Source organism: Mesorhizobium sp. M1C.F.Ca.ET.210.01.1.1 (assembly GCF_004791585.1).
GTDB lineage: Bacteria > Pseudomonadota > Alphaproteobacteria > Rhizobiales > Rhizobiaceae > Mesorhizobium.
Map to the genome: position 1 here is coordinate 1 of NZ_SRUU01000024.1, position 56265 is coordinate 56265.

Here is a 56265-nt window from a genome sequence, read left to right on the forward strand (position 1 = left end):
GAACCTGGCCGCAAGCCGCCTCTGCTCGACGCCCTTCGTGCCCTCACAACGCGCGCCCAAACCTTCCCCGGCATCATTCGGCAGCCGCATCGATATCCGATATACTGACATCAATCTCTCCTCGGGACTGCGCTGAAACCCTTGCGTCGCGTTAATGCTTGAATCTGAGGTGCTGGTTGTCTTCGTCCTGTGCGCGAGGACACGAGAGTGCCGAATTCAGAATTGGACGGGCTTGAGCATTGCAGGTTCAAAAGAGAGCATCACGGATTGCGAATGACGCAACTCAATGAATGCATCCGCCGGCCGACAGAGGCGACGTACGGTCTCCTTATGAGGAGCGGCGGCACACCTGGTTCGGCGATGTCAAACCTTGTTGAGACTACCGAGCAGCTATTCGCAGACCCTTCAGACTCGGCCCGACGCTCTCGATTCGTGTGAGGTTCGCTGCATTCCGTTCATCCCGGTCTGGTTTCGAATGTCGTCGATTCCGATCGCCGCCTAACTCGATCATTAAGCACGCTGTATGCTCGCGGCCGCGTTCGGCTCTTTCAGGATCGGCACTCAAGCTTTCAGAAAAGAGCGCCGGCCACAAATAATCAATTCTGGGCGATCGATGAGTTCAACTAATGCCCGCCAAGTTGGTTGCGGGTGTCGCAGTCCGCGATGTCGTCGATCGTCGTGCCTTGGTCTCGGCTCGACTCTTCAAATTGGCGCTCGGTGCGCGATCGGTCGCTAGGCCATTGGGCTAAGTGTAGCCTCGGATCGCCGCGCCGACAATTCGATAGCGTCGGCGACAGAGCAAGCGGGTTGTCGTTATCGATTGCCGTCTCAAACGGCGGGACGTGAGGACGCGGATGGCTACCACACGGTCCATATTAGTGGATCCCCCCAGGACGTTGTAAATCGAGTGGTCTTGACTTTTATATGCTGCCCAGGCCTCGGAATGGCCAAAAGCCGGCTAAAAAAGCCAGCATTTCGCTGCCCCACTGCATGAAGTTTTGGTACCAGCCAGACACCGTTTCATATGCAACCTGCAGTGCGCCCAGGAAGAAAACGAAACAGATGACGATTGCAAATACCTTGCCAAACCCCTCATCACCCTTCGGGTCCCTGCTCTGGTAAACGTAATCCTGTTGATTAAACATGGTCCATTAACGATCCCGGTCGTCGCGGTCGCGTTCCCTTCTTTCTAGTTTCTCCCGCTCCAACTCCTCGAGGCGAGGAATATGCTGTTGGGCCGGATCGGTCCGCGTTGTTTCACCGCCTCGTTGTGCGGCCTCCTTGTCCCTGGCTACCTTATCCTGCAGCCGATTTGTAACATCTACGGCCGACGCCAATCCGTGAGCCTGCTCGGCCGGTTCGTCCGGCCGATGCTCGGCCTCCTCGGGGCGAGGATCTCGCTGCGTTTCGGTCACGGTATCGACATTTGCAGGGGATTTGCCTTTGTCTTTCGCCGGCCGCTCTTGGGTCTGCTCTGCCGCCTCGATGGCGCGCTTGAGCTCCGGATCCTTCTCGGCTACCTCGCGCATATAGGTGTTGCCCTGGACGGCAAGCTCCGCCGTGCGAGCCAGTACGCGCTCAATTTCAGCGCGGAATACCCTTGCATCATTGGAAAGCTCACCGGCCCCGATTCTATCCAAGCCCTCGCGACTGGTTTCGATGCCCACAAGAACGTCATTGGCCGCCTCAACAACCGCCTCACCGTGTTTGGCGACTGCCGCATCCCACTGTTCATTCGCATCGTCTCGAAGCTCCTGGCCTTCGTCTCGCTCGGTCGCAGTCCCCTGCTTCTCCTGTGCCTGGCCCTTCATCTCGTAAAGCTCCATGAGCTCGCGCCGGCCGTTCACATGCTCGCGGGCGACAGACGCGACTTCATCAAAGTCGTCTCGCTCGTCCGGACCGACGCTCCGCTCCAGCCGGAACAAGGCCGTCTCGACCTTCTTTTCATAGGCTTCAAACTCTGCCCGCGTTGTCTCGCGCATTTCCTGACCCTCCAGAACGACTTCCTGCAAGGTTACCAGATTGGCGCGGAATTTGGACCCGAAATCTGCATGCACGACATTTACGCTCGCTTCCGCCTGATCGGCCGAAAGGCTTGCTGCCAAATGATCCCGCAGCTGTTCTGCATAAGCGACAACACGCCGATCGCCGCTGGCGAGTGCAATTTTCTCCCAGCTCTGCGTTGCCTTTATGGCATACTCCCGGCTTCTTTCGGCCTTCGCCAGACCGCGCCATCCGCCCCGCTTGGCGTCGTACCGTCCCTGTGCCGCCTCGCTGGTCCCGACGTGCTCGGTCCGCCCTTCCCTGCTCACCGGCCTCACCTGATTGCGGGTAAAGGCGGGCGGACTGGCGAACTCTCGACGATCGGTCATCTCCATCGCTATTCCCTGCGCCCGGGCCATCTCAGCCATTGTGGCCCGCCACTCGCGAAACACCTGCGGGGTCGTCTCGATCCGATCCCCCGATTCCGATCGCATAGTGATGATCGCGTGCGCGTGCACATGGGGCCGCTTGCCCCCATCCCCTTCTTCCTTCGGATCATTGGCCGGATCATGCATGGCAAACACGTAGCGATGGCCGGCGAACTGCTCGGCAAGGAAGTTGCGTGCAGCATTCTCACACGCCTCGACATTCGTACCGGCCCGGGCCGACATGATCAGGTGCATCACGTCGCGGCCTTTGCGGCTGTGCAGATCACCGCGCCATTCCTTTTGCACCAGGTCGCCAGCAAGCTTTTCGTCACCGATGACTTGGCCGCGGTCATCGCGAACATTGCCGTCATGACGTTCGACCAGGCTGCGTAGGTTGCTGGCACCATACTCCACACCATTGCCGTAGCCCTGGAACGAGAACCGCGCAGCCACACCCTGCGCGGCCGCACTGGCGTCATATCGCGCCTGAACGATATTGGCGGCCTTGTCGTCGCCACTCAGCCGCTCGCCCTGCTCGCTTCTGAGCACGACCGCACCTTGAACCGTCAGCGCGCCGTCGGCCTGGCGCGTGACCGCGTAAGCATAGCGACGATCGCTGAACGCGCTCGTCAAACTGTTCCTGATCAGCTCATGCATCGTCTCGTCTGACGAGACCGCCGCAGTCGCTATCACTACGGTGAAGCTTCCAATATCGCGGCTCTCTGCGCGGTTTTGGAACAGATGGTTCCAGTCTCCCCGCAACCGCGCCAGATCCTCCCGGCTACTGATGCGCTCGCCGTTCTCGTTCTCGACGGCGAGCTCGCCGCCGCGCGACACATAATTCAGCATCGCCCCCACCCTCGCGCCGGCGCCATAGGATGCCATTTTGACAACCGCGGGCTGGCTGCCCTGGGCCACCGCCGCTAGCCGCGCTTCGATTGGACGGGACGCCTCTGCTGCCCGCGTCTCGGCCACGAGGATCGGCTTGGCGGCCCGCCGCCGCATTTTCGGCTGGCTGCCACCACCGCTACCAGCACCAGAACCGCCGCCGCCTAGCTCGGCCATAGCTTTCAATCGACGCTTCATTTCGTCTTCGGCCGACGACCGGCGTTTTGGCCCAAGCGACAGCTCATGCAGCATCGCCGCGCGCCGCTGCTCCCATTCGCTCGTGAAGGCGCCGAAGAAGATTTCCACCCCCTTACCCCTCCCCACGCCGCTTATGGCCGGCGCGCTTCGCCAGCGATCGTAGCTCCGTCATAACGGCCGCTTGGACGCGCTGCACGTTGCCAAGATTGATGTCCAGCTCGCTCGGGTGAACGCTCTTGCCGCTGTTTATTGATCGCGCCACCTGGTTCAGGTTCACGCCGATCGCGCGCATGTCCTCCAGCAGCAGCGCCATGACGAGCCGATCATCCTTAGTCAGGATCGGTCGTACGCCGGCGCCTTCGAGGATTAGCGAGCGGAAAAATCCCGAAACCGTCATGTCGGCCGCCTTCGCGGCCTTTTCGATCGCCGCATACTCGTCCGCGCTGACGCGGGCATGCACCATTCGACCCTTCCGATCCGACCCGAGCCGGACCTCGAATTTCGCGTCGTCCATTGGCCTTGGGCCCCTCTCTGGCGCTTTGCGGCAGGCATCGAGGGCTTGTTCCTCGATCGTGAGGAAAAATGTCGCACATTTTTCCGTATCCTGCCATCCCTCAATAGACGAGAAATTCCACTCAATAAAACCAACCTTTCGCGCGACCACACTTCGCTCGACTTTATCGCGACCACGGCCTTCGCCCCTGCCCTTCAAACGTCAAAACGCTCTCCAGGGTTCACCTCCAGGACCGCTTTGTCGGCCTTTGTGTGCCCCTCGTACTCGCCCGCAAGGGACGCTCCGCTCTTCGCCCTTGCCGGCTGCGTGCGAGCGTCACAGACGGCCTTCGCGCGGCTCCGGGGTTCACCACAAAAGAAGCGAGGGGCTGCGGTGCCTATGGCCTCTTGCCCAACCTGGGGAAATTGCATCGACTGGCGAGCCCCATGGCTCGCTCAACGCCAGCGCGGTTAATTCGATTTCACACGACTTGTTCACACGGTGTGTTCACATGCAATCACGTTACGATGTTGAAGATGTGATTGAAGTATCACACACTAGGGCCGTGAGGCTTAATCCCATCGTGTAAAACTGCCATGCGAACCCAGCATTCAGTTCAGATGGAAATGCAGTTGCCCAAGAGGAGGCATGAGCGTGGCGACGGTCTGCCCTGTTCGGCTTTGAGGGCGTCGAAAGAGGGAGATCAGATATGCCTCGAAGAATTTGCGCGATCAGCGGCAAAGGCGGCGCCGGGAAGACGACGGCCATTATCCTCATTGCCGGCGAGTACGCTATTCAGGGAAAGAGGGTTCTTCTGATCGACGCCGATCCGCGCCAGAACCTCGCCGAATGGTGGAAGCGATGCGAGGCCAAGGACAATCTTCCGGCCAACATCGAGCTGCACAGCGCGGCCACCCAGCGAAGCATCGAAACCGTGCTTGCCGACCAAGACGGCGTCTATGATGTAATCCTGATGGACTCACCGGGCATCGACAGCGTCATCCGCGATACGATCATCCGCAACTCCGACCTGGTGCTGACACCAATTCAGCCAAACCAGGATGAAATCAAGGCGGCCGGCGAAGCCGCCACCGTGACCGCGGATGTCGGCGACCGGGAGGGGCGCACGATTCCCCACGTCAACGTGGTGACGCGCATCGCCCTGCCTGGCCGCGTCCTCGAGGCCTACAGGCTGATCCGTCCGTTCATCGCCAATCTTCGCGACAATGGCTATGAATCGAAGCTGATGGAAACCGAACTCACCGAAAGAAATTGCTATCGCGAAATCCGTAACGGCCTCGGCACTTTGCAGATGCTCGAACTGACCGACCCGGTCATGAAGGGTCGCGCCGAGATCACGGCGTTTGTGGCTGAGCTCGATCGCCATCTCGCGGCAAACCAGGAAAAGGTGGGAAATGTCTAAACCAGGCAAACTGTCCGTCTCTGACTTTCCGATCGCTCCGCGACGGCCGAAACCAGCCATATCCAAAGCCACAACGAAACCAGCATCTGTGTCGGATGAGGCAGAGGCTGGAACAGCTGCGCGGGAACTAAAAGCGGCGCCGATTTCAGAAGCGGATGCGACGAGAGAACGGCCGCGGCGCGATCTACCGAACCCGAGCAGTGAAGAGCGCAAGAGTAAGTCGATCGAACGTGCTCTGGCTCAGGAGGAGGGACGCTATCGCCTGCGCGACTTGAAACGAGCGCACGCGCGCGAAGCCAAGCACTATGTCAATTGCCCGCTCGACTACGACACCAAGATGCGGCTGCAAAAGGCCGCCTTCGACAACGACATCAAGATGACGGTGATCATAAAGGCGGCCATCGACCAGTTCCTTCGGGACAACGGCTATTGATCCGTGAGCGGTCGAAGCCTCCTGCTCGGGATGACGATCGGTATCCTTATTGGCATCTACGCCGCACCATTGGTCGGTCGCCAAGACTTCGACTTTGGTGAAGGTTCAAACGCCGCCTCCCCATTGAACGTGCTTATGGAATCCGCTCTCGATGCGGCCATCCGGCCGTCTGACGAAACCGCCAAAGGCGAGCTGTTTCGCTTATCCAATTGGGATATCTCGATGCACGGGACTGAATCGACGGTTACCGTGAAGCGATGTATTAGTGTTGGCAAAGATTCTATCGCGCGCGAACTCCTTGCGCGTCTGGGTTGGGTCGATGGGGAAAAACTTGTCGAAGCTGTGTTCGAGGGCGAACCGGGTACTTGGCGAATGGCTGCAGCCAGGGCGCGCTGATTTTCTCTCAGCGGGAGGGAGGGGACGTGCCTGAGGATATGGACGCCTATAAAAGCAAAATGGAATTGATTGAGACAATCGATCCCGAGATCGACAAACCTGTTTTCCGCCGCCCAGGGTACGACGGCATCAAAACCTTCGGCGAGATTGACGAAAGAATAGCCCAGTTCATCCGCAAGGCGCGCGAGGACAAGGATCTGACTCGCGCCGAGCTTGCGCCCTTGCTAGGCCTATCGATGCAGGTTTATGGCCGCTATGAACGTGCCTTTTCAAAAATGCACGTAACCAGGATGATCCACCTGTGCGAAATCCTCGGATTTATGCCGATGGAAATGCTGTACAGCGCTGCGCCGCATTTATGGGGCCGCACGCCGGAAGAAGCGCGCGACACCATGGAACTGGCGCAACAGGTCGTGTCTCTTCCGCACGGCACGAAACGCGATCTGCTAGCCCTGGTAAAGAAAATGGTCGCCTTGGAGCGTGCCGCAGACGGAGCGGCGGCGGAAACGCAAAGAGGCGAAGAAGGACGCCTTTAGGCGCCTCGCGCTGCGATGAATGGCGCGGGGCGCGAGGCGCCACCGCGACGCACACCTTAAGCATCGACCTTCTTCAGCTCGGCGCAAGGCGAAGACTATCTGATTGTTGCATTGGCGATGAAAAGCGTCTGACCTGAAGGTCCACTTCCCACCTGCTTGTCGAGATACGGAACTCCTCCGCGCGAGAGGCCGTTCCGCAGAATGCTGCAAAACGCCTCGGTCGTTAGGCCTCAGAAGCGGCCAGCCTTGCCAACACGGCTCCGGATCGAGTTATGCCATCCCCAGCAGCGCGTGGTGCAGCTCGATCGGCGGGCTTGGATGGGCTCGTCGATGGGCCGAGCGCCAGAAGCTCGGGTCATCGACGATATCTGAGATCGCGAGCTGTTCAGCGGTACGACGGACACGTCTGAAGTAGGCGTTCACACCGCCTGCGGCCTCGGCGGCATCGCCACGGAGCAGGTAACCAGCCATGAAGCCGGCCGCGTGGTTTTCGGCATATTTTCCGGTGCGGAAGCGATCGACGCCTTCGACCACGTATTCACGGCAGAGATGGGTATCCGCGCCGTCGAGTCGCTTGCACTCGATTATCGCGTGGGGGTCGTGCTCGCCGTAGCGCAGGAAGACCGCGACCACGTAGACCGGAATGTCCGTACGCCCGTCCGGCGTGGTCGTCGACGGAGTCGAGCGGGACTCCATACCGAGCGCCACGATGAAAGACTTGCCCCAAGGCAGGCGCCCTGAATTCAGGGCGGCGCGCATTCCGTCGCGGAGCTGCTCCGTTATCTCCACCTCTCCTGCTGCGGTTATGTTCGCCGCCGCCCACCCGCTTTGGAGCGTCAGCAGGATTGCGGCGACGATCTCACGATCAAGAGCAATGTACTGGCGTCCGATTACGCCGGTAGACTCATAAGGTATCCTCAAGCGGACGGCCCCGTAAAGCTTTCGGCGATTACGGAGTCGACGTCCTCAAGGGCGACGCTCTCCATCCAGTGCCTTCGAGCTGCGGGCTTGATGACCACGACCTCGCCGGGGCCATGTACCCTCAGTTCCCGCTGGCCGGTCACGGACGTGGCGAGGGGAACGCCCAAGCGGTTACCGATGCGGGCCAGGACCTTTATGAGATCGCCGCGCGGCTCGACGACCTCAACGATCGACGGGCCGGGCTCGTCCTCCAGCGCGAAGCGAACCACTCGCAGCGCTTCGGAGTTGGACAGATCGAACACTTCTGCCCGCATCCGACGGCGACGTCTGGCGGATAGCCAGCGATCCATAACATCTGCAAAAGTCTGAGCGTATGCGAGAACGTCGGCGCGCGATGCGGCCGGCTCGACAGAGCTCAAGCGCCCCGGACGCCATTCCCAGCTCGCCCTGAAGAGACCATCGCGCACGACGATCCTATCGTCGGCGTCGAGGCCGTAGAGGTCAAAGACAGCTTGGTCGAGCGCCTCCCAGTCGGCGGCGGTAGGTGCATGCTGCTGGAAGCGCTGCTCCAACTTACGAATCGCACGGCCGGGAGCGGAAGACGCCGCGGTCGTCAGGTCGGGGGTGGGCAAGAGCGCCACGTCCTGCCGGAAGAGTCTCTGCTTCCAAAGACCGAACTCGGACGCCGTCATGATGAAGAACCACGAGGCGAGGGCCGAGCTCAACACGCCAGCCATAACGTGCCCGGCGTCGCGGTGCTCGGCCGGGATCGGCGCGCCGAAATAGGCGTCTGAGAAGACGAGGTCGCGGTCGGCGACGGCTGCGAGCGGTCTGGGCCCCTCGGTCAAGAACTCCTTCACGAGCAGCAGGGGCGCCTTGTAGAGGTCGCGGTCGCGGGGCCACTGCGCCTTGGTGTGCCCGAAAATCGTAAGCTTTTCCGGCACCGAGAAGGGCCGCAGGTCGTCCACCTGCAAGAACTCCAGCGGAGCGAGCTCCCTTGCATCACGAGTCCGGTTCTCAGCGTGACCAAGGATGAGCCCGTCCTTGAGGACGGTGCCGAGAGCGCCCAAGCGTTCGCCGAGCGACGGGTGCGAGCACATTAAGTCGTCGAGGAGGCGCAGATCGCGGCGACGGCCGAAGGCGGCCGTCTTCAAGCGGACCGGCTGTCGCTCCCAGTCGCTGAGCGGCAGCTGGATGATGTCGCTCGGCGTGATCTCGAAAGTGTGCGACTTCGCGCCGCTCGGAGACCATGGCACCTGGACCACAGTGATCCGATCGGCCGCTTGGGGGCGATGCCGCGCAAAGAGCGCCACCGCCGGCATCTTCGCGGCCGGAAACAGCCAGGAGGACAAGTTCGACAGGTTCACGAGCGTGACCGGGCTCAGCGCCTTGACGACATGCCGCGACGCTTCGGCCCCTGTCTTGCTACCGCTAAAGAAGGGCATTGCGCTCAACACCATACCGAACCGGCTCTGCTCGTGCGCGAACTCGGCTGCCCGTAGCACGAAGTCGAGGCCCTCGCCGCGCGGCTGCGGCGGCGAGGGCGCGCCCGCGCTTCGCCGGTTCGCGGTGCCGGCTTTGCCTCGAAAGCTCCAGGGCGGATTGCCGACGATTAGGTCAAAGCGCTTCAGCTCATCTCCGGCGGTGAGCGCCTTGGCGCCTGCTTCCGTCTGCTCAATGGTGTGTGCATCGCCGACGAAAAGAGTGCGGTCGATCAGCGGCTTGAAGGTCAACGCTTCGGGCGGCTGTGGATCGGGATCGATCTCAAGCGCCGCGAGGTAGAGGCTGAACGCGGCGACGCGGATGGCCGCCTCGCTGACGTCGACACCATAGACTTGGCTGTAGAGCACTTGGCGGATGAGCTGCCGCGTCACTGGCGATTTCAGGCCCTTTAAGTGAACGAGGCGACGGAACGCCTCGACGAGAAAAACGCCCGAACCACAGGTCAGGTCGAGGACGCTTTCGTCTCCGGTCAGGCCGTCCATGACCTCGTCGAGGACCAAAGAGACGACAGGCAGGCGCGTGTAGTAAACGCCCGCGCGGGAGGCCTCCGTCGACCGTGGCCTTCCATCAACGGGCGTCGACCCGGAGTGAGCGAACTGCTCGTAGATCGAGCTGATCAACTCCACAGGGATGACGTCAAACTGGTAGGGGAAAAAGGTCATCTGCCCCATGTCGGGGTCGACCGCTTCAAGGAAATCGGCAACGCGCGCGAGGTGCACTGCGTCCGGCGGCGCAGCGGCCGACGGCGGAAACATGTCGCCGTTGAAAGTCCGGGTAAGCCACGCGAACAGGTCCGTTGTCGCTTTGCGGTCGCGCAGCGCGGCCGAGAGCTTTGCGTGGCCGCACAGGCTTTCAAAACGATCCGCGGTTACGATATCGCGGTCGACCAGATACTGTGTGAAGATGGAACGACCGATCAGGGCCTGTGCCTCGGCTCGGCCGAGGTCAGCGGCGACGAGGTCTTGCTCCAAGGCGGCGAGGTCCGAGAGCAACTGCTGGTCGACCGCAGTTTTTCGATCGACGCCCTTGGCCTTGAGCCAGAACTGACCCGTTTCCATGGCGAGGCGTCCAGCGAGAGCATCGAGCTGCTCGAGGCTCGACTCGATCGCTTCGAAAGTAGCCAAGCGGTTTCGCGCGGCGTCGGCGGAAGGGAGCGGTCGGCCGAATCCGTTATAAAGGTCGACCCGGTCGGGGGACACGACCCAAAGCAGCGGCGCGAAGCCCTCGTTCCATACTTCCTGGCGCCAGGACGCGACCAGCTCGTCGGACGGCTCTGCCTCGGCAGACTTGAAGTAGACCGTGAGCGACGACTGACCGCGCCAGAGCGCGTCGGGCTCGAAGAAGCGGCCGCGCCGGCCGCGCCGGGCGTCGTCGTCGATAAGCACGCCCTGCGCCGGTATGCCGTCTGCAACGTAGCCGGTCGCTTCCAGAACCTTGCGGAGAATCGGCGCCGTCATCGGCCCGCTTTCAACATCTGAGGTGGAAATGGGAGAGCGGTCTGCCTGGTGCCAGGAGCCGCTGGCATCACTCGCTGCCCAATCCGCGCGAGAATTGGATCGCACGGCACGACGAAGATCGGACCCGTGAAGTGACACGCTCCTAGATCAGCCGTTGGAACCAAACGTGCCGACGCGGTATCGATGAGAGCGATCAGATTTTCAAGGTGGGGCGGGCGCGCCTGCGCGAGCGCGCGGAAGAGCGCGTCGACACCGGTACCCATGTCGCTAATGCGGACGTGGAATGCACCTGTCAGGTTCGCGGTGATCGCGAGCCCTACCAAGTCAGCGAAAGTGAACCGTGCCGCCTTTCCGGATTTTGCGGCGAGATACGGCACGGCCTTTCGCCATGCGCGAACGTCACCCGGCGACACGTCGGCGAGGACGCGGGCCTGCTCTTGGGTAAACTGAATGGTTCGCAGCGGCACATGATTCTTGTCGCTTACGACAAGAAAGATTGCAAGAGTTATCGATTGGACACGCATCCCGACGCCTGTTTTCGAGAACTCGGCCGGACGAACGGTAGGGATTTTCCTTGAAGCGGTCGTAGGCGACGAACAATCCGTATCCGAAAACGTCGCCAATCAAACATTCGGAGCGGCAGCAAAGAAGACGCGTTTTCCGAATGCCTGTTTGGCGGACTTCGCTGAATGTGACGCATTCAACATCTCAAACAATTTCAATATAGCCAATCAACTCGGCCGAATAACTTCCGTCGCCAACTGCCGCTCCCTTGTGTTTCAGCTCGCGCTGTAACGTCGGCTCGACAGCCGTGATGAAGAGCGACAATCGGTCTTCAGATGGCAGCCTAGGCACGGCGCAAGGAGCCTTCAAGAACTGAGCCGCTTGCCGTTCGATAGCCGGGGCACGCGACCCGTCCCTCCTTATTGCGATAGGCTGCACGAAAACCCGTTTTTCGCCGTTACCAGTAGATGACTCCACCAACCAGGTAGAGAGAAGAATGGTTCCGTCGCCACTGCCTCCCACGGCTACACCCAGTTGTTCAGGCGGAAGGCTGCGCCAACGTCCCAACTCTTCCTGCAAGAGCGGGTGGTCAAGCCCGAGCAGTTCGACATTCTCGCTCGACGTTGCGGTGTCGCGATCAAGCGTAAACCGCTTCTTTCGCACTCCATCTGAGGAAATGAGATCGTACGTCAAATCGTCAATCTTGATGAGCCTCCAGTTCCGATCGGTCAGAGACGCGCTGAGGAACTGGACCAAACGATCCATCCCAGATGAGACGTCTGAAAACGGCTTGTAGTCGTCTAGGCTAAATCCATCGAGGTCCTGAAACAGATCGAAGACAACTTCGCGAGCTTCCCGCGCGTTGGAAAGCGCCGCTTCAAGTTCAACAGCCGTTCTCTTCAGTTCAGGGTCAGAAAGCGCTTCCTGATACAGGCGGTCGTAGTTCAATCGCTCGGAAAGTTGACCTAATATCTGAGAACGAAGATCCTCGGCTATGTTCCCCTGATCGTCCACCTTGCCGAGCGTTCGTGCGATCTCGGTGAGCTTGTCATCCAAAAGAAGAAAGATACGTCCCTCGATCGTGTCAGACAGCACGAGATTGTAGACTTGGGCGGTGTGAGCCTGCCCATACCGATGGATGCGACCGATCCGCTGCTCCATATCCATCGGATTCCAGGGCAGGTCAAAATTGAAGAGAACGCGCGCGAACTGAAGATTTATGCCTTCGCGGCCGGCCGCCGTGCAGACCAGGACGCGCGGCCCGTCCTTCTGTCGAAAGCGCCGTTCAGCGGCAACCTTTGCACCGTGGTCCCCCCCCCGTAGGACGACAACCCCCTGACCTGGATAAACCTGTTCAATCTCGCGGGCGAGCAGGTCAACCGTGCCGAGGTAGGTGGCGAAAATCACGATTTTCTCGTTTGGGTTTTGGCGCCAAAGCGTGCCCAGACCATCGAGCAGTTTTTGGACCTTGGTCTCGCGTTGCTCAGGGAATATCGATAGCAGATCGGCAATACGAAGCCGTTCTTCAGGCAGATGGATGTCCACTGCCGCCGAGGCGGCGTCTTCCATATGTGACGAGGCAAACTCGCTGCCATAGGGGTCAGACGCCATTTCAAGCGCCTCTTCGTCCAGCTTCTTCGCAAGGCGATACTTGAGGTCGGCCATCACCCGGTCGACTTCGTTCCGGCCAGCAGGATCCCGCCCGAGGGCCCATTCGACGTGGATAAGCTCGCGGGCCTCATCGTAAAGGCGTTCACGGCCCTCAATATCCAGGTCTCGATCACGTATAAGCGCCTCGTGCAACGTTAGCATCAGCTTCCGGCGCTTTAACGTTCGACGCACGGCAGCAAAGCTCGATGCAGCTATCTTCTGGAAAATGGCCATGAGGAAGCCGAGGGCACGGCCCTGGCTGCCCTGCCGCTTCGCAAGATCGAAGCCGTCCTTAAGGTATTCTCGTAGCTTCTCGTAGAAACGCCGTTCCTCGTCCCTCATGAGGAACGATTCCGCATGCACCCACCGACGCGCGAAAAGCGGATCACCATCCGGCCGGCAGGCGTCTGCCTTGGTTCGACGGAACATAACAGTGTTCAAGCGATGACGACTCTCGAGCATCTCTTCGGGACTGCCGAAGAGGGTGGGATTCAGGAGTTGGACAAGCATCCAAAACTGGAAATGATTGCCTTGGTGCGGCGTTGCGGACAGCATGAGGAGATCGCGCGTATGCCCCTTCAGTGCCTCGCCGAGCTTGTAGTTCTCCGTCTTCCGAACCTTTCCGCCCGTTCGGTAGGCGGTCAGGTGATGCGCCTCATCGAAAACGACCAGGTCCCAGCGCGGCGCTTCGAGCAACCGCTTGATGCGTGCCGGCCGCTTTAGCGTATCGATGCTGGCGATCAGTCGATCATGTTTGGCAAAGGCATTGGTCTTCCGGTCGGTGATGTCGCCTTCCGACCCGAACACCTCGAAATCAAGATTGAAGACCTCGTTCAACTCGCGGTGCCAGTTGTTCACGAGGCCCGCTGGAACAACCATCAATGCTCGGTGCAGTTCGCCGCGGCTGGCGAGCTCACGCAGAATCAGCGCTGCTTCAATAGTCTTGCCCAGTCCCACTTCGTCGGCGATCAGGAAGCGGCGGGGAGATGCCGTGGCGATCCGGTGCGTCAGAACTACCTGATGAGGAAGAAGATCGATCCGGGCCGACGTCAGGGCCGACGCACTTTCCATAACCGGCAACGCATGGGCTTCATAGGAAAGCCACACTGCCCGCGCCCGCTCGGGCGTACCCTCGACCGATCGCAGAATTCGCTCTGTCCGTGACACTTCGCGCCGGACGCTTTCCAGCGGAACGCGCCGCTCCCCGGTGCTGAAGAACGCCCGCAGATAACCTTCGCGCGGAGAGTCGAGCACAACGCCTGTACCGAAATCGGGGTGTGTTATCCGCTCGCCCGGACTGAAATCTGCACCATCCATTAAAGGCGTCCTCAGGTGATCCGCAGGTGGAATAACCCGACAGGCTTGCCGCCCTGCGATAGGATGATTTCCTGCGGGTATTCCCGGGCTTCACCCCATAGAAGACGCCCAAATTCGATCTGTTGGTCGGCGTGCGGCGCTGAGCAACGCCACCGAACAGAATCCGTCGCCATGTCGGTGTGGAACCGTCTCTGACCGACCGGTAGCCAGAAGATCAGCGCGGCTTCGCCTGAATACTCATCCTGGAAAGAGAGGATAGTAGCCTTGAGTTCGTCCCCTAGCCAGCCGTCGGCATCAACCGGCGTGAGCAGGTCGAGACATGCGTCCAGTCCAGCGACCACCAACGTGTTGCCGCCATTGCTCGGCAGATCATCGGGCCAGTCCTTCGCGGCACGGAGGAATTCGCGCAAACTGAAGACTCCGGAGGGACAAGTTACCAGCGAGAGCGCCTCGTCGTCCCAGATCCAGCTCACTCCTCGCCGCTGCCAGACACTATCGAGCAATTGCTTCATGTTCCATCCTCCTGGAACAGCGACATCTGCGCGACCGCCTCTTTGTGGCTGGAGGCCCAGTTGTTGTAGATCGTCAATGCCCGTGACGACGCATTCCGTTTGGGCTGCGTTGCCCCATGCCTGCTAAGCCATTCCAAGAGACTCTTCAGTGCGGGATGCGGCTTGAAATTTTCGTTCTTCAATGTGTCTGACGCATTGATTCCGCTGCCGTCATAGCACGCACCTATCAGCACCAGTGCCTGATCGAGATCGGCGGTCAATCGTCGGCGATGCCTGCCTTGCCAGTCCAAAGCGAAGACCCGTGGATCGGCAAGGTGGAAAACCTTTTTCTCCTCCGTTGCCCAGCCACGATTGGTAAATTCGTCTGGCGCGATGCCGGAGCCACGCAGAAGCTTCTGCATCTGGTCGCGTGCGAGCTCGGCTTGGCCGTTAAAGATGCGCAGGAACTGCCGGGTGATAGGTTCGGCAGTTACTGGCGGCGACTCGGTCGTTTTGTTCGTATCCTCTTCGATCAGTTGGTTGATGCCGACCAGGGCGTCCTTCACCGAAATCGCACGACCTTCGTCTACGAAGACCTTGCCATAGTGGCGCGAGAAATATTCCAACGCCTTACCGCGGCGAATTACCTGAAGATCCGCAGCCGGCAGGCCAGCCCGCGCGTGGTTTTCCAAGAGCCCCTGGAGCTGGCGGACATCGGCCAGAACCTCACGACGCATACGCCCCCAACTCACCGGCTTCGGCTCCTCGGTCCGCTTCCGGCAGACATGTACTATGTCGTACTCAACCTTCTGCGAACCATATTGGCCATCGCCCTTAGTTTCATCGCCTCGCACAGGGAATGTTGCTTCAAGGATAAAGCCAGCTTCAAACAGGCTTTCTAGAACATCAATCCAAGGCTCATCCTGACTATGGTGGAATGTGAAGGCCAATATGCCCCCAGCTTTGAGCTTACGCCGGACGGCACTCCAGCAGCTAGTTAGCAGGCGGCGATAAAATTCGTCCGGACCTTCTGGATTCCTTGCTTTGTTTGAAACTACCTCCAGGTCTTTAGGAGTCTGAACGCTTCCAAACACCTTGGGATATTTATCCTTTAGAATTGGCCGAAGCCAAACATAAAAGAAATCCGACCACTCAGCATATTGCATTAGATCGCCAAACGGCGGATCTGTTATACACAAATCTATTTCTTCGTCACCCAAAAATTCAATATCTGTAGACGACCCACAGTTAATTATAACCGCATCAGACCTAACTTTATCTCCGATATATACTTTTTCGCTCTTCCCGGAGACTCCATCAACGTTCAAGCTTCCATTTGCAACAAGCTCCCAAGGCGTCCGTGCCCACTCAATAGTCTCGATTATCTTTTCGCAGCAAGATGTCCAGTTACCGCGACCATCCTCACCGAAGAAACTGTTCTCGACGGGCATTGCCTTCGGTCGAAAGTTGTTTTTTGCAAATTGTGGCTCAAGCTTATCTGCCTGCATGTTCCATATTGTCATCATGCATTGATTTCTCAGATACTGCTGAAATGCCGATATGACTAAATCGACAGCTGATTCAGAATATCTGCCGCGGCTTTCATGTATCGCTTTTGACAGAATCGAGAGGCACAACAACTGCCGATGATTAAACATCGTATACCAATGCGTGTAGCCATGCCTACGAACTGACCAAAAATCCGCTTCGAGACCGTAAGGAAGTTCTTCCTTTGGCCAGAAAGGGGACAGGTCTCGATCCTTGCGGTGCTGCCATTCCCTTTCCGCGGCATCCAACGATTTCGTGTTTGTAATTGGGGAAAAAAATCTGCCTCCATAAGGCTTCGAGGTTTCTTTCCTTCGGGGGGACGAGCCTTGGATGGCAATTGCTTGATATGGAGCCGTCTTTCTCGTCCGAAATGTACTATCCAGGACATCTTGAACGGAACCACAATGAGCGCAGGCGAAGTTGGATTTTTTGGGGACAGTTCCGCCGCCCTCATCGGTCCTGAATCTCTTCTTTGTTTCCGGGCATTCGACCCATATGGGGATCACTGTTTGTGTTTTGACACCACCCGTCACGGCGTTGGTAAGTTCAATTGTCTCCGTTCCACGAACCTCCAGCAACCTCATAGACTGGGCACGATGAAGGTTCCAGCTAGAGGTTGTGTCCGCATCATCCTGGGCAGATCCGCCGAAAGGCACTCCGTTAGCGTCAAGACCCGAGCTACCAGATAGCCAGTCGGGATGAACGACTAGCGCCAGTTCAATCTTCTTCTTTTTGCTCTTGCCGAGCTTAACCATTGAGCTGTATCTGCAGGATGGGCAGACAACACGTCCTTTTGGATCGAGGATCGCATAAGGCTTCTCATCTGGCGCCACGTAAAGTGGAACATCGGGCGCCATTCGAGCTTCGGCATCTTCGACATCAAACGTCGCCCGGCAGGAAGCACATTCATGCTCCCAACTCTTCACCATCAGCGTCTTCACCGCCATGACCGGATTCGCCATTATGGGAGTACGGTGGCCGCATCCTGTTACTTGGCAGGGGCCATGTTTGGACCAGAACACGTAGATAGTTTCCGGCCCCTCATACACGTAATCCTTGCGTTCCTCCGGCGTAATTGACAGCGGATCGAAGTCCGGCCCCATCACTTTGTTGGAGGGCTTATGCGTCCAGGTTCCCTTCTCGCCGTTCGGACCGTCGCAGTAATAGAACGGCGCAATCTGAGGCTTCACCTCAGCCTCAATGTTCGCAAGCAGCTGCTTCACCTCGTCGAGATCGACATCGGCCATCTCCTGCTTCACGACGAACCACGCAACCGGATTGAGGTCGTTACCCGACATCTGCATGCCAAGGCGCGAACCCTCTACCAGAGTCGTCCCGCCACCCATGAAGATGTCGGCGACCCTCAGGTGCTTGAAGGCCCCCTTTTTCTGGTGATTGGAATAGTAGTTATCCCAGACCAGCTTTGCCGCTAACGCTGGATCCTCGGGTGCCTTTGTAGCTGCAGCGATGAGCATCGACCTAAACACGCTCGATCGCCGACGCGCCCACCATTTCGACATCTGATAGATCGGCTTGCCCGCGTTGCCTTCGATGACGGCCACCTGGTTCACGGGCAAGATCGGAAAATCAACCTCAAGACAGGTCTTCGGACGATTCGGATCGGCGAAATCAACCGTCTCCAATGCAACCGTCTTGCCAGCACCAACCGCGCGAGCCACCTCTTGAGCAATAAATTCCTTCTTCCTGGCCATGCACGGTGTTCCTTACTTCGTCATTTCTACAAACGGTGACAGCATCTCGAGCAGGGATAGCCCACCATGCGCCAGCGTGGGGTATCCACCCTGGCTGCGCCATTTCCATCGACCGACAGCGAGCAGATGCTTGCCATGCGGACTGTCCGCTTGCATAGCGACCGGAGGCACGAACGGGCCGGGATCGTGTTCGCCAGCAACGAGGCGACCGCTCTTGAGGACGCCCTTGAGAAAGGCCGCCTGTTCATCCGCGGCATCGAAGAACAAGCCGGTTGCAGCGTAGCCGTGGTCGGACGTGATCACTAACTGCCTGCCTGTAGCGAGCCGCTCAACAAAGTCCCAAAAATCATCGCTGGTGAGTTGAGCGACAATGTCACGGGTAAGGGTGTCGAGCCCCTGACCTGCGCCGGAGCCGTCGTGCAGCTTGCTATCCGGCCACTGGTGCCAGAAGATCCAATCGGGAGACGGATCGATGAGATCGGCGCAGTCCTTCCATGGCAGATCGACGCACTCGGTTCTTGCGGGCACGAGACGATGTGCCTTGCCGCCGCCGTTATTCTGTAGCTGGCTCCGACTGTTGAAGCCGAGGGCGCGAGCAAAGGCACTGGTCTCGCTCGGCACTTCAGCCCCATGCGCAGTCGTGCTGTGAACCGTCAAACCACGCACCTTTGCGCCCTCGATCAGCCAAGGGAGCTCCCGCAGGCTTAGCCCGTCGAGGATAAGGATGGCCTTGGCGCTGTACGGCGATGACCACCAATCCACGAGACGATCGGCGTTCCGGTCGACGGCGTCGCCGAACTGCTCCCAAAGATCCCACCCCGCCGCTGCAAGGAAGTGGTCAAGCTCGCCGATGGCGCGGTCCCGCCTGGTGACTTCCCCCGACGCGCTGGTCACGGAGAACGGCTGAACACACACCGAGATCACGCCGTCGATGATTACACGCCAAGCATTGGCAGGCGCTACGGTCGTGAGTGCGCGAAACTGATCCAGGGCGAGGGCCATCAGTTGCTCTCCTTATCTACGGAGAGCTCGAAGGTCATGCCGTCGGGCAGTTTTTTCAGTAACTCCTTTAACTGCGCGCCGGTCGCGGCCGTGACCTTCAACGTCACTTCCCGAACCGGCGTAGCAGGGCCGATTCCCCAACCCTCAAGCTTGCCTATCAGGTTGAGAGGTGAAGTCGCCGGGTTGGACAGGGTCGTCCGCGAGCCGGGCGAGGTTTCACCAAAAATGCCACTACTAGGCGCCTGCTGCTCCGATCCGGGTCCTAAAGGAGGATACGAGAGGGCCTCCCCAGGGCTTGCGGTCGGCGTGGGCGTTGCCCCACTACCGAAACCACCTCCAGGTAGGTCGTTTGGCGCCACCACTGGCGATGCTGATCCGCCGGAAGACGGCACGGCCGAGGGGGGAAGCAGGAAAATCTCATCGAGCTGCCGCCCGCTGTAGGCCAGCTTGGGTCGCAGCCTCTTCCACGCCGCGTCCTCATCCTCGCCGGCTTGGGCTTGAAGGTACTCCATTCCGCGAAGATTGATTGCCACCTTGCCTCGCGCGCACATGCGCACGACGCGTTCCTTCATCGCGATCTCACCGAGCCAGGGAATGCAGTCCTGGCCTGCCGGCCGCGGCTCCTGGAGCTCTCGTAGCAGTTTGCCCACGGCAGCGTTGTCGCTCGCCGCCTCGAGCACAAGCGCTTCAAAATCTTCGGGCACGAAGATGTCATTGATTAGCGCCTGCTCAATGGCGTCCGGTATCTTAGCGCCTTGTTCGCGCAACGTCTCTACGTGGAACTCGCACTTCGTGGGTTCTGTAAAGTTCCAGCGATGCAACACGGCGAAGCGGTCGAACCGTTTCTTCAGAATATCTCGAAGCTCATTTTGATACTTCGTCTGGAGCTTCCGATATTCCGGGTTCTGGACACCCCATTCCTGCGCCTTCATCTCGGCGCGCGCGAGGATCAACAGATCATGGTCATAAAAGGCGTTCGTCGTCCCGGCGCGCGGCAGCAGGAAGCGAACGGTGTTGCGGCGCTTCTGGAGATGATCTTTCGACCACCGCCCAAGGCGTTCGCTCAGCCGGTCCGGCTCCTCCGGCAACACGAGGATCGGCAGGCGTTCATCCCATCTCTCCGGCTGCTCAGTCTCGTCTAGGCCTGACCAGGGATCGTTCAGCCACGTGCGCGGCAGGGCAATGACGCGGAAGGTACGCGCCACCTCCTCGGAGCCGCCGATGACATAGCGCGTCTCCTTCGCCAATTGTTCGAGATCGGACCCATCCGCGAAGAGCTTGTCGTTCCGGGCGGAAGCCATGACCTTGGCCTGTGGGTTCTCCTCCTCCTTGAAGACAAGCCGCGCACCATCTTGATGGATGTTGAAGCTGTTCTCGATGATCGTTGCCAATTCGACCTGAAAGGCGTTGTCGTCGATTGGCTTGCTCTGAGTGATATCCGCCTGAAGAACGGCTGGTTCGGCGCCCGCAAGATTTCCAACTGCGATTGAGCGAAGCCACAACGCGCCCACGATTTCCTGCAAGTGGGGAACCTTCGACGCGTGATCTGAGACCGCCTCAGTGACCGAGGTCAAATTTCGCAACGCCTTGTCGCGAAGCGTCCGATGTTGCTGGTTAGCGACCGAATCCAGGAGCGCGCCAATGCCCGAGGCGTCGTCATCCATCCTAAAATCCGCCGCGGTCAACACGGGCGTTTGGTCTCCACGGCTCTTGAAGAGATTTGCCAGAATTCTGATCAGATCTCGTGTCTCTTGAGCATCGGTGGCGACGAGGACCTGATCTTCCAGCAACTGAAGAAGATGCGGCGCAAAGGGCCACGACTCAATAAAGTCCCGTTGCTTGCGATCCTGCTCTGCCGCCGGCGTGCTCAAGAGCCGGAAATATTCCGAAATGTGACGCGCCAAGGCGGCCTCGATCGATGCCGACGTGATTTGGAGCCTGTTTTCGAAGAGGCGGTGCAACAGCATCCGTCGCCGATCGTGCTGGATCCGCTCCGGGCTTCCGCCGGCCTTGAAATCGATCTGCACAGGGTTGACGCGATGTATCTGCTGATATGCGTCCGTTTCGCCGTTTCGTACTGAAACGACGAGAACAAGGAGCTCAGGATGCTCCTTGGCGATCTCAGACAGGATCTGGATGAAATTGAACGCCCAGTGCTTCCACGGATACTGTTTGGTGTTCGTGAGGCCATCGTACCAGGTCTGAAATTCATCCAGCAGCAGCATGACAGGTTTATGCCGAAGGAGTTCCAGGATGAGTTGGTCAGACGGAATATCCGTCTTCGCCGAACCCATGCCTTCCCACTTGCCTTTGATGTAGGCACCGTGCGGATGCTGCTCGAACAGAAGGTCCCAAAGAAACTTGTATCGCTGCCGATGAAGGCTCTCGCCGATGACGAGCGTCCCGTCGCGAAGCTGGATGTCGCCAATGTGGGGATCGCCCAGGGTTGTTGACCAATTCTTCAGCCATGCGCCGGTTGAGGCTGCGTCGTTGATCGCATGATACAGCGCAGCCATCAAGTGAGATTTGCCAAGACCGCGCTCGCCGATGACGACGACGGGCCGTCCTTGGTCCGGCCCGACAGCTTCGATGCCCTTCAACAGGTCATGCGTCGGATACGTAATCTCGAGAAAATCTTTAGCCGCAATCTGGGTCGCGCCAGTGTTAGATTCGTTCGACAGCTCGATTGCGGTCCCCCTAAGGCGCCGCCCTTTGAATTCTGTTCGAAGATTAAGCCCGAGCACTTTACCCACCCCTTCATTGTCACGCCTGAGCCGTAAGGCTTTTGTCGACTGTCCTCAATCACTCATACGCGTTTTCCAGATTCTCGCATGGTACCGTAGCCTCTCCGATTCACTTCCCCCGTCAGCTATTGCGACGCAGATCCGAGCAGCATTGCTGACAACGTGCCGATGTGGTGCGTCTACCAAGCGGCCGGGTCATGGCGATCGAGTGCAATGTGTCAAACTCTAGCGTCAATTCTTATAACGGCTGGTACATGATACGGGTGGCAAAGCGGCCCTATTAGTATCAGCTAGGCCAATCGCCTGTCTCTCGGCTCGCGATGTAGGCGTCGACCGTCTGCGGCAGGATTGCATCGTTGAGCGTGAGAATCGCTTGCAGCAAATGCTCGCGGATGCCCGACCGGGACTGCTTGTCGCCGGCATTCCCAATGGCTGCGCAGATACCGAGAAAGACGAACTCCAGGCGCCGGCATTCCTCTAAATCGATACCTTTTTTGAAAATTACGTCGTCGATGACGTGATGCCACTCCGGTTCGTTCTTTGCCGAGCACGGGCAGGCACAAAACCGCTGGCCCTGGAACAGCTGGCCCCCTTCCCATAGGTAGCCTTTGTCGCGGTAAACGATGCGGGCCCCGTTCCGGGTCGTCGTCGGGTAACCCCTGTGCTTGGGGTTAGAACAATTGCTGTGCCGGGTGACAACAAAAAAACCGTACATACCGGCCGCCGTCACGTACTCATTCAACGTTGCCTCGAGACTACGGCGAATGATGCTATTCGGCGTAGTCGTATCCCATCCATACCAGCCGTTGGCATTCTGGATCTCGCCGACCTGCTCCAGCAGTGCCCTCCGGAGGCCGACACGAAATTTGAAAATATCCACATATATACTCCCTGATGGCGGACTTATTTCTGTAAAATCGTATCTGCAATTTTATGATTACCTCGCCGAATCGGCTCCACAGCTGGGCCTTCACGGGTCTAATGGGTATTGAACTCATCCAACGGTAGGCCGTACTCGAGGTGAGCGTAGAGTTCGAGCAGATACTGGGCCACTGGATCGGCAACATCCACGAAACGGACGTTCATCAACTTCACCAGCTCGATCTGTCGATAGAACTCTGCCCGGAACACGTCTTCTTTCGAAAGGGCGCGACGTGATCCCTCCGCTGTATAGGTTGCGGTCCGCTCGAGGAGGCGCCGCGCGCGCTTGAAGGCAAAGGATGCGGAGTAGTGGCTTTTGGCAGTATGGCCGCGAAGGCGACCTTGCAGATTTCGCGTCCGCCCGACATGGACGGGGACGGTATCTTCGAAAAACACGTAGACCCCCGCCTTGCCCAGGTGCGCCGCCACGCCCTTGGCGGGAAACGGTGGCGATGCGTGAAGCTCGGCGAACAGGGCAGGGATTGCCGCCGTTGCCGTTGCAAAATGCTCGTTCATGGCCCCTCCCCCGCGCAAACGCGCCATTATCGTATTTCTCCAAATACGCTTTTACGACGAGGTTTGGTCCAAGTTCGAACCGACCCTCCATTGCTCACCCGGCGCGAGCTGTATCCCAAGCTGCCGATCGAACTGACCGAAAAGTGGCCCAAAATGGAAGCGGCCTACAAGTCGGTCAATCCATTCCCTGCCGCCTCCATGTCGTAGCGCAACACAAGCGTCGTTCAGCATTTTCTATCCCGCGGGCGTGCCGGTCCGCAGGCGAGCATATAAACTTGAACGCTGGGAACTCGCCTATCAAGATCGAAGGCACTTGTGGCGCACATCTCAGCGGCTCCGGGCTAAATGTTAGACAAATCCCCACGCCCTGTAACGCCCCCGGCCCGTCACCTCGCGCACGGCGAGCTCGGCGACGAGGCCGAGCGCGGCGCGCTGGCTGACCTTAAGCTCGGCCGCGATCAGCCCGGCCGATACCACCGGCCGCGCCAGCACGAGCTCGATCAGCGCTGGCAGGCTCGAATTTTTGCGCCTGTTCCTGAGCCGACGCTCCATCTGGCTTTTGGCCATCATCAACCGGTCGAGCTCCTTCAATCCGGCTGCGGCGGCTTCTGCAAAGGCGTCGAGGACGCCCAGCAGGCGGGTGATCTGGTCGCGCGCCCGCCGCCGGTCCCGCGGAACGGCCCGCAATCCGGCATTGAGGCACAACAGATGCGAGCCGACCTTGCCGCGTTCCCTGAGCAGCGCAGCGACCAGCAGCGTGCCGAGCCAATGCTGATGTTGCAGCGGTTCGATTTCTTGCCAGGCCTCCCAGGCGATCGCCGCGGCCAGCACGGCCGGCGTGTTTTCGCCGTGCAGCCGGTCGACCACCGCCAGCCAGTCGGCCAGCCGCTGGTCCTCGCTCCAGTCGAGGTCGCGGATCAGCGGCCCGAAGCTGTCTAACGAAGCCGCCTCCTGCGACCTAGCCCTCTGCCCTGCCGTGTCGACCTCCGGGCTGTCTGCGAGCGGCGCGAAATTCTCGCCCGCCAGCAGCCGGCTGGAGCGGGCCAGCACGGCGTCGATCTCGGCCAGTTCCTCGGCAAGAGCGTCAAGGCTTTCGCCGGCGTCGCCGTCCGGCCAGGCGGCGGCCGTCGCGGCATCGGGCTGGGAGCCGGCCCGTCCAAGACTCGCCCCGTCTCCGCCCTGCTCTTCGCGGCCGCGCAGCGCCGTAACGCCAGAGCGAGAAAGCGCCCAGTCGGGCTTGTGCGCAAAAATCCGGCGGCGGGCGCGCAGCACGGCATGCGCCCGGGTGATCTCGTGGGTCGGGGTGCGGATGTCCATGTGGGCGTCGTGCAGCACGAGGTCTTCTGTATGGACGAGTTCGCCGTCGAGCCACAGCGCGGCGGCCGCGTCGGCGAAGTGGGAGCGTTGCAAAAACCCGTCGCGGACCGGGCTTTTTTGCAGCCGCTCGTCAAGGCGAGCCAGAAGGTCTTCGGCGCGGGTGAGCGGCCCGATTAGGGTCTTTAGGGGCAGATCGGCGAATTCGTAAGCCATTGATTCCTTTGTAGTGGATTCGCGTGATGGAAGCTAAATTATTTTTAACTTCCGTCACTGGCGATGATCCTGGGAGTCATGGCTAACTATCGATAAGTACCTCTTATCGATAGTCATGGATTTGGCGGCTCAGAGCCGCTAGACTCGGCGCAAAGCATGGCTGCAACGGCCCCAGAAACCCGCCTGGAAGACACCTCGATGGAGATTGCCCTGACGCCCGCCGGCTTGCCGCAACTTCAGCCGGCGTTACGCCGTGCGCGACGTGCTGGTATGCGCCTGGCCTGTCGCGATGGCGACAAACCGGCGCTTGACCGCGGCAAACAACGCCGGCGGCAGCGGCCCGTAATAGCCGCTCTCCGTCTCCAGCGGCCGGATGTCGGGGCCCGGCCAGGCGAACCGGTTGCTTTCCGTCAAAACGATCCACGACCGCTCGCCGTCGAGCTGCAAGCGCAGCTTGACCGCAGCCGGGATCTCGATGGCATCGTTAGGATCGGACGGCGGCGTGTGGGTGATCGGCAGGACCCGAACGACCGGCGAGCCGTCCTCCTGCATGGCGACCAGTGCCAGCACCAGGCAGGGACGGTCCTTGTCGCCTTCTTCGCGGCCCTCGCGATGTTGCCAATGCCAGAGATAGGAATAGCGGAAGACGTGGCCGACCTTGATTTCAGTCGGCAGCATTTTTTGCCGTCAGGCCTTTTGCCCCGGAGGATTTTGACCCAAAGGGTTTTGACCCAGCGAGCTCGTCGTTGAGATGGTCGAGACCCGGCTCCATTTCGGAGGCTTCGACCGCAGCGATCTCGTCCGCGCTGAGCTCCGCTGTCAGCTCGACCCGCCGGTCGCGCTTCGACAGCCGGACAAAATCCTCGTAAGCCAGCAAAACGGTGCGCGGGCGGCCGTTCTTGGTGATAATGACCGGGTCGCGGACCGCGGCATCCTGATAGGCGCCAAAATTTTTCGAGACGGCGGCGGCGGTGACGGTGGTGGTCATCGGCGAAACTCCTTTGTTCCGGAATATACGGGCTTTCCGGGCTTTCCGCAAGTTTCGGGCGCCAGCCAGATGGAGACGAGCCAGTGACAGGGCAGCTTGCCAAGACCCAGAATGCTGAAACCGTCGCGAGACGGGCCGAAGCCCTCGATGCGCTCGATTCCGTGCTGCCCTTCGACCGCCGCGATTTTCTGGCCGGGCTGCTGACTGATGACGACATCGAAACCCTGCGCCACCTCGCGAAAGAAGGGATCGGCGAGAATTCGCTGCGCGCTCTCGCCTCCGATCTCGGCTATCTCGAAGCCTGGTCACTCGCCGCGACCGGACAGCCTCTCCCCTGGCCGGCGCCGGAGGCACTGCTGATCAAGTTCGTCGCCCACCACCTCTGGGACCCGGCCAGACGCGAAACCGATCTGGCGCACGGCATGCCGCAAGACGTGGCAGTTGCGCTGAAGGAGCAAGGCTTGCTGCGCAGCGACGGTCCGCATGCGCCCGCGACGGTGCGCCGACGGCTCTCCAGCTGGTCGACGCTGACGAAATGGCGAGGGCTCAAGGGAAGATTCAACGCGCCGGGGCTCCAGAGCGCCATCAAGCTCGCAGTGCGCGCCAGCGCCCGGCCGCGCGGCCGCAAGAGCCGCAAGGCAGTGACCGCCGATATTCTCGCCACCCTGCTGAAGGCCTGCGCGGGCGATCGTCTGGTCGACGTCCGCGACCGCGCCCTGCTGCTCACCGCCTTTGCCTCCGGCGGCCGCCGCCGCAGCGAGGTCGCCGCCCTGCGCGCCGAGCAGCTCAGGGACGAAGATCCGGTCCCCGTCGACCCGAAGGATCCGGACAGCGAGAAACTGCCGTGCCTGTCGATCCACCTCGGGCGCACCAAGACGACCCAAGCCGATACCGACGCTTTCGTGCTGCTCATCGGCCGGCCGGTTTCGGCCTTGCAGGACTGGCTCGCGCGGGCCGGGATCACCGAGGGCGCCGTCTTCCGCGGCGTCGACCGCTGGGGCAATCTCGAGCCGCGCGCTCTCACCCCCCAGGCCGTCAACCTCATCCTGAAACGCCGCGCCGCCGCGACCGGCCTCGATGCGCAGCTGTTTTCCGCGCACGGCCTGCGCGCCGGCTACCTGACCGAAACCGCCCGCCGTGGCATCCCCCTCGTCGAAGCCATGCAGCAGTCGCAGCACCGATCCGTCCAGCAGGCTTCGCGCTATTACAACGACGCGGAACGGCAGCTGGGACGCGCGGCAAGGCTGATTGTCTGACGCGTCCCCAGGCAAGCGCCCACTCGCCTCCTTGCAAAGGCCGATCAAGTTCAAGGGACCCGACGCCTCCTCCCGGCTCGGGATCTGTTTCTATGGGACCGAGCGTCACCGTCCTGCTTCCTTGATCCCTTGCCTTCCCTTACAATCTCTTCCGGACACAGAGGAGTTCCGCCATGAGCGAAGACGCCTTCAACATGTCGATCCGCAAGTTCCTGAAGGAAGTCGGCGTCACCTCCCAGCGCAAGATCGAGGAGATGGTGCGTGAAGGGCAAATCGGCGGCAAGAAGAAGTTGAACGTCCGCATGACGCTGACGGCGGAAGGAACCGGCCTCAACCACGTCGTGGACGGCGAGATCGAACTTCCATAAGACGGGCGAAGCGACCTAGCGAAACGTCCGACGCGGGTTCTTGCCTGACCAGGTTGCCTGAGCTGCTCTTGGTCCTAGGCGTTCACTCCCACGGTTGCGGCACTCCTCACTCAGCGGTCGTTCGTTCGCCTGAGTTCGTTCCGCGCGTGCGCCGCCGCTACCAAGACGCAACGCCCAAATCACCTTCGCTCGCCGTGGGCCTCCCGCAACTGGAAACGATGGCGGGCGTTGCTGTGTTACCACCGGATATAAGGCTACTGTGGCAGCCTGCCTGGTTGAGGAAAGCCTAACCGTCATGAAGCCAATGACCGAAGAGCATCTCGCGGTACTACGCAGGCACATGGTCGAGATGATTGCGATCCATGCCGACCTTGCAAGCGAAGAACTCGGCAAGGCAACGCTCGATGAGCGGGTGATGACAGCGATGAGGTGGGTGCCGCGGCATCTCTTCGTGCCAGCATCGGTTGCGCCTTATGCGTACCAGGATATGCCGCTGCCGATCGGCTTTGATAAAACCGTCTCGCAGCCCTTCATCGTCGCTCTGATGACCGATCTCCTCGCTCCGCAACCGTACGAAGCTGTGCTCGAGATCGGCACCGGCCTGGGCTATCAAACCGCAATCCTCGCAGAACTCGCCGGACAGGTTTGGAGCGTCGAAATCATCGAGGAATTCGCAAGCCATGCCGAGGCTCTGCTGCAGGGTCTCGGCTTCTCCAATGTCGGCATTCGTGTCGGAGACGGGTCTCGCGGCTGGCCCGAGCACGCCCCATTCAACAAGATCCTGGTCACGGTGGCGGCTGAGCGGACACCGCCGGCTTTACTGAAGCAACTCAAGCCGGGAGGACGCGTAGTCCTGCCTTTAGGATCTAAAAATGCGCAGTTTCTGACTGTCATCGATAAGGATGCGGCAGGTAAACTCGAGACTCGGCAGCTTATCCCTGTTCGGTTCAGCCAACTCGAAACGGCCTAATAAAGGTAAGGTGCAGACGGCCGCGACGGAAGGTTCCCATCGTAGCCAGTTACCCGGCCATCCTGGTTGGTGGCCCATTAGCTTTCAAAGCAGCCATCAGCATCGGCCCGACCGAAAACTCCCCTGCCCTAGCCTTATCGGTCAGCACGCGCAGATAGCCGCCTGCTGAATTGATGTGCTGCGCCCTTTGCAGAATGCAGGCGATCACCATTGCCGCAGTTTCCTGCCCCATCACATGGCAGGCGTCCTCGTATGCGGAAGGCGACACGCCGAGATAACCGCGCACCTGGGCCGCCGTGACCATTAAATCGCGCCAGTTGCCAATCCCGTCGACGGCGTAATCCGCAATTTCCGGGCAGGCCTTCAGCACAATCCCTAGCGGGTATGTTTTCGGGGATTCTGCGGTCCTCGTCCTTGGCTCGGCCGTCGACCCGCTTTTTTCGAAAGCAGGTTCAAATTCAAAAATAGAGTCGGTATTTGAATCAGATTGCTGCCGCCCGCTTTGGGAGTCATTGCCGCTCGGATTCGTGGATTTCATATGAATTTCCAACAGCTTATCCACGTCGCCATGCAACGCGGCCAGATCGGCCACGATCGGTTCAAGTTCGGCAATGCATGCACGGCGCGGAATTGCCTCCACGACGCTACGGAAACGCTTCCACAGGCCTCCCCAGTCGCCCGGCACGTCTTCGTCTACGGCCGCCTCGATCAGCTTGTGGATATCCCGGCGGTGTAGCGTAATGCGTTCCCTCATAAGCCTGAGCGCCCTGTTGTCGGCTCGAACACGCTCGGCCGCTGCCTCGAACTCGCAGGCACGGGCCAGCAGCGGCGCCAGGGAGAAGCCAAATGCTTCCTCAATCTCCCCTCCTCTCCCCTTCCGCGCATAACGCTTGCCGTTCGGACTGTCCCGACGGATGACTAGCCCGCAGTCCACAAGAGCCGCCAGGTGGCGCCTCACTGTGGCATCGGGCATTCCGTGCGCCCTGAGGGACAGCTGTGCGTTCGAGGGAAAGACGATGAGGCCGTTTTCCTCACTCAACTCACTGTCGGGATAGAATGATAGCAACGCATTCAGGACGGCCAGAGCGCGATCGCCGATGCCGACAATGCTCTTGCCCTCGCAGAGGTTACGATAGATCTGCCACTTGTCGACCACCCTGCCCTTGGGGATCTCGCGTGACTCGTTTTGCGCTGCCAGCATGGCAAGCGACATCGGCCGCCGCCCAAAGGGCGTCGTTGCAATACCCGTCTCCATTTCTTCCTTCGCCTTCTAATTAGGCAAAAGAAACCTGCTCGCCAAAACGACGCCTAGGACTCTTGACAGTGATTCGCGGAAATGAGATTCTCGGATTGTCTAGATACGAGAAGGGCTTCCGCGACGGTGACGTTCGGGGGCCTTTTTCTTTTGCGGGTTCATTCTCCTGTGTTGCTCGTTTCCGATCGCCTGAACTCGCTGTAGAGCAGCTCCAGATTCTCGGAAATCCAGGTACCGAAGCGAACTCCGTCCCGTTCTTTCAAGGACAGCGTGAACGCCTTTCCGGTATCTTTCGCCGTGACGCGGACGGATTTGTCAGACGGAGCCCAAGCTGGAGCTACGGCACTCTTCGATCCCGTTGTTGCCGCTTGGTGATCGGCGATTGCTTCGTCGCCGGGAAGGTGATTGAAAAGAAGGCTAAACCTTGTGTCGCTTTCAACCTCTAGGAACTTCTGTTTTCCGACGAACCTCGTGGCCTTTTCGAGGTTACCTTTAACGCGACATTTGACCGACAGGTCGTACCATCGATCTCGCCCGGTCCCTCGCGCAGCACCGATTGCTTGAATAATCTCGACTGGAATCTGTTTTGTGACGGATGCCATTTTCGACACGACAGTCTTGTTCACCGACAAGGCCGACATGATCGTCTGGGTGTCGAACCCGCGTGCGGCAAGTTTAGCCGCAAACAGCGCGCGTTCGATGAACGAGAGGTCCGCTCGTGCAGTGTTCTCCTGCCCTTGGGCGACAACATGGTCACGATCGGACAACGGCTTGACGACCGCTCGGACATTTCTGCCAAGTGCCTTTGCGGCTTTTACGCGTCGGTGGCCGAATACGATCTGGTAACGGCCTTCGGTGCTTGGGTGCGGCCTGACAAGGATTGGCGAATCCTGTCCCCGCTCACCAATGGCTTGCACCAAGTCCTCGAAGCGACCCTCGTCCTGGTCCATTCGATCGATGACGAAAGAGCTGTCCAAATGGTCGGGATCAATCTCGATGACCGTCTCACCTGCGAGCAGCTTTCTCTCTATTTCCTGTGCGGCCTCGACCTTGGTCGCCATTTCGTCGGCGGCCCGGCTCATCATGCCGAAAGCACCCCTGCCGGATCGCGCTGCAAGCGGCGCAGCTGTCTCGGCCGAGTTTACGGCCGTAAACTCGTCCTCATCCAAGATGCCCGCCAACAGACCCTTACGTGCCATTTCGAAGCCCTCCGACGGGGTGTGCCACTTCAATCAGCGTCATGTCCGTCCCCATGCCTGGTGGACCAGCGAAGTGATCTCGCCGTTGACGCTATGGAGGGATTCCATGGCGCGGTCGTACGTTGACCTTGTCAACTGGCTACGCTCGACCTCGTAGAGTGTCTGCTTGGTGATACCCGCGTCCGATATCGCGGTGCTCTTCAGCATCTCGTTCTTGAGGACGAAGCCACCGAAAATCACGCGCATGAAGTCGACCATTTGCGCTTGCGGACCGTCGCCAGGCTCGAACCTCGTGACAAGATAACGAAACCAGTCGAGGTTCATATTGCCACCGCCCCGTTTGATCGGATTGAGGATCTCGCCAAGCATCAATAGGAACTGACACATCGACATCACATCTAGCATTTGCGGATGCACCGTGATCAGGACCGCAGTAGCCGACGATAAAGCCGTCAGGGTCAGGTACCCGAGCTGCGGAGGGCAATCGAGGACCACGACATCATAGCGGTCCTGGACCTCTGCAAGCGCTGAGTCCAACCTCGTGAAAAACACACGCCCAAGATCACGCGTTCCTTTTTCGGCGAGGATAAGGGGCGTGTCGTACTCGAACTCCTGCAACTCAAGCGCTGCCGGCACGATATCGAGCCCAGGTAAGTTCGTCGCCTTTATGAGCACGGACAGAGGCTTCCGATGGTCGTCGTAACGAAGAGCTTCGTATAGGCTTTCGTCCCGATCAACTTCTGGCTGGAACCCATGCAGGGCAGAAAGTGATGCCTGCGGATCTAGATCGATCGCAAGCACCCGATGCCCCGTCAGAGCGAGGTGTTGTCCGAGATGGGCTGCCGTCGTTGTTTTGCCGGAGCCGCCTTTGAAATTCACAACAGCAATAATCTGAAGGTGTTCTGTTCCGCGGCGGTGGGGAACGTACTTCTTCACGTCCGACCGTCCGTTTCTGTCCAGCCAATGCCGCATCTCGAGCATTTGCGCGGCTGTATAGGAGCGACGCCCCGTCGATGTGACCGCCGGCTGCGGCCCCTTGCCCTCCAGGGACAAGTTCTTCAGGTGTCCCGAACTAATGCCCAGATAGCTGGCGGCCTCCGAAAGCTGGAAGGAACGGAGGGTCTTCTTCGCGTCAGGCGGAAAGCTGTCGAGCCGATGCTTCTGCAGTCTCCTTGACAATTCGCCGCCCTGCTTCAGGATCAGTTCGTCGAAGTCGGCGAGAGCGCTTGTGAACGCGGGTGCGATATTCATCGTTGCGAATTCCAAAATGCGAATTTCCGTTGTATTCGCTTAGAAAGCGCATTTAGCTCTGATTCGAGCGGTAGGACAAGGAATTTAATGTTAACAAAAGGTTAACGTCGATTCGCGCAATGCCGGTTTACTGCCGTAAACTTTCACGTGGAACACTTGGCGGCGCAGTTCTGCGAATCGTTCGCATGGGTTCCGGAGTTTACTTCAGTAAACCCGCCCCATGATCACAATCGTGATGTCATCTCCATGAGTTGCACAGATCATCCGGTGCCCTGGGCGATCAATTGCGTCTTTGCCGACACTTCCCTTTAGGTCCGCAAAACCGGCCGTCAAGGCAACGGCTACACGGCGGCAAGCCGGTCTTGACCGGCGTCCCTGTGCATTAAGATCATCGACGGGCAGCTCTGCCCGTCGATCGGTCAAACACAAAGAGGGGAGCCTACTGCACTAGGCAGCTGTCAGTTCGGCTCCCGGTTGGAGGGCCGTGAGATAATCGGCGGCAGCCTGCGCCTTGGCAGCCGCCGTGATGATCGCGCGCTTATCATTTTTTAGCACGGCCACCCAGCTCGCCAAGTAGGCGGCGGTATTGTCCCGCGGATCATGGTCTACGCCAAGATCGGCGCATAAAAAGGCCGCGGTACATTCGGCTATGCACTCTTCCATCGCGTATGCTTCATTGCCGAACCGACCGGTCAGATCCCGGTCAAGGCGGCGCTTGGCCCCCGAAAAATGTGCAAGCTCGTGCAACAGGGTCGAATAAAGATGGACCTCGCTGTCAAACCGCTCGCGGTCCGGCATGAGAATGTCGTCGATGGAAGGCCGATAGCAGGCTTTCGTGCCCCCATAACTTACCTTCGCGCGCGTATTTCTGACGAAGGCCTCGACGGTGTCGATGTGTGGAACCGGAGACGTCGGCAGCTCCTCGGCCGGGCTGAAAAACCGGTCGGGGAGGCTGTCGATCTGCTCGACATTGAAGACGGTATAGCCCTTCAGATACGGAATGGCGCGGTCCTCGTCGTCCTCGTCGTCCTTCGGAGTGAACGTTCCGTATTTGACGACGAGCGTGCCTTTCTCGCCCTTGCGGACCTGAGCGCCGAGATCCTGCGCCTGCCGGTAGGTGATCCAGGTATTTTCCTCGTAGCCGAACATCTGACCGGCGACCCACAACATCAGGACGTTGATGCCGCGGTAGGCTTCGCCGGTTGCGCGGCGCGGGGTCAGTGAGCGGCGGGCATTGCCGCGCCAGGGGCGAATCCATGGCTTGGTGCCGGCCTCAAGCTGCTCGACAATGGTGTCCGTGATGCGCTGGTAAGTGTCCTTGATGCTCTGCATGGCCGTCTCCATCCGTTGGTTGACGGCAGGAAACGGAGATAGCCGAAGCGAGCCCACGCACCCGAAGGGCCGAAACGGAAGAGGAGGACCGCGAAGCGGTTGCGTGGGGGAGGGGCTATCGTAGCTTGTCCGTCAAATCACCCAACGGATGGAGACGGCCAGAGCATGGACACCTGCGGCTGCTACGGCGCCATGAGCAGCTTGTTGCCGGCGATCGCTGTCATCGCTCTCGGTCGTCGTCGCGCTCTCGCGCGCGCTGCGCCGCCATATCGGCCTCGATAGCCTTCAACGCGGTGCTGGAATGCTGCTGTGATGCTTCGGCCCTTTCCGGCTGCGACTGTGCCTGGATGTCCTGGGGATCGCGACTAAGGCGAGAAAAGTCCGATCTGGCGGTGAGGGTGATTTCCGCCTCGTCGCCCGGCAATCGTTCCGGCATGTCAGCGCGATCGACCACGACAACGCGCGCATCCGTGACGAGGCTGGCAACGCGATCATCATGCCCGAGCACCTGCCCGGCGATTTTCTCGCCCGGGCGCGCTGTACGGACGTTGTGCTCGTACGGGTTTTCGCCGCGCTGTTCGAGGTCGGAAAACGCCGCGCGAATGGCCTCCCGGCGGTTCGGATCAGTCGCGTCCTCGACGACGTGCTTCATCGCCGGGCTGGAGGGGTCGTTCGTGGTCTCGATCGACGCCTCGATCATGCGCGGCTTGGTGATGACGGTAAAATCCACGTCATGGCCGTATTCGCGGCCCAACTCGACAATGAACGCTTCCTGGGCGCGACCATTGCCCTCGCGGAAGGGATGCACATAGTTGAGATCGGCCATGACCTGGCCGGCACGTTCGGCAAACTGGTCCGGCGTCGAAGCTCGCAGAACCTCCGGATCGCGGATCGGCTTCAATGCCTCGTCGAGTCCCATGTCGATGCGCGAACCCGGCAGGAAGGAAGTCCCGCCTTTGGAGAGGCCACCGATCGGCTCCATACGCTCGCCGTCGACGATCGGACTCTCGTTGCGCGTATGTCCGGCCCATTCATAGACATCCTGAAAGATATGGCCGTGAACCGCCTTCAGGTGCTGCTTGTCGAAGCGACCTTGCGGACCATCGCCTTCGGCGATCTCCGCCATGCGAAACGCGGTAGCGCGATATTCTTCGGTGCGCAGCTCGGAATGAGACCGGATTCCGAACTTGTTGCGCAGCACGTCGGTACGATCGGGATCGTCCGACGTGTTGGGATAGAAGGACGATCCTTTCGGGGTATTGTCGGACATGGGCGCGCTCAATAAAAAAGCCGCCTGTAGATGACAGGCGGCTGATCGCCTCTATGAGGCAGAGTTCGTTAGGATCGCTGCGCCGGCCGCACGACGCGCGCGCGGTATTCGTCGCGGCTGATGTCGCCGGCGACATAAGCGGCCGTCGCCTCCTCGAGGAGGGGATCGTGGGTATAGCCCTGCCGGATATTGGCGGCGCGCGCCTGATCGGTCGCCTTTTTGCGCCTTGCGATGGCCTCCGGGGAACGATCCGGGCGAGCGGAATGAATGTTCATCGGCAAATTCTCCAGTTACGACGCACCCTAGCAGAAAAAGCGCTGAAAATCGACCGCTTCGAGCGGTTTTCGGCATCGAGAGGAGAAAGCGCCCGGCCTTTCGCCGGGCGCTTCGCCGCGATCAATCGCGGGGTTCCCATTCGATGATCGACTGCAGCGTCGAGTCGTCCTGGCCCGGGAAGCGGCCGAGATTGGCGTTGTAGCCAAGGCGCTTGATCGAGAGCGTGTAGTAGGGCTTGCCCTCGGCGTTCTTCTTCTTCCAGATGCCGCCTACGTCGATGTCGTGGCCGCGCGGCGATTTGGCGTAGACGCGATGCGTCGGTGCCTTCTCATTATCCGAGCTGAAGGGCGTGACCTTGACGTCGAGGTCGCGGTCGATGGTGGAAATGAGGCCTGCGCCCGAGGCGGTATCCAGGTCGTCGCCGTTGAACTGGATGTAGTTGGTGATGTTCTTCATTTCAGTCACTCCTCTTTGGTGGTTGCGATGATCGTTCCAAGGCACGCCGGAAAAGCGGTGCGCACCGCGGGCCGGAGCGAAGCGGAGGGGGCCGGAGGGCGGAGAAATTTGGGGCGCGAGGAAGCCGAAGGCGGGGAAATTCTTCTGCAATCCGGCTTTGCGAAAACCGCTTCGGCGTGCGAACGAGCGTCAAAAGCAACCGCTCTCGAGGGGTGATTGATGAACATCATTGGCAACATGAACCCGCTCGGTAACGGCCTTATCCGATGAGAAATGGCCTCATCTTATATAATTTCCGCGCTCCAGCAACGGGATAGTCCCGGTTTTCTCGCCAAATGGTGAAGCAAATTGCTTCACGACTCTTGCCATTCCACCGCGCCAATTTGACTACACCGACTAAGGCTTGGAGGACGACTTGCCGCGCCGGTAGAGACGCGGGCTTTCGATGTCCGCCGACCAGATGCCTAAACGTCGATCCCGCGTCCCGTTCTCGGCCCCAGCGTATTCGTCCAGGCTGATAGAATGGGAACGGGGCAGGTATCGAAGCATCGCCTCGGCAAGGCCGGCGTTGGCCATGGCGATATCGCTATCGATGAAGCACTGTCCGACCAATCGCCGATACTGGTCCCTGTCGATGATCTCGCTTGCCCTCGATCATCTTCCGCAGGTAGCCGCGAGCGGCGAGACCACACGGCCAGACCTTTCCGTTCTGGATTCCGGTCTGCTTCAACTCGCATGCATCGATCGCAGCAATTCGGATGCGTTGCCGCCTCACGCTGACCGTGTCGCTGTCGATCACACGCGCCGTTCCAGGCCAGGTGGCGGGCTCGGCCACGGCGCGCCCCGCCGCGGTCAACAAAATCGCGGCGGCGACGGGCAATCTTCCTCGAAATCTCAATTCAGCATCTCACAGGATTGGCGGGCGGCAAGCCCGAATACTGACCGGGCGAGGTGGAGCTCGCCGGCGGCCGCGCGGTCTGTCATGGCCCGCAAATAGCCGCCCGGCGACGAAACCTCCTGCCGGTCGAATTTCTGTAGCGTAACGGCAACCGCGACGGCGGCCTGCTGCTCGCCCATCTGCTCGACGGCGCGGCGGCGCGCATCGTCGGAAATACCGGCAAGCCGGCACATTTGCGGCACGAGCCGCGCCAGATCACCCCAGGTTCGGGGCAGGGCAAAGCCGTAGGTCGTTAGCGCTGGCACTGCCCGCACCACGTCATGCAAGGCAACAATCGCCTGCGGCGGCCGCTGCTGTTGATTGACTTGGCGCGAACCTCGCCCCAGGCTTGTTTCAAGAGCCCATCCGCGGGCGGAGCCCGCCGCTAGCAAACCGAGTTGTTCGGCGTCAGCCGAACGCCGATTCCCATTACTAGTTTCAAGTGGATCAGGGCTTGTAGTCTGTTTGTGCATGCCGTTTTCGGCATCCGTGCGTGTCGACTCTTGTGTCTTTGGCGCAGCTTCCGCGCGGCGTGGGAGCTGCAGGACTCGCTCGACGAGCCATTCAAAAAGGCCGGTCGCGCGCTGCAAGAGCGCACTCGGTGCTTTTGCGGCGACGCCGACCAGGGCGACGACCTTTTCATGCCGCGCCTCGAGCCGCGCTTTAACGCGCTCGGATAGGCCCGATACGGTCGAAAAGGCGTAGCGGAGATTGCGCAGCGCGCCACGATAGCGGCGCAGCGCGGAATTCGCGGCAGCCCGCTCGGCTCTCGCTTGCCTGACGAGCTCGTCAAGCTCGCGGTATCGGACGATGAGGATCCGCATGTCGATGCCACAGCCATCGACTACCGAACCGTCTGCACTACGAACCGGGTAGCGCTTGTAGTTGCCGCTGTCCTGCATCGTGATCAGGCCGGCGTCGAAGAGGCTGGACAGCAAACGGCTGACCCGGCCGGTTGAACGATTGATCTCGAACGCAAGCTGCTGATTCGATTTGAAGATGATCGGCCGGCCCGCCTTGTCGAAGGTATCGGCTGATGCGGTGTTGATCAGCGTCACCAGAAGATGGGCTTCTGTCGCATTGATCAGGCCTGTGCACGGCAGGTTTTGCGCAAGCACGGCGAGCTGTCCGCGCGTCACGGTCCCGACTTCGGCGGACTGTGCCAGTCGCCGGAACTCGGCACGCTGCGGCGTCACTCTGCGGCCGATCGGCCGCAATTGCGGGTAGGGGTCCCCCATTCCTCGTCTCCTTTCGCTAGGGACCAGGCAAAGCTTCCCCGTTCACCGAACCGGTGTTTTGTGTTGACAAGGAAGGGAGGGTTTGAGAGAACGATTTTGGCTAGTTTATCAACTCATATCCCCCGCTTCCGGACTTCGTTCGGGAGCGGTTTTTCTTTTTCTGGCCGGGTCGGTCTTCTCCGTTGTGACGCGTTAAGATGCAGGAGCCGGGAATCACACCGGTTCCCGAACGATTTGCGCGAACGATAACCTGAATTACCTTTTTGGCGCAATAATTGTGCTACACGCGCAACTGCACCCACGGGAGTCGAGGCCGTAAACAGGGCCAACTGCAGAGATTTCCCTGTATTTTATGTTCTTGCCACTTCTTTGCCCGCGATTCTAATGATGCCATCTTGGATATATGAAATAGCGTAAAACCGGCATGGCGTAGCTAAGCCGGTGCGAATCGAGGGCGGGAAGGGGAGTTTGAGGGGAGGGGGAGGGGGCGTGGCCTCCCCTCAACAAGGAAAAGGGCCGGGACGACCTGGCCTTGGCCTGAATGGCGGCTTGTTTCCAGCGGGTCACTCACCGTCGAAGTAGGCCGCTCGCTTCCTCCGCGTACAATTGCGCGAACAGCGGGAACTTCCTTGCGAGCCGCCTAAGATTCCGTCTGCGGACTGAGGCCTTCGCCTCGTTATTCCGGCGCCGGACAGGGTTCGACGAGAGGAAGTCGAAGCAGATTGCATTGCCCCGGCCCGGCTTCCACAACCCCATGATCTCGAGTGGGCACTCTGACCCCATTGGAACAACGCGCTCGACAAGAACCTCCGGCCCGGAACAGCTCTTGACCCCCACTTCACAGCACGAATTCGACAAAACAGCACGAATTTGAAAGCCGCCAGATTGGCGTGGGGCGCATGGTACGAACGCTTCCCGAATTGCAAGTATAGGGAGCGGGCCGTCGCCTCTGAACTTGGAAATAGGAGACGGCGGCTCCATGCAAAAAAGGGGAACCGGCCGCGCTTGAGGGACGCGGCCGGTGCGGTCGATCACTCGGCCGCTTGGGGAAGGGTGTCGTCGGCGTCCAGTTCTTCCTCGTCCAGCTCGTCGCCTTCGATCGCATCGTCAAAGACGGGATCGTAGTACGGTGCACTCGCCTTCTCCCTATCGGCTTCGCTTGCGAATGCCGAAAGGGAAGCAGGAAGCCAGAGCCCGTCTAGTTCGGCGGTTGCCCGCTCAACAAGATCGCCCTTCTTCATGCCGGAAAGGTTGGTGGCTCGGTCCTTGCCCTTCACGCGCTCGACGGCGGCGAGGATCACCGATTTCTTGGTGCGGCGGAGGAAATCAAGGTCCGAAAGCGTCACCCACTGCTCAGGGCGGCTCTCCAACGCCTCGGCCAGTGCGTCGGCCTGAACGCGCACCGCCGCGCCGCCAAATGGGTTGAAGGCTTTGAGCGAAATGGCGGTGAACACGGCCAGATGTTCAAGCAAGGCCGTCTCGTCCATAGCGAGGAAATAGCCCCACCAATCACCTGGGTTCTTTGGCGCGGCTTCACGCTTTGCCGCAAGCGCTGCCTCGCTGGCGACGAGCGGGCGCATTTCCTTGTTGGCGATCCGCTGTTCAGGATGTCCACGATCAAGCGAAATCTGGCATGCGCTGTGCCCGCCATAGCGGCTGAATGCCTCTGCTGCCAACGCTTGGACCGTTGCGACAAGGGCGATCTTCGGGTTTGCCGCAAGATCGGCAGCAACGCAGGCCGTGCGGACCGCTGCAAGCTCCTCCTGCATCGAAGCCCCGGGAAGCTCGATCCCTTCGGCGTCGACCTTGGGTCCGGTTTTTGCTTCGCTACGGGTGTTGCCATTTTTGACGGTCAGGCCACGATGGATGGTCAGGTTGCCGTTGTGGTCGAAGCACGCCACTGCAACAGCCTTAGCCATTTCCTCCGGATCATACACTTCCGGCGTCATGGCATCGATGCGGTCGGAAAGCTCCTGCCACTCGGCGGCAAGCTCCTCGTTGTCCGGATCGGCTTCGACCTCCACGCCGAGTGCCTCCAATTGCTCCGTCATTGCATCCCGCTGCTGTTCTTCCTCGGGCGTCAGTTCTCGGCGCGTCGGGTAGACACGGCCCCGGTACTTTTCCGAAACGGAATAGTACCCCTCCGGCGAAAACAGCACCTCTTGCCAGCCTTCGGCCCTCACCGGCTCAAGAACCTCCTCGATCTTCTCGGCAAAGAGCCGGTCCAATAGCGCTGCATCGGTCAAATAGGCCTCGTCGCCGCGCTCTGCGAATAGATCGCGGATGATGCCGCCGCCCGCTGCCTCGTAGGCTTCGAGCGTCACGAACCGGACTCGCTTATCCGACAGGGGAATGTTGCCCTCCGTGAGAGCCTTCTTGATCTGCCAGCTTGCCGCTTTCGGCATGGCCTTGAAAACGGTGCGCTGCCGCTCCTGATCGTCGGTGAGTGTGTAGGCGGCGACCTCATTAAGGCCGATTTCATCCTTGCGGAACACCTTCATGATTTCCGGCGCGACCGCTGCCAGCTTCAAGCGCTTTTTGACGACCGTGGGCGACACGCCGAACGCGTCGGCGGTTTCCTCTATCGTCTTTCCGGAGTCGATCTGCTCCTTGAAGGCGTCGAACTGATCGGCGGGGTGCATCGGTGCGCGAATGATGTTCTCGGCCAGTGACAGCCCCTTGGCGTCGGACTTCGCCAGACTGCATTTGACCGGATAATCCTTGGCGAAGACCTTTTCCTTCGCCAGCCGCTTCAAGGCGCGCAGGCGACGGCCGCCAGCGACAACGGCGAAATGCCCTTGCTTCTCGGTCGGCTCGACGCTGAGGTTCTGGATGAGACCATGAACCGGGATTGAGGCCAGAAGGTCATCGATGGCCTCGGCATTGGTCTTGCGGACGTTCTTTTCGGAGATCGTCAGCTTATTCAAAGGCACCATGAAGATTTCGGTTTCAGCGATAGTCATGAGGGTTCTCCATTCCCTTTTCCCGCGAAGCGGTCTTGCTCTTGCCCGATGGGGCAGGAGCCCCGCTCCTGCTCCCGAGACCTCGGCGGCGAGAGCGGGGGAGAGGGGGGCAAGGAGACAAATCGGAGGGGGATCACCCGCCCGAAGGGGCGACGCTGATCCGCGGATGCGGATCCGCGTCGATCCTGCACGGAGCACAGGCCGAAGGCCAAAGCGGAGGAAGGACGGGGAGACCGATTTTCTCCTTGCTGGGGAGAGGGGGCAGCGCTCCCTTTCCCCTCGAAACAAACAATGAGCGTACAAAGCGAAGGACAGCGCAACGGCCGGAGCCAGTTCGCGCACCGCTTGACCGGGCTAAAAGGGCAGCCGCAGGAGGTTAAGCATCGTGCTGCCGGAAGCGAGGAAACCGGACCGATCGGCTACCTGGCAAGCGGTTCGGTGTAGTATTTGGAGTTGGCTGTCTGACCCGCTGTGGCCCGTTCGCCCGCGCCGCTCCGAGTATGGAGCGCTCCGCGTCGCGCGCGAACTCTACCGAAAATCGCCCTCTGATGTTGTCCACCTTGGGGAAATTGAATGACCCTGACAGACTGGCATGCAGTACCGCCTATCGGATTGCGGTCAGAGACCTCGGCGGCTCACGCAGCAAAACGTCTATACCAATCGCCTGGATTGCCTGACCGACAGCATGCTCGATTTGCCAAACGACCGCCTGGACCACTTCCATCGAAGGTGGTCTCCGGCGCCGCGCCCCTGGATCATCAAGCTGGTAGTCGTATCGGATGCGTGTGTAGTCGTTTGCGAGAGTACGGGAGCGGATGAATCTTTCGACTGCCTTCGGCACCGGCAATCCGAGGCCTTGGCTCTCGTCGAGCATTGCAGCAAAGTTGTGCTGGTAGGCACGAATACGCGCTGGTGACGTTCCGCGGAGCAGGAGAAAGCTCCGGAGAAAGTTTTCCAGTGCTTGGAAGTAGAGAAGCCGCCGAGGGTGATCCGACATTCGAGGTCTGATCCGGACGACCACGGCCTCTAAGGCGTCGGCGTTGGCCCGGTAGGTTTGTGCGAATAAGAATGCGCCAAAGGGCGTCATACTGACGCCCGGGATGGCTTTCGCCTTAGCAGAGGCTTTCACAAGGAATCCCATCTTTGTCGCGGTCGAGTTTTCTGCCCCATGTGCAATTCTGCAAATACCATTGGGCCTCATCGCACGAGCTGATTTGCGAACAGTACCGCCGCGGCTCGCACAAATAGCTGCCGCTCTGCGCGACCAGCTTGCGGCTGACGACGCCGAGCGGCTGGCTCGACGGTGCCGCGCCGTCGGCATGCGATGCGCGCCAGTCCCACGGTGCCTGGAAGTTGCCGACCCACAGGCCGTCCTTCGCCGCTTCTGCTTCCGCCTGCTGTGCAGCGTAGGCGCCATGGCTGTAGCGGGGCCAATCGAGCGCCTGGCCGTGCTCGACCATCCACGCCGCCACGCTGGCGCCGTCGGCGCGCCGGCAGTCGCCGACAAAGCGGTGATAGCGATCCCAGGTCACGAACGTGCACTGCACCGGCATCGACGCGGCCAGGAAGGTATCCAACGCTTCGGCCGATCGCCGGCCGCAGGGATATTCGAAGCCCTTGGCGTCGTCGCAATATTGCTTGCTCTCCGGGGCGTCGATGCCGTTGAAGCGAATCCGCCGCCCATGGACTTCGATCGTGTCGCCGTCGATGACGGATGCGACGCCGGAGATCGGCTCCGGGAGCTTCGGCCCGATCAAGTTCTGCAGATTGATCTCGGGCAGGCTGTCGCTGTGCTTCATGGCCGTTTGGGCGGCCAGCGCGCCAACCGCGGCGACGGTCACGAAAATCAGACGCCGTGGCACGCTTGCCCACAGCAGGGCGCGCGAGCGCTTGGCGCCGGTGCGCTTGCGCCATTGATCAGATCGATTGTCGTGCCGAGACCTGTCCAAGCCAATTCCCCCGCTCGGGAGGATGCTCGCAAATACGACTGAAGTCCAGCGGCGCCTCTTGGGGAACTCTATTACGCTGCAATGCAAATGCACTCGAAGAACTAAGACCAGCCGCCAGGACATCTCGCATTATGGTTCGAGAAGTGCGCCACCGTATTGCCCCCACAGATGTTCGCAGTCCCATATCCTCAAGCTTGGTGTTCCTGGTTCCCCATATAAGACCATTGCACCGCGAACGTCGTATCCAAGCACCGATGCATTGGCGACGAACTGGATGGCGCGCCCTAAGCTAATGGCGCCGATCCGGGCTTCAATTTTGCTGGTGAGATCGATAACTCCGAAGATTTCCGCGTCTGCGGCTCTGCCGGCCAAAACAGCCGACGAGATCGCATCGTCCAGAGCAAGCAGCATCGCGAGAGTCCCCCGTTAGCAGCGCCTGCTAACTTCGATGCTTGAAATTGGTTCCGCTGCTCCCCGAAAGAATCTGGGATCAACTGTCCAGCTCAAGTGGCTCATGGTCCGGCCGTTCATGCCAAATCACTTGCCGGAGATCACGCCGGTCGATCGGCTGACCGCATTTCCTGCAACTGTAGAAGTGATCCTGCTCACCCGCGCAATTTCCTGGCTTCGCGTTCCAAGGTCTTGCGGTCGTTGCCGTGCTGGCCGATTAACTCCCGAACTTGCTCGGGCATGATACGGTGCTGCTTGGCGAAGTAGCGAACCTCATAATCCTCATCTGCTGACACACGGTCACGGTCCCGGAAATCGCGTTTCGTCCTCTCGTCTGCCATGGCCATTTCCTCCTGATTGAGAAACAACCGCAGCAGGGCGGGAACGTTCCTGATTCTTTAGTAGACGCTAACGGAACGCTTACGGCCGTGCGATATTGAATCAAATTCGGGTATCGCGTGGGGTTCCAATGCGTAAACCTGCCGGCAGCGCCCGGCTGTCCTTCATTCGTCCGATGGAGCCGGAGCTCGTCGAACGGCCGCCCAAGGGCGACAGATGGAGCCACGAAGTCAAATTCGACGGCTACCGCACCCAGGTCGTCAAGGACGCAGACGGCATCCGCCTCTACACGAAGACTGGGATCGACTGGACGGCTAAGTATCGGCCGCTGGCCGCGGAGGCGAAGAAGCTCGAGGCGGAAAGTTTCATAATCGAAGGCGAGACGATCGTGACCAACGAAGCCGGGCTGTCCGACTTCCACGGGCTGCGCTCGGCCATCACCAGGCGACCACAAGATCTCTATCTGGTCGCGTTCGATCTCCTGCACCTCAACGGACACGATCTGCGCGACATGGCGCTAAAAGACCGGCGGGAGGTGCTGCAGGCCCTTATCCCTGCCGGCGGGCGTATCCAGTTCAGCGAAGCGCTGCCTGGCGCCGGCGACGCCGTCTACCACCTCGCTTGCGAAGCGGGCCTTGAGGGCATCGTTTCGAAGCGGCTGGACAGCAGCTACCGCAGCGGCTCGACGATGAACTGGCGCAAGGTGAAGTGCTACGTTGAGAAGGAGATGGACATCATCGGCGTGAAGCGCGAGACCGGAAAGCCTGCGATGGTGCTCATGGCCGACAACGGCCGCTACATGGGCGGCGCCTTCGTGACGTTCAAAGCCGACAAGCGGCAGGCCCTATGGGATCACGTGCAGCGCAGGGCCGGCGCGTCGCCGCCGAAGGGATTGGCGAAGGAAAAGGCCGAATGGCTGAACCCCGGCTTGGTCGGCCTGGTGAAATTCCTGAAGGGCGAGGAAAAGCTGCGTCACGCCACGCTGAAGGATTTTTGGGAGCAATAAGCAACAGACTGCTACCGCGCGCGGCGGCGCCAGTTTCTATTGTCGGCGTGGCGACCACTATTCTGACCCTCAGAGCGCGCTAATGATGGGCTCCCTTCAACGGTAAAGACAATGCCCGCGTCCTCCAAAGCACGCCGCATTGCGGCGGCATTACGGGGATTCGGTTTCCCAAAGCCGTTCTCAAATTCGCAGATCGTCGATTCGCTGAGATTGGCTTTGGCAGCCAGTCGCACTCGCGACCAGTTCAAGAGAGTTCGTGCGGCTCTTAATTGTTCTGCTGAGAGTTGGTCTCGGCTGTCCATAGGTGTGGAACATTCAATGGCTCTAAAATGTTCCGGCTGCTACCACCGACGGCGTCGTATGCAGGGCCGCTGGATGATCCCCGTCGCTCAGCCGACGGCGAATTTTTTGCCTGACTGAACAGTCCGCCTTCTAGATCATTCTAGAGATTAGGAGGCCATATCCTCATGCGTGACGGTGACAACAGATCAGGTTCGCAAAGTGGGGCGACGAAGGTTCTGGCCGATCGCTTGGTCAGAGAGGCAGACATTACCGAAGAGCAAGCCCGTGAGCTGATCACGTTGATCGGGACCGATTGGAATTCCCTGCTTCGAGAGGCTCATTTCCTGAAGGCGCGGCACCGCCTATGAGCGAACGGGGGGTAGAATTCTTTGGGAAGTGGATCACGGACAATGTGATGCGCGGCAGCGTCGGCGTCGACATCATTTCTGTGGCGGAGCTGACGACCAAGCTGTTCGCCGATGCGAAGGCCGCGGATATTTCCGAGGATGAGATCGAAGAGGAAATCGGCAGTGCCTATGAAGCGATACTTGCGGCGATAAATGGCCCGCCAGATTTCGAATCCGAGTGACTGCCGCGCGGGGCTTTACCCATTCTAAATTGCCATCCGTCCACAACGAAGGACACCTTAGCTCGCGACGCGGAATTCGCTCTTCTACCTGTAGCTGGTCAAACTCGGATCGAGGTTCTGCTACAGTCCCGAATGGTCGTCCGAATCGTGGTTGTCCTGGCGCTTCTTTCCGCCTTCGCCTTGGGATTCGCAAAACTCGTGGAACGCTATGGCGGCGTTGGCGATCGGTCCCCTCCATGTGAGCAATTGTCTGATTGCCCCGGCCCGAACACGCCGCCTCCGGAAAAGACGGGCTAACCGAGCAGCATATATCGCGTCCCATTTTGAAGGGCACCTGCCTGGTGAGTTTGCCGAGGGGAGGGCAACTGAGCTATAAGTGTTTCCTGGCGCGCATCATCGCCCGCGCCATCGCCAACTCGGTTTCAACCATGGCGTTTTCCTTCTGCGTCATGTTGTCGGCGGCGATCAGACGCCGTAACGCCCGCATCACCTCGCCGCGCTGCCAGCCGGCATCGAGCATGCAGTCGACGATCGCCTGAAAGCCGGGCTCCATCGCTTCCTGACAATCGACCTCGCGGTCGGGGTAAGCAGTGGTGCGTCTAGGCGGGCTGATCACAGGAACCTCTCTCCCTCGCCGCGGTGCTCGAAGCAGAACCAATGCGACGGCTGCCTTGGCCGGGCGAAACCCCAGCCGGCATCCTTGCCGCATCCGGCGTGCTCGCAAGCATGGCCAAGCGGTCCGTAATCACGCGGCTGCACAAGCTCTCCGGGGCGGCTCGGCTCGTCGCTCACTAGTTTTGCCGCCGCTTGAGCGCGTCGATCTGGTCCTGCAGGTGGCCGTTGAGAACGATCATTTCTTTCAGCGCCTTCATCGTGTCGCCCTTGTGCAGGGAGACGAACCTATCTGCGACCTTCTGCAACGCTGCTTCCTGGCGGCTGTCCAGGTTTATGATCTGATCCACGGCGATTTCTCTCTAGAACAAAGAAGCCTGCGCTGGTGGTTCGGCTGGAAATTTGATCTGCGTTGCCGGCTTCTCGACGATCACCAGCGCATCGTCCGGCGCCGGCCGCTGCAGCTTCTTCGCCTCTGACCACGGCGCGGTGAGCCACAATTCAGTTTCCTCCGGCGTGGTCAGGACCACCGGCATCGCCTTTTCGTGGATCGGCGCGACTAACGCGTTGGGCCTGGTCGTCAGGAAGCCGTAGAGCTCGTGGTCGCCGGGGCCTTCCTTCACCTTGCGCACGCCGTGCCAGGGCGTCCACAGGCCAGCGAAAAAAAACAGAGGCCGTTCCTCGCTGAGCGCGAACCAGAAGTTCTTCTGGACGCCGGTTTCGGAATCCTTGTCGCCCGGTGTCGGCGACGGCTCGGCGAAGCTTGTCACTGGCACCACACAGCGATTCTCGACGCCGAGATAGGGCTGCCAATGGGCATACTGCGGGTTGCGGACGTTGGTGGTGCCAGAATCGGCGTTGCCGCGCATCCGTTCAGGCGGCGTCGGCATGCCCCATCGCAGATTGGCGAGCTCGCGGCTGCCGTCGGCAGCATTGCGGACCACCGGGGCAAATTGGTTGGGGTAGATGTCAATCGACGGCTCGAGGTTGCCGGAGATGTCACGCAGCGCCCGCGTCCACTGGCGGATTGCCTCCTGGCTGGTCGTGATGTTGTAGAGATTGCACATACTTAGCTCCGCAGGGCTTCGGGCGTGCTGAGCGGCCCCATTTCCAGAATTCGCTCATGGGCGCCCTGGCGGCGCCAGACACCGCGAGCGCGCCCATTCTCCCTGTCTCGCTTCGGATCGAACACGATGCCGCCGAAGTGGTCAAGGAACGACGACGCGGCCTCGCGATCGGTGAAGCAGTGCAGCCGCCATTGCTCCTGCTTGCCGTCGTTCCAAACCGCGATCACCGCCCTGGTCCTGTATGTCAGGCCGCGCTCCTCAAGAAAGCGCCTGATCAGCGTGAAGTTGCGGTCCGTGCAAAGATCGTCGGGCAGCGCGACCTGGTGCGGCATCTCGCGGTCGATGACCGAAGGCGTTGGTATTCCCCGGCTGCGCCTGACCATCAGTGCCGTGCACCAGTCCCCTTGCTTTCCTTGAGATAGATATCGGTCTGTTCGCGCATAGCGTCCGAAAGTGACAGCGCCAGTTCCAAGTTTTCCGGGTAAACTGCCAAGATCCATGTGGCCGTCAATTCAGCAATGGCCTGCTTCTGATTGACGTCAGAGAGGTCGCGCATTTGCTTTGCCATTTTGCTGACGGCCCGGTGAATTGCGGGCCGCTCGCGCTTGACCGTGGCGTATATCTCGGGCTGTTCGGACTCGGTGACGATGATCGATTTCATGGTTTGTCTCCTAGTTGCCGACAGTGAACAAAATGAGAACACTGGAGTCAATCCCCCTTGACCAGTGAGGAATATGTTCCTCATTTCAGCGTATGCCCGAGCAACCCGAAAAGTGGCCGAGAGGCGCGGCCTGGACCCTGACGCATGCGCATGATGCCGGGCAGGTGGCGGGCATCCGCTGCGCCCGCTGCAACGTCACGCGCTACTACAAACCGCTCGAGCTGCGGGAGGTGATCGGCAACGTCACGATCGACGAGGTACGGGACAAGGTCCGCTGCCAGCAATGCAAGAGCCGGGAGTGGATGAGCGCGCAGCTATTTCACCCGACAGGAGAGCAGGCGCACGACATCCGCTTTCGGCGCTTAGTGGAGATTCGATGGGAGAAGCGGGTAGTCTGGCGCGATGAGTAGTGGGCCAACCATCACCGACGCCCGGGTCGAGTTCCTATTCGTCGCTGTCTTCGCTGTCGTTTTCGTCGTCGGATTGGCCGTTCCGACTTGCATCATCCGCTTGCTCTTCAACGTACGCTTGGCAGCCTTCGTTGAAAGATCGGCTATCGCCATCGCAATCCCGCTCGTCGGTAATGTCGTTCCTTGCCGCCCAATCGTACCCGGCCTCGTGGCCCGAGCAGTCATCGGTGCAGTCGTAGCCGTGGAAAGTCTCTTGCGCGTTTGCCGGGGCGGCAACAAAGCCGGCCAATGCAAGGGCACCGGCCGCGACAAGAATTCGGATCATCACAAAACACTCCTATCGGCGCCCAGGCGGTCGGATATTCTGTGACCTTGTCGAAGACGAGGCTGGTTGGCCGACCCTCAGTCCCAATCCTGATCAGGTGTAGCGGGACGGCGATTCCAGCTTCTAAGTTTCAATTCGTCGATGCAGACTGGGCCGGATGCGAAGCGGCCGCCCATTTCAAGTGCTGCCGCCCCGTCCTGGAGTTTTCGCAACGTCTGACGGGAAGACACCAGGCGGCATCATCGCCGGTGCGCTTATGGGCTTGCAGTTCTTTCGAGTGCTGCGCCCCTACGCTTGCTGAGGGACAGGCGTGATGACCGGCGCCATTGTGGAGGACCATACGCTTGTCGTCGCTTATGTAACTATGTAACTGACATGAATTTGCGCCCGATACCGACTTTCCCGCTGCGCGCCATTTGACGACGCTTGATGCAATTCCTAGCCACGGTTCGCTCGGTCATATTGAGACCACAGATCACCGGGAGCAGCACGTTGTGTAGCAATGGCCTCGTTCAGGTAATGTCTTCACGCTGTTGCGGTGCGCCGAAAACCGGCTAAGAGGTTTCATCTATTGCTGCTGCGAAATGGAGTTACTGCATGCCGGAAGAGATTGAGAACGGCCGAAGCCAGTTGATCGAGCTCACCGCGGACATTGTGTCTGCCTACGTCAGCAAAAACCCAGTGCCGGTTGCGTCTCTTCCAGAGTTGATCGAAAGCGTGAATTCGTCGCTGTCGAAAATCGGACGACCGGCCGAGCCCGAGCAGCCAACCCAGGCGCCCGCGGTCAATCCGAAGCGGTCGGTGTTCCCCGACTACATCATCTGCCTCGAGGACGGGAAGCAGTTCAAATCGCTGAAGCGCCATCTTGGCGTGCACTACGGCATGACGCCCAACGAGTACCGCGAGAAATGGGGATTGAAGCCGGACTATCCGATGGTGGCGCCGAACTACGCGGCCCAACGTTCGGCGCTGGCGAAGTCGAGTGGGCTCGGCCGGAAGCCAGCGGCAAAGCCGTCGAAAAGCACGGGCAAAAAGCGTTCTCTGCGGTGATCACGGACCCTTTCCCGTTTTGCACGAGCAACGACGCAAGGCCGCAGTGACAGATGAGGGCGAGTTGTGGTGCGGTGCGACTGCGGCGGTATCCACATCGCGTCGATTTCATTATCTGAATTGTCGCTAAAGTGCTGATGTTCACGACAGGCTCGCTGCCGCCGCCCTGTGTCCCCCGTACGGCTTGCTGCGGGCTGTCGACAAGAGGGCCAGCTGTCCTTGGCCGATGGCTGACCCTCTTCCTTTTTGCCACGATGCCGCTATCCTGAATCGTAGCTCGCAGTCGGTGTCCCAAGGCGCTGCGGACTTCCCGAGGGCTGGGCTGCCGGCTAGACGGTCCGGCCCTGTTTTAGCCTTGTCCATGATCGCACCGCAGCACCGATTTTGTTACCTAAGCGAGTGCTAACGTGGTATCCTTTATAAACAACGCCGAGTGTCCCTCCTCGAAAGCCTCTGGCCGTTGCGAGTAGAAAAAGGACCGGTCGCGCATGCCTCGCGGCTGGTCTTTTTCGTCGGATTATTGGCCTTTGGGACATGAATGTTCCAGATGACAATAGGCCCACTGGGCCCGCAAAAGAAATGGTACGATAGCCGACGGTATCGGCCAAAGAGACCATCGCCGTCATTTGCAAGCGTAGTTTGTCGAACTCATCATGTTGGAGGTGATCTCGTTTGACGCAACGTTCGCCTCGCCGTCGCGCTACCGGCGGCGGGCGGGTCGGCGCGGCAAACCTTCGCCTATCGGTTTCGTCCGGTCTTCGCGCAGGCCGGCCATCAAAGACACGACGGCGGCTAATATGTCGTCGCCGGTCAGCCCTGAGTAATACATGGTCCACCGACGGTACCGATGCCTGATCCTCTAGGAGAGCGCTAAAGTTCCCAATTGGGGCTTGGTAGTCGGCGCTAATCCCAATGGCGAAAGCCTCACGCTTGGTACCCGCGAGAAGAGTCCAACTTTGCTCGCGCTACGGCACGAGTTGACCCGGTTGAGAAGCTCACGGCCCGCTGACAGACGGCCAACCTGTGCCTACCCGTTGTGCCGCGAGAGGCTTACCGCCCTCTCAGACGAACCACTGCACGCCGAGACCCAAAGCGGCGAGCGCCATCGCAGCGGTCGAAATCCAGCCCAGCAGACGCAGCCAACCCTGCACCGGAAATTTCCCCATGATGTCCTTGCGGCCGGCCATCAGCATCATGACGACCATGACCGGGACCGCGCAGATCCCGTTGATGACCGCACTCCAATAGAGCGCCTTGATGGGGTCGATGGGCGTGAACATGATACCGGTGCCGAGCGCCGCGGCCGCAACCAGTGTTGCATAGAACGCCACCACTTCTTTGGGCTCCCGCTCCAACCCGACCGGCCAGTGCATCGCTTCACCGACAGCAAAGGCGGCGGAACCTGCAAGCACCGGCACCGCGAGCAGCCCGGTCCCGATGCCGGCAGAAAAGACAACGAAGGCGAACTTGCCGGCCACTGGCTCCAGCGCTTTCGCGGCGTCGGTGGATGACGAGATATCGGTCACACCCGCCTTGTGAAGGGTCGCAGCGGTGGTGAAGATGATGGCGACGGCGATCAGGTTGGACAGCGCCATTCCGACCAGCGTGTCTGCGCGAATGCGCTGGAAGGCTCTCGACGCCTGCCAGGGCGCCCATTTCAACGGCTTTGCGGACCGGTCAAGTTTCTCCTCCTCGACTTCCTGCGAGGCCTGCCAGAAGAACAGGTAGGGCGAGATCGTCGTGCCGAAGATGGCCAGCAGCGTAGTGAAGAACGCGCCGCTCCACTCGACATGCGGGATGAGCAGCCCTTTTATGCCATCAGCCCAGGGCACCCGTGCCGCGAACATCGCGGCGACATAGGCGAACAGGCTGAGAGTAGTCCATTTGAGGATCGTGACATACCGGCTGTAGTGGATGAATACGATGGCCGCCACGCAGATCAGGGCAAACACAACGACATAAAGCGACCTCGGACCGCCGACGAGCAGTTTCAAGGCATCGGCCATCGCGCTCAAATCGGCGCCGATATTTATAACGTTGGCGGCAAAAAGCAGAACGACGATGAAGTAGAGCAGAGAGGCTGGATAGTAGCGTGCCAGATTGCCCGAGATTCCCTTTCCTGTTGTGCGTCCGATCCGGGCAGAGATCTCCTGGATCGCCGCCATCATCGGGAAGGTCAAAAGCATGGTCCAGCCGATGTTGAAGCCGAGCTGCGCACCGGCCTGGCTATAGGTGACTATGCCAGAGGGATCGTCATCCGAGGCGCCGGTGATGAATCCGGGACCGATGGTTCACAGGAAGCGCTGGAACGGTCCTTTCGTGCGAGTGTTGCTTTGCGCCCGCGAAACCTCCGAACCTACATCGGCCACGACCCTATCGCCTCCACAAAGACGTCGCGGTGAGCGCACCCGCGACCATCGAAATAGTCGGGCCGAGCAAGATCAGGAGAAGCTCATTCCCGTAAATTCTTTCGAGCCCCAGATCGATGACGGTCTCGGACAAGCTCACGATGAGGATTGCTGGAACCAATGAGGCACGGCTGCGCTGCATCGCAAACCCCCGCCAACGCAAGGAAATAACAACGAAATAACGAAGACGGGAATTCCCGGTTCCCTTAGCGTGATGATCCGGAAAGGGCGCCATTATATCGGGGCGGCGAGAGCTGCTTTCGAAACACGAGAGCTTCAGACGGAGCGCTGGTTCATCGCGAAATGCGCCCCTGGGTGTCAGCGGAGCCGTTTAGTTCCGCAACCGGATGCAGATGCGCTAAAGAACTTCGGCGTAGCATCGGATTGTTTCGGTGATTGTGAGGATTCCTTGAAACCGTCGACCGCCGCCCCGGCAGAGTGGCTGCCGCCGAACATTGAGGCCCGGCAACACTCCCTGGCGCGTGGCGAAATCCTATTCCGAAAGGACGACCCAACGGCCGGACTCTATCAGGTCAAGCAAGGCCAGGTGCGGCTCTCGCGAGTCGATCACACGGGCCGCGAAGTGGTTCTGCATGCTGCCTGCGCAGGCGGGCTCATTGCCGAAGCCTCGCTTTTTGCGCAGGTCTACCAGTGCGATGCCGTCGCGATGACGGACGCAACGGTGCGTCTCTATCCCAAGGACGCCCTGCTCGCGGAGCTCCGGCAAAACCCCGAGGCACTCGCAGGATTTGCGGCAGGGCTTGCGCATGAACTGATGGCGCTGAGAGCGCGTCTCGAGTTGCGCAACATCCGTTCCGCGCGCGAGCGCGTGGAGACCTACCTGGCACTGAATACCGGGGCAGACGGGCGCACCATTGCACTGCGGGGGACGGCGAAGGCCCTCGCCGCCGAGCTCGGCCTCACCCACGAAGCTCTCTATCGAACGCTCAGCACGCTTCAGGCTGAAGGGATTATTGCCCGCACGAAGGACGCGATCATCCTAAAGATGCCAAGCGTATGATCTTGATCATATGCCCCCGCCGACCATTCCGGATAATGTGTCGTCATTGCTCCACGGGAGGTTTCAATGACATCGTCAACCCGCAAGCTTGTCATCATCACGGCAACCGCCGCCGTCACGGCTTTGGCCAGCATGGCCTTCGTTCACCCCATCACCAAGGCATTTTCTCAGCAGATGCCCATGATGAATGACAGCATGTCGGGTGATCAGCAGATGCCCAGCATGATGCATATGCACGGTATGATGCAGCACATGATGCGCGGCCAAGCGGGAATGCAGATGCACGGCCAAGGTACGATGGAGATGGGCCTGAACGCGCCGACCCGGCCAGGCCAGGATGCCTTCGGCGCGATCCAGGAAATCGTCCGTATCCTGGAGGCCGATCCCGCGACCGACTGGTCGAATGTCAATCTCGAAGCGCTGCGCCAGCACCTGATCGACATGAACGAGGTGACGCTCAAGGCGAACGCGGCGGCGACTCAAGTCGACGGCGGCCTGGAAATCGCCGTCACCGGCGAGGGCCGCACCCTTGTCGCCATCCAGCGGATGATCCCCGACCATGCCCAGGAACTCAATCAGATGAACGGCTGGCATGCCAAGATCGAGACGCTTCCCGACGGCGTGCGCCTGACCGTCACGTCGAACGACCCCAAGGAAGTCGCTCACATCCGCGGGCTCGGCTTCATCGGACTGCTAGTGAGCGGCTCGCATCACCAGCCGCACCACCTTGCGATGGCGAAGAACGAGATGGTGCACCAGCACTGAGGGTCGGAACGCCGCTCGTTTGATTCCGATCATATCGACGCGGTCATATGATCAGTACGGTGCGACCCAAAGGGGGCCGCCCCAATGGTGCCAGAGGACGGTCACCCTCCAAGGAGGTGCTGTCCTTGCAAATTTCCACGAGTGGGTGACCGTGAACCTGGGCGTGCCGGTGACGGCGAATATGGACACGCTCAGGCTCGTGACATCCTTGTCGGCCAGCGTGCCTTCCTTCGAGGCCTGCCGCCCGGCTTCCTCGCTGGCTGTCTGATAGACTTCGGCTGCAACCTGCTTCACCTGATCGACGCCCTCCTCGAGCGCGTCCTCGGCCTTGTCCCGAAGCTGTTCGCGATAGCCGCCGAGCCGCTCGTCCTCGACTTGCGTGTGAGGCAGCATCGCACCGATCGCTGCTCCGATCGCGAGGCCGACAGCAGCCAATGCAAGAGGCTGATCCTCCATCAACTGCTGCGCGGAACGGCCGGCCTGCGTCGCCATGTCAGCCGTGGCGGCCGCGGAGTTGGCCAGCGTCTGCGCTGTGCCGCTCGCGATGTCGGATACGGTGCCGGCTGCGTCGCTGGCCATGTCAGACATGGTATTGGCCGCGCTGCTGGCCATTCCAGAGAAAGTTCCGGCCGCACCGCCGGCCATCTCGCCAGCCGAGGCCGAGGTGTCCGAAGTCATGGCCATACCAGAGCCGGACGCGCCGTCGCGTTGGCCGGAACTGCGGCGCGTTGCATAGCCCGGAGAAGCTGCTGCGGCGGAAGCGCCGCTACCCAGCATCAGCCATGCCAGCCCGGCACCGATCACGGTCAGCGGCAACGGGTTGTCGCGCACTTGGGCCTTGAGGTTGGCGAGCATCTCGGCGCCTGCACCACCGCTAAAAAGCCCGGCGAGCTCGTCAACCAGTTGGCCGGGCGTCATCTTGTCTCGAATGGATTCGGCCGTCGCCACTACCCTGGCGCGCGTGGCTTCGGCCTCTCGTTCGAGTTCGGCTGCGGATTTTTTGGTCATCTCGCTTGTCCCTTGATCACGTTCGCGTCGCGCTTCAACTGCTCCTGCGTGCGGTCCGGCGCCAGTTCCGAAGGCGGCCACTAGATCGTCGCGATAGGAAGTAAGTTGGAACCTCTGCCCAGCGTTTGCCACGCATGTCATCGGGCTCGTCATCCGAGCGAGCTTGACCTGAAGCCGACTTTGACTTGGTGGCTGCGCCTTATTCGGTTGTTTCATGGCCAGCTGGCTATGCTGTCTTATGCGGAACGCAACGGCTACGAATTCGATCGATGGGAATGCGGGCAATGCTTCGGCCCCGGTTACGATCCCAGGCGCATTCGCGATAAGCCTTTATGGGACCGGTCTGGATAATCAACGTAAAACCGAATTTGGATTCCCATTTTTGTTAGGCGAAGCGCGATACATCCCTCGGTCCAATCAGAATTGACTTACCCCTCCGGTGAGGTCCGGTGACGGCCGCCTTGATGAGCTAGGCTGAAGACTGCAAGTCATAGTGCAAACACTAGGAGGAGTCCTATGACGAAGCATCAGATTGAGATGGTCACGTCGGCCGAGCGGCGTCGGCGCTGGTCTCGCGACGAGAAGGAGCGTCTCGTCGCGGCGACATTTGAACCGGGCACCCGCGTTTCGGAGATCGCGCGCTCGGCCGGCATCCCTGTCAGCCAGCTTTTCCGCTGGCGCAAGCAGATCTGCCAGATATCCGCGCCCTCCGTGCCGCAACTTGTGCCCGTAGAGGTGGCCCTGCCAGGGCCGGCGTCACCGACGGCGCCGCCGCCGGTCTCGCGGTCGCGCAAGAAGGTCAGCTTGGTGACTATCGAGCTTGGCGGTGGGCGTCGTCTCCGCATCGAGAGTGACGTCGACACCGAAGCGCTTTCTTGATGTGCTGGAGCGGCGATGATCCCGGTCCCGGACGGTGGTCCGGCTGGCGACCGGCTATACCGACATGCGCAGGGGCTTTCCCGGCCTGTCCCTGATGGTGCAGGAGACGGCCTGCTGATCTTGATAGACACCAGCGGGTGTTTGACCGACCGTGTGACGAACGGCGGGGCCGCCACCCTCGGCGCGGCAGCGCTATTATCTCACAGAACGGGGTTGAGAGGCGAAGAACACAATGTGCCATTGTGGAACGAATTCACGGCATAGTGATTAACAACGCACGCGGTCGATTCCTTCAGCGATGTAGCCGCCTCAGTGGCAACCAGAAAGCCCGTCGCCTACGCTCATTAGCTGCGGCGGGCTTTTCCCGTGGAACCAAACTCGGTCCAATCGCGTTGCCGGCGACTTGGGACTTTTCCTATGACCGAAATCAAGCAAGAGCTTAGCGCGCGCGCGCAGGCACAGAAGGAATTCAGGGTGCAGCTCCTCACGCGAGAAACTGGCATCACCGAAGCTCAGGCGCGCGACCTCATCGATATGATCGGCAATGAGCCCGCGTCGTTGGTTCGTGAGGCGCGGCTTCTAGCAGCAACCAAAGCTAGCCGTTGATCTACGGTCAGCGCTACCAAGAAGTCCATGTGCAACGACTACGAACAGCATGTTGCTTGGGCCGAGTACTGTCGGGTGATGGCGTCGCTCGAGTTGAAGGTCCCGACCCATCAGACCGAGCTCGATCTGCCGCAAGCCGCGACATCCGGATCGACGACCCGGCTCCGATAATGCGCGCCTCCGGCGGCGCGATCGAGCTTGCCTCAATGACATTCGGCTTCCCGCCGTCCGGTCCAAAGGGCGGGCCGGTGTTCAACTTTCGGTCTGAGGGACGATAGTTCGCAAACAGCCTCGTGGGCGCGGCGTCTGATGCGTTCTTCAATCCATAGCTGCGCTCCTCGCGCCGGACCTGGCGTTTACTCCGCTCTAGTTGGTGGCCTCAGGTTTGTTCCATCAGACATGACCTCGAACGGAGGTGAGGGTAGCCGGCGTTGGGAACGCTCCTCCGATAATCTTGTTATCCATCAGATCAATAGGAGGAAGTC

55 protein-coding genes and 1 pseudogene are annotated in these 56265 nt (G+C 60.1%); 17 read left to right on the forward strand and 39 right to left on the reverse strand.

Features of this window, described 5'->3' with window-relative positions; all coding sequences use genetic code 11:
- Nucleotides 1–920: 920 nt before the first annotated feature.
- Genes EN853_RS23410 through EN853_RS23420 form a run of 3 tightly spaced genes read right to left on the reverse strand, consistent with a single transcriptional unit; the run spans nt 921 to nt 4011 of the window.
- Entirely contained in the window at nt 921–1145 is a 225-nt protein-coding gene (locus EN853_RS23410) for a hypothetical protein (protein ID WP_127861651.1), read from the reverse strand.
- 6 nt (nt 1146–1151) lie between these two features.
- The gene (locus EN853_RS23415; protein WP_127861652.1) at nt 1152–3605 is read right to left on the reverse strand and encodes a conjugal transfer protein TraA; all 2454 of its coding nucleotides are present in this window, start codon (nt 3603–3605) and stop codon (nt 1152–1154) included.
- A gap of 4 nt (nt 3606–3609) precedes the next feature.
- On the reverse strand, nt 3610–4011 hold the full coding sequence (locus EN853_RS23420) for a MobC family plasmid mobilization relaxosome protein (protein ID WP_127861653.1): 402 nt from the start codon (nt 4009–4011) through the stop codon (nt 3610–3612).
- A 688-nt stretch (nt 4012–4699) separates the two neighbouring features.
- Between EN853_RS23420 and EN853_RS23425 the strand changes: the two genes are divergently transcribed.
- The 4 genes from EN853_RS23425 (at nt 4700) to EN853_RS23440 (ending at nt 6778) form a co-directional block, all read left to right on the forward strand.
- A complete protein-coding gene (locus EN853_RS23425; RefSeq protein ID WP_127861654.1) occupies nt 4700–5413 on the forward strand; it encodes a ParA family protein in 714 nt (237 codons plus the stop codon).
- 88 nt (nt 5414–5501) lie between these two features.
- Entirely contained in the window at nt 5502–5846 is a 345-nt protein-coding gene (locus EN853_RS34740) for a hypothetical protein (protein ID WP_245517157.1), read from the forward strand.
- Nucleotides 5847–5876: 30 nt separating this feature from the next.
- Nucleotides 5877–6242 (forward strand): hypothetical protein, encoded by a 366-nt coding sequence (locus tag EN853_RS23435; RefSeq protein WP_127861655.1) that lies wholly within the window; start codon nt 5877–5879, stop codon nt 6240–6242.
- A gap of 26 nt (nt 6243–6268) precedes the next feature.
- Entirely contained in the window at nt 6269–6778 is a 510-nt protein-coding gene (locus EN853_RS23440) for a helix-turn-helix transcriptional regulator (RefSeq protein ID WP_167524671.1), read from the forward strand.
- A 270-nt stretch (nt 6779–7048) separates the two neighbouring features.
- Here EN853_RS23440 and EN853_RS23445 read toward each other — a convergent pair whose 3' ends face one another.
- From EN853_RS23445 to EN853_RS23505, 13 genes are all read right to left on the reverse strand, one after another.
- Complete coding sequence (locus tag EN853_RS23445; protein ID WP_245517159.1) at nt 7049–7699, reverse strand: hypothetical protein; 651 nt, start codon at nt 7697–7699, stop codon at nt 7049–7051.
- The gene (locus EN853_RS23450; RefSeq protein ID WP_127861656.1) at nt 7696–10659 is read right to left on the reverse strand and encodes an N-6 DNA methylase; all 2964 of its coding nucleotides are present in this window, start codon (nt 10657–10659) and stop codon (nt 7696–7698) included. The genes EN853_RS23445 and EN853_RS23450 overlap by 4 nt, the downstream gene beginning before the upstream one ends.
- Nucleotides 10656–11183 carry a hypothetical protein gene (locus tag EN853_RS23455; RefSeq protein ID WP_127861657.1) on the reverse strand — a complete coding sequence of 176 codons (528 nt, stop codon included), beginning with the start codon at nt 11181–11183 and terminating at the stop codon, nt 10656–10658. The genes EN853_RS23450 and EN853_RS23455 overlap by 4 nt, the downstream gene beginning before the upstream one ends.
- A gap of 184 nt (nt 11184–11367) precedes the next feature.
- Nucleotides 11368–14130: an SNF2-related protein gene (locus tag EN853_RS23460; RefSeq protein ID WP_127861658.1), complete on the reverse strand. Its 2763-nt coding sequence runs from the start codon at nt 14128–14130 to the stop codon at nt 11368–11370.
- Between the two features lie 11 nt (nt 14131–14141).
- Complete coding sequence (locus tag EN853_RS23465) at nt 14142–14642, reverse strand: hypothetical protein (protein ID WP_127861659.1); 501 nt, start codon at nt 14640–14642, stop codon at nt 14142–14144.
- Nucleotides 14639–17881 (reverse strand): DUF1156 domain-containing protein, encoded by a 3243-nt coding sequence (locus EN853_RS23470; RefSeq protein WP_127861660.1) that lies wholly within the window; start codon nt 17879–17881, stop codon nt 14639–14641. Before EN853_RS23470 ends, EN853_RS23465 begins: the two co-directional genes overlap by 4 nt.
- 12 nt (nt 17882–17893) lie before the next feature.
- Nucleotides 17894–18883, reverse strand: coding sequence for a hypothetical protein (locus EN853_RS23475; RefSeq protein ID WP_127861661.1), 990 nt, complete (start codon nt 18881–18883; stop codon nt 17894–17896).
- Nucleotides 18883–21636 carry a DUF499 domain-containing protein gene (locus tag EN853_RS23480; protein WP_245517160.1) on the reverse strand — a complete coding sequence of 918 codons (2754 nt, stop codon included), beginning with the start codon at nt 21634–21636 and terminating at the stop codon, nt 18883–18885. The genes EN853_RS23475 and EN853_RS23480 overlap by 1 nt, the downstream gene beginning before the upstream one ends.
- A 277-nt stretch (nt 21637–21913) precedes the next feature.
- Nucleotides 21914–22507: a hypothetical protein gene (locus EN853_RS23485; protein WP_127861662.1), complete on the reverse strand. Its 594-nt coding sequence runs from the start codon at nt 22505–22507 to the stop codon at nt 21914–21916.
- Between the two features lie 98 nt (nt 22508–22605).
- Nucleotides 22606–23064, reverse strand: a complete 459-nt coding sequence (locus tag EN853_RS23490) for a GIY-YIG nuclease family protein (protein WP_127861663.1) — start codon at nt 23062–23064, stop codon at nt 22606–22608.
- Nucleotides 23065–23412: 348 nt separating this feature from the next.
- Nucleotides 23413–24594, reverse strand: a complete 1182-nt coding sequence (locus EN853_RS23495) for an RHE_PE00001 family protein (protein WP_127861664.1) — start codon at nt 24592–24594, stop codon at nt 23413–23415.
- A gap of 246 nt (nt 24595–24840) precedes the next feature.
- Complete coding sequence (locus EN853_RS23500; RefSeq protein WP_127861665.1) at nt 24841–25272, reverse strand: plasmid maintenance toxin (PemK-like); 432 nt, start codon at nt 25270–25272, stop codon at nt 24841–24843.
- Nucleotides 25259–25582, reverse strand: a complete 324-nt coding sequence (locus EN853_RS23505; RefSeq protein ID WP_245517161.1) for a type II toxin-antitoxin system Phd/YefM family antitoxin — start codon at nt 25580–25582, stop codon at nt 25259–25261. The genes EN853_RS23500 and EN853_RS23505 overlap by 14 nt, the downstream gene beginning before the upstream one ends.
- 83 nt (nt 25583–25665) lie before the next feature.
- Between EN853_RS23505 and EN853_RS23510 the strand changes: the two genes are divergently transcribed.
- The 3 genes from EN853_RS23510 to EN853_RS23520 all read left to right on the forward strand — a co-directional run bounded on the left by EN853_RS23510 (nt 25666) and on the right by EN853_RS23520 (nt 28176).
- The gene (locus EN853_RS23510) at nt 25666–26838 is read left to right on the forward strand and encodes a site-specific integrase (protein ID WP_127861666.1); all 1173 of its coding nucleotides are present in this window, start codon (nt 25666–25668) and stop codon (nt 26836–26838) included.
- A gap of 173 nt (nt 26839–27011) precedes the next feature.
- On the forward strand, nt 27012–27206 hold the full coding sequence (locus EN853_RS23515) for a DUF6494 family protein (RefSeq protein ID WP_127861667.1): 195 nt from the start codon (nt 27012–27014) through the stop codon (nt 27204–27206).
- A gap of 295 nt (nt 27207–27501) precedes the next feature.
- Nucleotides 27502–28176: a protein-L-isoaspartate(D-aspartate) O-methyltransferase gene (locus EN853_RS23520; protein ID WP_127861668.1), complete on the forward strand. Its 675-nt coding sequence runs from the start codon at nt 27502–27504 to the stop codon at nt 28174–28176.
- A gap of 49 nt (nt 28177–28225) precedes the next feature.
- On the opposite strand, the gene repC (EN853_RS23525) is transcribed toward EN853_RS23520, so the two are convergent.
- From repC (EN853_RS23525) to EN853_RS23585, 14 genes are all read right to left on the reverse strand, one after another.
- Complete coding sequence (gene repC / locus EN853_RS23525; RefSeq protein WP_127861669.1) at nt 28226–29431, reverse strand: plasmid replication protein RepC; 1206 nt, start codon at nt 29429–29431, stop codon at nt 28226–28228.
- Between the two features lie 158 nt (nt 29432–29589).
- Nucleotides 29590–30630: a plasmid partitioning protein RepB gene (gene repB, locus EN853_RS23530; protein ID WP_127861670.1), complete on the reverse strand. Its 1041-nt coding sequence runs from the start codon at nt 30628–30630 to the stop codon at nt 29590–29592.
- Nucleotides 30631–30669: 39 nt separating this feature from the next.
- Nucleotides 30670–31881: a plasmid partitioning protein RepA gene (gene repA, locus EN853_RS23535; RefSeq protein WP_127861671.1), complete on the reverse strand. Its 1212-nt coding sequence runs from the start codon at nt 31879–31881 to the stop codon at nt 30670–30672.
- Between the two features lie 447 nt (nt 31882–32328).
- Nucleotides 32329–33213, reverse strand: a complete 885-nt coding sequence (locus tag EN853_RS23540; protein WP_127861672.1) for a zincin-like metallopeptidase domain-containing protein — start codon at nt 33211–33213, stop codon at nt 32329–32331.
- Between the two features lie 220 nt (nt 33214–33433).
- Nucleotides 33434–34483 (reverse strand): Fic family protein, encoded by a 1050-nt coding sequence (locus EN853_RS23545; RefSeq protein WP_127861735.1) that lies wholly within the window; start codon nt 34481–34483, stop codon nt 33434–33436.
- A gap of 68 nt (nt 34484–34551) precedes the next feature.
- The gene (locus EN853_RS23550) at nt 34552–34758 is read right to left on the reverse strand and encodes an antitoxin VbhA family protein (RefSeq protein WP_127861673.1); all 207 of its coding nucleotides are present in this window, start codon (nt 34756–34758) and stop codon (nt 34552–34554) included.
- A gap of 121 nt (nt 34759–34879) precedes the next feature.
- Nucleotides 34880–35215, reverse strand: coding sequence for a DUF736 family protein (locus EN853_RS23555; protein ID WP_127861674.1), 336 nt, complete (start codon nt 35213–35215; stop codon nt 34880–34882).
- Between the two features lie 396 nt (nt 35216–35611).
- Nucleotides 35612–35827 (reverse strand): hypothetical protein, encoded by a 216-nt coding sequence (locus tag EN853_RS34745; RefSeq protein ID WP_348631601.1) that lies wholly within the window; start codon nt 35825–35827, stop codon nt 35612–35614.
- On the reverse strand, nt 35802–36095 hold the full coding sequence (locus EN853_RS34750; RefSeq protein WP_245517163.1) for a hypothetical protein: 294 nt from the start codon (nt 36093–36095) through the stop codon (nt 35802–35804). Before EN853_RS34750 ends, EN853_RS34745 begins: the two co-directional genes overlap by 26 nt.
- A 14-nt stretch (nt 36096–36109) precedes the next feature.
- Nucleotides 36110–37390, reverse strand: coding sequence for a plasmid replication protein RepC (gene repC, locus EN853_RS23565; RefSeq protein WP_127861675.1), 1281 nt, complete (start codon nt 37388–37390; stop codon nt 36110–36112).
- Nucleotides 37391–38421: 1031 nt separating this feature from the next.
- Nucleotides 38422–40353, reverse strand: a complete 1932-nt coding sequence (locus EN853_RS23570; protein ID WP_127861676.1) for a ParB/RepB/Spo0J family partition protein — start codon at nt 40351–40353, stop codon at nt 38422–38424.
- A 1112-nt stretch (nt 40354–41465) separates the two neighbouring features.
- Entirely contained in the window at nt 41466–42302 is an 837-nt protein-coding gene (locus EN853_RS23575) for a thermonuclease family protein (RefSeq protein ID WP_245517164.1), read from the reverse strand.
- Nucleotides 42303–42431: 129 nt separating this feature from the next.
- Nucleotides 42432–42713 (reverse strand): hypothetical protein, encoded by a 282-nt coding sequence (locus tag EN853_RS23580; RefSeq protein ID WP_127861678.1) that lies wholly within the window; start codon nt 42711–42713, stop codon nt 42432–42434.
- Nucleotides 42714–42907: 194 nt separating this feature from the next.
- Nucleotides 42908–43093, reverse strand: coding sequence for a DUF3606 domain-containing protein (locus EN853_RS23585; protein WP_127861679.1), 186 nt, complete (start codon nt 43091–43093; stop codon nt 42908–42910).
- A 128-nt stretch (nt 43094–43221) separates the two neighbouring features.
- Between EN853_RS23585 and EN853_RS23590 the strand changes: the two genes are divergently transcribed.
- Nucleotides 43222–44097: an RNA ligase family protein gene (locus EN853_RS23590; RefSeq protein ID WP_127861680.1), complete on the forward strand. Its 876-nt coding sequence runs from the start codon at nt 43222–43224 to the stop codon at nt 44095–44097.
- 11 nt (nt 44098–44108) lie between these two features.
- Here EN853_RS23590 and EN853_RS23595 read toward each other — a convergent pair whose 3' ends face one another.
- Nucleotides 44109–44399, reverse strand: coding sequence for a helix-turn-helix transcriptional regulator (locus EN853_RS23595; RefSeq protein ID WP_127861681.1), 291 nt, complete (start codon nt 44397–44399; stop codon nt 44109–44111).
- A gap of 165 nt (nt 44400–44564) precedes the next feature.
- Here EN853_RS23595 and EN853_RS23600 point away from each other — a divergent pair, with 165 nt between their 5' ends.
- Together EN853_RS23600 and EN853_RS23605 are read left to right on the forward strand one after the other, a co-directional pair.
- Nucleotides 44565–44747 carry a hypothetical protein gene (locus EN853_RS23600; protein ID WP_127861682.1) on the forward strand — a complete coding sequence of 61 codons (183 nt, stop codon included), beginning with the start codon at nt 44565–44567 and terminating at the stop codon, nt 44745–44747.
- A 47-nt stretch (nt 44748–44794) separates the two neighbouring features.
- Entirely contained in the window at nt 44795–44968 is a 174-nt protein-coding gene (locus EN853_RS23605) for a hypothetical protein (protein WP_348631602.1), read from the forward strand.
- A 370-nt stretch (nt 44969–45338) separates the two neighbouring features.
- Here EN853_RS23605 and EN853_RS23610 read toward each other — a convergent pair whose 3' ends face one another.
- From EN853_RS23610 to EN853_RS23625, 5 genes are all read right to left on the reverse strand, one after another.
- On the reverse strand, nt 45339–45584 hold the full coding sequence (locus EN853_RS23610) for a hypothetical protein (protein ID WP_127861684.1): 246 nt from the start codon (nt 45582–45584) through the stop codon (nt 45339–45341).
- Between the two features lie 175 nt (nt 45585–45759).
- Nucleotides 45760–45930, reverse strand: a complete 171-nt coding sequence (locus EN853_RS34115) for a hypothetical protein (RefSeq protein WP_167524596.1) — start codon at nt 45928–45930, stop codon at nt 45760–45762.
- Between the two features lie 12 nt (nt 45931–45942).
- A complete protein-coding gene (locus tag EN853_RS23615) occupies nt 45943–46647 on the reverse strand; it encodes an SOS response-associated peptidase (RefSeq protein ID WP_127861685.1) in 705 nt (234 codons plus the stop codon).
- A 2-nt stretch (nt 46648–46649) separates the two neighbouring features.
- Nucleotides 46650–47030, reverse strand: a complete 381-nt coding sequence (locus EN853_RS23620) for a hypothetical protein (protein WP_127861686.1) — start codon at nt 47028–47030, stop codon at nt 46650–46652.
- Nucleotides 47030–47308, reverse strand: coding sequence for a hypothetical protein (locus EN853_RS23625; protein WP_127861687.1), 279 nt, complete (start codon nt 47306–47308; stop codon nt 47030–47032). The genes EN853_RS23620 and EN853_RS23625 overlap by 1 nt, the downstream gene beginning before the upstream one ends.
- A gap of 92 nt (nt 47309–47400) precedes the next feature.
- Between EN853_RS23625 and EN853_RS23630 the strand changes: the two genes are divergently transcribed.
- Entirely contained in the window at nt 47401–47718 is a 318-nt protein-coding gene (locus tag EN853_RS23630) for a hypothetical protein (RefSeq protein ID WP_127861688.1), read from the forward strand.
- Between the two features lie 34 nt (nt 47719–47752).
- Here EN853_RS23630 and EN853_RS23635 read toward each other — a convergent pair whose 3' ends face one another.
- The gene (locus EN853_RS23635) at nt 47753–48043 is read right to left on the reverse strand and encodes a hypothetical protein (protein ID WP_245517165.1); all 291 of its coding nucleotides are present in this window, start codon (nt 48041–48043) and stop codon (nt 47753–47755) included.
- 597 nt (nt 48044–48640) lie between these two features.
- On the opposite strand from EN853_RS23635, the gene EN853_RS23640 reads away from it, so the two are divergent.
- A complete protein-coding gene (locus tag EN853_RS23640) occupies nt 48641–49093 on the forward strand; it encodes a MucR family transcriptional regulator (protein WP_127861689.1) in 453 nt (150 codons plus the stop codon).
- A gap of 1061 nt (nt 49094–50154) precedes the next feature.
- Here the strand turns inward: EN853_RS23640 and EN853_RS23645 are convergent.
- A complete protein-coding gene (locus tag EN853_RS23645; protein WP_127861690.1) occupies nt 50155–51381 on the reverse strand; it encodes a divalent metal cation transporter in 1227 nt (408 codons plus the stop codon).
- A gap of 529 nt (nt 51382–51910) precedes the next feature.
- Between EN853_RS23645 and EN853_RS23650 the strand changes: the two genes are divergently transcribed.
- Complete coding sequence (locus tag EN853_RS23650; protein WP_167524595.1) at nt 51911–52522, forward strand: Crp/Fnr family transcriptional regulator; 612 nt, start codon at nt 51911–51913, stop codon at nt 52520–52522.
- A 66-nt stretch (nt 52523–52588) separates the two neighbouring features.
- Nucleotides 52589–53287, forward strand: a complete 699-nt coding sequence (locus EN853_RS23655) for a hypothetical protein (RefSeq protein WP_127861692.1) — start codon at nt 52589–52591, stop codon at nt 53285–53287.
- Between the two features lie 51 nt (nt 53288–53338).
- On the opposite strand, the gene EN853_RS23660 is transcribed toward EN853_RS23655, so the two are convergent.
- A complete protein-coding gene (locus EN853_RS23660; RefSeq protein ID WP_127861693.1) occupies nt 53339–54295 on the reverse strand; it encodes a DUF3618 domain-containing protein in 957 nt (318 codons plus the stop codon).
- A 516-nt stretch (nt 54296–54811) separates the two neighbouring features.
- Here EN853_RS23660 and EN853_RS23670 point away from each other — a divergent pair.
- From EN853_RS23670 to EN853_RS34755, 3 genes and pseudogenes are all read left to right on the forward strand, one after another.
- A complete protein-coding gene (locus tag EN853_RS23670) occupies nt 54812–55174 on the forward strand; it encodes a transposase (RefSeq protein ID WP_127861694.1) in 363 nt (120 codons plus the stop codon).
- A gap of 417 nt (nt 55175–55591) precedes the next feature.
- On the forward strand, nt 55592–55780 hold the full coding sequence (locus tag EN853_RS23675; protein WP_127861695.1) for a hypothetical protein: 189 nt from the start codon (nt 55592–55594) through the stop codon (nt 55778–55780).
- A gap of 27 nt (nt 55781–55807) precedes the next feature.
- Nucleotides 55808–56055, forward strand: a pseudogene (locus EN853_RS34755) (SOS response-associated peptidase); the annotation flags it as partial.
- Between the last annotated feature and the right edge of the window lie 210 nt (nt 56056–56265).

What these genes read in the sequence shown, in the direction of transcription:
- EN853_RS23410 (WP_127861651.1), bottom strand. Translation starts at nt 1,145, where the DNA reads ATGTTTAATCAACAGGATTACGTTTACCAGAGCAGGGACCCGAAGGGT.
- EN853_RS23420 (WP_127861653.1), bottom strand. Translation starts at nt 4,011, where the DNA reads ATGGACGACGCGAAATTCGAGGTCCGGCTCGGGTCGGATCGGAAGGGT.
- EN853_RS23425 (WP_127861654.1), top strand. Translation starts at nt 4,700, where the DNA reads ATGCCTCGAAGAATTTGCGCGATCAGCGGCAAAGGCGGCGCCGGGAAG.
- EN853_RS23435 (WP_127861655.1), top strand. Translation starts at nt 5,877, where the DNA reads ATGACGATCGGTATCCTTATTGGCATCTACGCCGCACCATTGGTCGGT.
- EN853_RS23450 (WP_127861656.1), bottom strand. Translation starts at nt 10,659, where the DNA reads ATGACGGCGCCGATTCTCCGCAAGGTTCTGGAAGCGACCGGCTACGTT.
- EN853_RS23455 (WP_127861657.1), bottom strand. Translation starts at nt 11,183, where the DNA reads ATGCGTGTCCAATCGATAACTCTTGCAATCTTTCTTGTCGTAAGCGAC.
- EN853_RS23460 (WP_127861658.1), bottom strand. Translation starts at nt 14,130, where the DNA reads ATGGATGGTGCAGATTTCAGTCCGGGCGAGCGGATAACACACCCCGAT.
- EN853_RS23465 (WP_127861659.1), bottom strand. Translation starts at nt 14,642, where the DNA reads ATGAAGCAATTGCTCGATAGTGTCTGGCAGCGGCGAGGAGTGAGCTGG.
- EN853_RS23470 (WP_127861660.1), bottom strand. Translation starts at nt 17,881, where the DNA reads ATGGCCAGGAAGAAGGAATTTATTGCTCAAGAGGTGGCTCGCGCGGTT.
- EN853_RS23475 (WP_127861661.1), bottom strand. Translation starts at nt 18,883, where the DNA reads ATGGCCCTCGCCCTGGATCAGTTTCGCGCACTCACGACCGTAGCGCCT.
- EN853_RS23490 (WP_127861663.1), bottom strand. Translation starts at nt 23,064, where the DNA reads ATGAACGAGCATTTTGCAACGGCAACGGCGGCAATCCCTGCCCTGTTC.
- EN853_RS23495 (WP_127861664.1), bottom strand. Translation starts at nt 24,594, where the DNA reads ATGGCTTACGAATTCGCCGATCTGCCCCTAAAGACCCTAATCGGGCCG.
- EN853_RS23500 (WP_127861665.1), bottom strand. Translation starts at nt 25,272, where the DNA reads ATGCTGCCGACTGAAATCAAGGTCGGCCACGTCTTCCGCTATTCCTAT.
- EN853_RS23505 (WP_245517161.1), bottom strand. Translation starts at nt 25,582, where the DNA reads ATGACCACCACCGTCACCGCCGCCGCCGTCTCGAAAAATTTTGGCGCC.
- EN853_RS23515 (WP_127861667.1), top strand. Translation starts at nt 27,012, where the DNA reads ATGAGCGAAGACGCCTTCAACATGTCGATCCGCAAGTTCCTGAAGGAA.
- EN853_RS23520 (WP_127861668.1), top strand. Translation starts at nt 27,502, where the DNA reads ATGAAGCCAATGACCGAAGAGCATCTCGCGGTACTACGCAGGCACATG.
- repC (WP_127861669.1), bottom strand. Translation starts at nt 29,431, where the DNA reads ATGGAGACGGGTATTGCAACGACGCCCTTTGGGCGGCGGCCGATGTCG.
- repB (WP_127861670.1), bottom strand. Translation starts at nt 30,630, where the DNA reads ATGGCACGTAAGGGTCTGTTGGCGGGCATCTTGGATGAGGACGAGTTT.
- repA (WP_127861671.1), bottom strand. Translation starts at nt 31,881, where the DNA reads ATGAATATCGCACCCGCGTTCACAAGCGCTCTCGCCGACTTCGACGAA.
- EN853_RS23540 (WP_127861672.1), bottom strand. Translation starts at nt 33,213, where the DNA reads ATGCAGAGCATCAAGGACACTTACCAGCGCATCACGGACACCATTGTC.
- EN853_RS23545 (WP_127861735.1), bottom strand. Translation starts at nt 34,483, where the DNA reads ATGTCCGACAATACCCCGAAAGGATCGTCCTTCTATCCCAACACGTCG.
- EN853_RS23550 (WP_127861673.1), bottom strand. Translation starts at nt 34,758, where the DNA reads ATGAACATTCATTCCGCTCGCCCGGATCGTTCCCCGGAGGCCATCGCA.
- EN853_RS23555 (WP_127861674.1), bottom strand. Translation starts at nt 35,215, where the DNA reads ATGAAGAACATCACCAACTACATCCAGTTCAACGGCGACGACCTGGAT.
- repC (WP_127861675.1), bottom strand. Translation starts at nt 37,390, where the DNA reads ATGGGGGACCCCTACCCGCAATTGCGGCCGATCGGCCGCAGAGTGACG.
- EN853_RS23570 (WP_127861676.1), bottom strand. Translation starts at nt 40,353, where the DNA reads ATGACTATCGCTGAAACCGAAATCTTCATGGTGCCTTTGAATAAGCTG.
- EN853_RS23580 (WP_127861678.1), bottom strand. Translation starts at nt 42,713, where the DNA reads ATGCTGCTTGCTCTGGACGATGCGATCTCGTCGGCTGTTTTGGCCGGC.
- EN853_RS23585 (WP_127861679.1), bottom strand. Translation starts at nt 43,093, where the DNA reads ATGGCAGACGAGAGGACGAAACGCGATTTCCGGGACCGTGACCGTGTG.
- EN853_RS23590 (WP_127861680.1), top strand. Translation starts at nt 43,222, where the DNA reads ATGCGTAAACCTGCCGGCAGCGCCCGGCTGTCCTTCATTCGTCCGATG.
- EN853_RS23595 (WP_127861681.1), bottom strand. Translation starts at nt 44,399, where the DNA reads ATGGACAGCCGAGACCAACTCTCAGCAGAACAATTAAGAGCCGCACGA.
- EN853_RS23600 (WP_127861682.1), top strand. Translation starts at nt 44,565, where the DNA reads ATGCGTGACGGTGACAACAGATCAGGTTCGCAAAGTGGGGCGACGAAG.
- EN853_RS23605 (WP_348631602.1), top strand. Translation starts at nt 44,795, where the DNA reads ATGCGCGGCAGCGTCGGCGTCGACATCATTTCTGTGGCGGAGCTGACG.
- EN853_RS23615 (WP_127861685.1), bottom strand. Translation starts at nt 46,647, where the DNA reads ATGTGCAATCTCTACAACATCACGACCAGCCAGGAGGCAATCCGCCAG.
- EN853_RS23620 (WP_127861686.1), bottom strand. Translation starts at nt 47,030, where the DNA reads ATGGTCAGGCGCAGCCGGGGAATACCAACGCCTTCGGTCATCGACCGC.
- EN853_RS23625 (WP_127861687.1), bottom strand. Translation starts at nt 47,308, where the DNA reads ATGAAATCGATCATCGTCACCGAGTCCGAACAGCCCGAGATATACGCC.
- EN853_RS23630 (WP_127861688.1), top strand. Translation starts at nt 47,401, where the DNA reads ATGCCCGAGCAACCCGAAAAGTGGCCGAGAGGCGCGGCCTGGACCCTG.
- EN853_RS23635 (WP_245517165.1), bottom strand. Translation starts at nt 48,043, where the DNA reads ATGATCCGAATTCTTGTCGCGGCCGGTGCCCTTGCATTGGCCGGCTTT.
- EN853_RS23640 (WP_127861689.1), top strand. Translation starts at nt 48,641, where the DNA reads ATGCCGGAAGAGATTGAGAACGGCCGAAGCCAGTTGATCGAGCTCACC.
- EN853_RS23655 (WP_127861692.1), top strand. Translation starts at nt 52,589, where the DNA reads ATGACATCGTCAACCCGCAAGCTTGTCATCATCACGGCAACCGCCGCC.
- EN853_RS23660 (WP_127861693.1), bottom strand. Translation starts at nt 54,295, where the DNA reads ATGACCAAAAAATCCGCAGCCGAACTCGAACGAGAGGCCGAAGCCACG.
- EN853_RS23670 (WP_127861694.1), top strand. Translation starts at nt 54,812, where the DNA reads ATGACGAAGCATCAGATTGAGATGGTCACGTCGGCCGAGCGGCGTCGG.
- EN853_RS23675 (WP_127861695.1), top strand. Translation starts at nt 55,592, where the DNA reads ATGACCGAAATCAAGCAAGAGCTTAGCGCGCGCGCGCAGGCACAGAAG.